The sequence below is a fragment of the Methylocystis borbori genome, assembly GCF_036576025.1.
Taxonomy (GTDB): domain Bacteria; phylum Pseudomonadota; class Alphaproteobacteria; order Rhizobiales; family Beijerinckiaceae; genus Methylocystis; species Methylocystis borbori.
Map to the genome: position 1 here is coordinate 1 of NZ_JAZHYN010000023.1, position 52,522 is coordinate 52,522.

At 63.3% G+C, this 52,522-nt stretch carries 48 protein-coding genes, 1 tRNA gene and 1 pseudogene; 28 read left to right on the forward strand and 22 right to left on the reverse strand.

All coding sequences use genetic code 11. From position 1 onward, the window contains the following. From V3H18_RS09205 to V3H18_RS09290, 17 genes and pseudogenes are all read left to right on the forward strand, one after another. Positions 1 to 253: pseudogene (locus V3H18_RS09205) on the forward strand (preprotein translocase subunit SecG); the annotation flags it as partial. A 107-nt stretch (positions 254 to 360) separates the two neighbouring features. After that, complete coding sequence (locus tag V3H18_RS09210; RefSeq protein WP_332081731.1) at positions 361 to 1,989, forward strand: CTP synthase; 1,629 nt, start codon at positions 361 to 363, stop codon at positions 1,987 to 1,989. A 26-nt stretch (positions 1,990 to 2,015) separates the two neighbouring features. Continuing rightward, entirely contained in the window at positions 2,016 to 3,128 is a 1,113-nt protein-coding gene (locus tag V3H18_RS09215) for a GTP pyrophosphokinase (RefSeq protein ID WP_332081732.1), read from the forward strand. A gap of 430 nt (positions 3,129 to 3,558) precedes the next feature. Continuing rightward, positions 3,559 to 3,789, forward strand: a complete 231-nt coding sequence (locus tag V3H18_RS09225) for a DUF433 domain-containing protein (protein WP_332081733.1) — start codon at positions 3,559 to 3,561, stop codon at positions 3,787 to 3,789. A gap of 1 nt (position 3,790) precedes the next feature. After that, positions 3,791 to 4,147, forward strand: coding sequence for a DUF5615 family PIN-like protein (locus tag V3H18_RS09230; protein WP_332081734.1), 357 nt, complete (start codon positions 3,791 to 3,793; stop codon positions 4,145 to 4,147). Positions 4,148 to 4,530: 383 nt separating this feature from the next. Then, the gene (locus V3H18_RS09235) at positions 4,531 to 4,788 is read left to right on the forward strand and encodes an AbrB/MazE/SpoVT family DNA-binding domain-containing protein (RefSeq protein ID WP_332081735.1); all 258 of its coding nucleotides are present in this window, start codon (positions 4,531 to 4,533) and stop codon (positions 4,786 to 4,788) included. Continuing rightward, positions 4,789 to 5,121 carry a type II toxin-antitoxin system PemK/MazF family toxin gene (locus tag V3H18_RS09240; protein WP_332081736.1) on the forward strand — a complete coding sequence of 111 codons (333 nt, stop codon included), beginning with the start codon at positions 4,789 to 4,791 and terminating at the stop codon, positions 5,119 to 5,121. A 6-nt stretch (positions 5,122 to 5,127) separates the two neighbouring features. Next, positions 5,128 to 5,559: a hypothetical protein gene (locus tag V3H18_RS09245; protein ID WP_332081737.1), complete on the forward strand. Its 432-nt coding sequence runs from the start codon at positions 5,128 to 5,130 to the stop codon at positions 5,557 to 5,559. A 60-nt stretch (positions 5,560 to 5,619) separates the two neighbouring features. After that, positions 5,620 to 6,237, forward strand: coding sequence for a glutathione S-transferase family protein (locus V3H18_RS09250; protein WP_332081738.1), 618 nt, complete (start codon positions 5,620 to 5,622; stop codon positions 6,235 to 6,237). A gap of 31 nt (positions 6,238 to 6,268) precedes the next feature. Further along, positions 6,269 to 7,033, forward strand: coding sequence for a glucose 1-dehydrogenase (locus V3H18_RS09255; RefSeq protein ID WP_332081739.1), 765 nt, complete (start codon positions 6,269 to 6,271; stop codon positions 7,031 to 7,033). Positions 7,034 to 7,283: 250 nt separating this feature from the next. After that, on the forward strand, positions 7,284 to 9,056 hold the full coding sequence (locus V3H18_RS09260) for an acetolactate synthase 3 large subunit (protein WP_332081740.1): 1,773 nt from the start codon (positions 7,284 to 7,286) through the stop codon (positions 9,054 to 9,056). Positions 9,057 to 9,161: 105 nt separating this feature from the next. Then, the gene (gene ilvN, locus V3H18_RS09265) at positions 9,162 to 9,713 is read left to right on the forward strand and encodes an acetolactate synthase small subunit (RefSeq protein ID WP_332081741.1); all 552 of its coding nucleotides are present in this window, start codon (positions 9,162 to 9,164) and stop codon (positions 9,711 to 9,713) included. Positions 9,714 to 9,832: 119 nt separating this feature from the next. Beyond that, on the forward strand, positions 9,833 to 10,852 hold the full coding sequence (gene ilvC, locus V3H18_RS09270) for a ketol-acid reductoisomerase (protein WP_332081742.1): 1,020 nt from the start codon (positions 9,833 to 9,835) through the stop codon (positions 10,850 to 10,852). A 97-nt stretch (positions 10,853 to 10,949) separates the two neighbouring features. Then, positions 10,950 to 11,831 (forward strand): nuclear transport factor 2 family protein, encoded by an 882-nt coding sequence (locus V3H18_RS09275; protein WP_332081743.1) that lies wholly within the window; start codon positions 10,950 to 10,952, stop codon positions 11,829 to 11,831. Positions 11,832 to 11,957: 126 nt separating this feature from the next. Beyond that, on the forward strand, positions 11,958 to 12,683 hold the full coding sequence (locus tag V3H18_RS09280) for an NUDIX hydrolase (RefSeq protein ID WP_332081744.1): 726 nt from the start codon (positions 11,958 to 11,960) through the stop codon (positions 12,681 to 12,683). 99 nt (positions 12,684 to 12,782) lie between these two features. Then, a complete protein-coding gene (gene aroB / locus V3H18_RS09285; protein WP_332081745.1) occupies positions 12,783 to 14,594 on the forward strand; it encodes a 3-dehydroquinate synthase in 1,812 nt (603 codons plus the stop codon). Positions 14,595 to 14,598: 4 nt separating this feature from the next. After that, the gene (locus tag V3H18_RS09290) at positions 14,599 to 15,903 is read left to right on the forward strand and encodes an HlyC/CorC family transporter (protein ID WP_332081746.1); all 1,305 of its coding nucleotides are present in this window, start codon (positions 14,599 to 14,601) and stop codon (positions 15,901 to 15,903) included. A 65-nt stretch (positions 15,904 to 15,968) separates the two neighbouring features. Here V3H18_RS09290 and V3H18_RS09295 read toward each other — a convergent pair whose 3' ends face one another. The 3 genes from V3H18_RS09295 to V3H18_RS09305 all read right to left on the reverse strand — a co-directional run bounded on the left by V3H18_RS09295 (position 15,969) and on the right by V3H18_RS09305 (position 18,331). Further along, entirely contained in the window at positions 15,969 to 17,321 is a 1,353-nt protein-coding gene (locus tag V3H18_RS09295) for an HWE histidine kinase domain-containing protein (protein WP_332081747.1), read from the reverse strand. 207 nt (positions 17,322 to 17,528) lie between these two features. Next, complete coding sequence (locus V3H18_RS09300) at positions 17,529 to 18,083, reverse strand: sigma-70 family RNA polymerase sigma factor (RefSeq protein ID WP_332081748.1); 555 nt, start codon at positions 18,081 to 18,083, stop codon at positions 17,529 to 17,531. Continuing rightward, the gene (locus tag V3H18_RS09305; RefSeq protein WP_332081749.1) at positions 18,080 to 18,331 is read right to left on the reverse strand and encodes a NepR family anti-sigma factor; all 252 of its coding nucleotides are present in this window, start codon (positions 18,329 to 18,331) and stop codon (positions 18,080 to 18,082) included. The genes V3H18_RS09300 and V3H18_RS09305 overlap by 4 nt, the downstream gene beginning before the upstream one ends. Before the next feature lie 179 nt (positions 18,332 to 18,510). Between V3H18_RS09305 and V3H18_RS09310 the strand changes: the two genes are divergently transcribed. Beyond that, a complete protein-coding gene (locus V3H18_RS09310; RefSeq protein WP_332081750.1) occupies positions 18,511 to 19,299 on the forward strand; it encodes a response regulator in 789 nt (262 codons plus the stop codon). A gap of 222 nt (positions 19,300 to 19,521) precedes the next feature. Further along, positions 19,522 to 21,345, forward strand: coding sequence for an ABC transporter ATP-binding protein/permease (locus V3H18_RS09315; RefSeq protein WP_332081751.1), 1,824 nt, complete (start codon positions 19,522 to 19,524; stop codon positions 21,343 to 21,345). Between the two features lie 85 nt (positions 21,346 to 21,430). Here the strand turns inward: V3H18_RS09315 and V3H18_RS09320 are convergent, their stop codons facing one another. From V3H18_RS09320 to V3H18_RS09370, 11 genes are all read right to left on the reverse strand, one after another. Then, positions 21,431 to 24,118, reverse strand: coding sequence for a nitrate reductase (locus tag V3H18_RS09320; protein ID WP_332081778.1), 2,688 nt, complete (start codon positions 24,116 to 24,118; stop codon positions 21,431 to 21,433). Positions 24,119 to 24,149: 31 nt separating this feature from the next. Then, entirely contained in the window at positions 24,150 to 25,742 is a 1,593-nt protein-coding gene (locus tag V3H18_RS09325) for a sulfite reductase subunit alpha (protein ID WP_332081752.1), read from the reverse strand. Continuing rightward, positions 25,739 to 27,505 carry a NirA family protein gene (locus tag V3H18_RS09330; RefSeq protein WP_332081753.1) on the reverse strand — a complete coding sequence of 589 codons (1,767 nt, stop codon included), beginning with the start codon at positions 27,503 to 27,505 and terminating at the stop codon, positions 25,739 to 25,741. Before V3H18_RS09330 ends, V3H18_RS09325 begins: the two co-directional genes overlap by 4 nt. Position 27,506: 1 nt before the next feature. Further along, complete coding sequence (locus V3H18_RS09335) at positions 27,507 to 28,721, reverse strand: NAD(P)/FAD-dependent oxidoreductase (RefSeq protein ID WP_332081754.1); 1,215 nt, start codon at positions 28,719 to 28,721, stop codon at positions 27,507 to 27,509. 12 nt (positions 28,722 to 28,733) lie between these two features. Further along, on the reverse strand, positions 28,734 to 29,528 hold the full coding sequence (locus tag V3H18_RS09340) for an ABC transporter ATP-binding protein (protein WP_332081755.1): 795 nt from the start codon (positions 29,526 to 29,528) through the stop codon (positions 28,734 to 28,736). Positions 29,529 to 29,559: 31 nt separating this feature from the next. After that, positions 29,560 to 30,456, reverse strand: coding sequence for a nitrate ABC transporter permease (gene ntrB, locus V3H18_RS09345; RefSeq protein ID WP_332081756.1), 897 nt, complete (start codon positions 30,454 to 30,456; stop codon positions 29,560 to 29,562). A gap of 22 nt (positions 30,457 to 30,478) precedes the next feature. Beyond that, on the reverse strand, positions 30,479 to 31,792 hold the full coding sequence (locus V3H18_RS09350; RefSeq protein ID WP_332081757.1) for a CmpA/NrtA family ABC transporter substrate-binding protein: 1,314 nt from the start codon (positions 31,790 to 31,792) through the stop codon (positions 30,479 to 30,481). A gap of 281 nt (positions 31,793 to 32,073) precedes the next feature. Further along, entirely contained in the window at positions 32,074 to 33,243 is a 1,170-nt protein-coding gene (locus V3H18_RS09355) for a CmpA/NrtA family ABC transporter substrate-binding protein (RefSeq protein WP_332081758.1), read from the reverse strand. Further along, entirely contained in the window at positions 33,240 to 33,812 is a 573-nt protein-coding gene (locus V3H18_RS09360; RefSeq protein WP_332081759.1) for an ANTAR domain-containing response regulator, read from the reverse strand. Before V3H18_RS09360 ends, V3H18_RS09355 begins: the two co-directional genes overlap by 4 nt. A gap of 96 nt (positions 33,813 to 33,908) precedes the next feature. Continuing rightward, positions 33,909 to 34,127 (reverse strand): hypothetical protein, encoded by a 219-nt coding sequence (locus tag V3H18_RS09365; protein ID WP_332081760.1) that lies wholly within the window; start codon positions 34,125 to 34,127, stop codon positions 33,909 to 33,911. A gap of 70 nt (positions 34,128 to 34,197) precedes the next feature. Then, positions 34,198 to 35,442, reverse strand: coding sequence for an alpha-amylase (locus V3H18_RS09370; protein WP_332081761.1), 1,245 nt, complete (start codon positions 35,440 to 35,442; stop codon positions 34,198 to 34,200). A gap of 459 nt (positions 35,443 to 35,901) precedes the next feature. Between V3H18_RS09370 and V3H18_RS09375 the strand changes: the two genes are divergently transcribed. Next, a complete protein-coding gene (locus tag V3H18_RS09375) occupies positions 35,902 to 36,465 on the forward strand; it encodes a DUF4142 domain-containing protein (protein ID WP_332081762.1) in 564 nt (187 codons plus the stop codon). A 5-nt stretch (positions 36,466 to 36,470) separates the two neighbouring features. Next, positions 36,471 to 36,794 carry a cupredoxin domain-containing protein gene (locus V3H18_RS09380; protein WP_332081763.1) on the forward strand — a complete coding sequence of 108 codons (324 nt, stop codon included), beginning with the start codon at positions 36,471 to 36,473 and terminating at the stop codon, positions 36,792 to 36,794. Between the two features lie 72 nt (positions 36,795 to 36,866). On the opposite strand, the gene V3H18_RS09385 is transcribed toward V3H18_RS09380, so the two are convergent. The 4 genes from V3H18_RS09385 to V3H18_RS09400 all read right to left on the reverse strand — a co-directional run bounded on the left by V3H18_RS09385 (position 36,867) and on the right by V3H18_RS09400 (position 39,846). Continuing rightward, positions 36,867 to 37,406 carry a cupin domain-containing protein gene (locus V3H18_RS09385; RefSeq protein WP_332081764.1) on the reverse strand — a complete coding sequence of 180 codons (540 nt, stop codon included), beginning with the start codon at positions 37,404 to 37,406 and terminating at the stop codon, positions 36,867 to 36,869. Continuing rightward, complete coding sequence (locus V3H18_RS09390; RefSeq protein WP_332081765.1) at positions 37,403 to 37,939, reverse strand: sigma-70 family RNA polymerase sigma factor; 537 nt, start codon at positions 37,937 to 37,939, stop codon at positions 37,403 to 37,405. The genes V3H18_RS09385 and V3H18_RS09390 overlap by 4 nt, the downstream gene beginning before the upstream one ends. Before the next feature lie 101 nt (positions 37,940 to 38,040). Then, positions 38,041 to 39,399, reverse strand: coding sequence for an FAD-binding oxidoreductase (locus tag V3H18_RS09395; protein ID WP_332081766.1), 1,359 nt, complete (start codon positions 39,397 to 39,399; stop codon positions 38,041 to 38,043). A 48-nt stretch (positions 39,400 to 39,447) separates the two neighbouring features. After that, positions 39,448 to 39,846, reverse strand: a complete 399-nt coding sequence (locus V3H18_RS09400) for a nuclear transport factor 2 family protein (protein ID WP_332081767.1) — start codon at positions 39,844 to 39,846, stop codon at positions 39,448 to 39,450. Between the two features lie 255 nt (positions 39,847 to 40,101). Here V3H18_RS09400 and V3H18_RS09405 point away from each other — a divergent pair, with 255 nt between their 5' ends. The 3 genes from V3H18_RS09405 (at position 40,102) to V3H18_RS09415 (ending at position 43,784) form a co-directional block, all read left to right on the forward strand. Then, complete coding sequence (locus tag V3H18_RS09405) at positions 40,102 to 41,544, forward strand: hypothetical protein (RefSeq protein ID WP_332081768.1); 1,443 nt, start codon at positions 40,102 to 40,104, stop codon at positions 41,542 to 41,544. Positions 41,545 to 41,652: 108 nt separating this feature from the next. Continuing rightward, positions 41,653 to 41,910: a hypothetical protein gene (locus V3H18_RS09410; protein WP_332081769.1), complete on the forward strand. Its 258-nt coding sequence runs from the start codon at positions 41,653 to 41,655 to the stop codon at positions 41,908 to 41,910. Between the two features lie 65 nt (positions 41,911 to 41,975). After that, positions 41,976 to 43,784, forward strand: a complete 1,809-nt coding sequence (locus V3H18_RS09415; RefSeq protein WP_332081770.1) for a S8 family peptidase — start codon at positions 41,976 to 41,978, stop codon at positions 43,782 to 43,784. Positions 43,785 to 44,051: 267 nt separating this feature from the next. Here the strand turns inward: V3H18_RS09415 and V3H18_RS09420 are convergent, their stop codons facing one another. Next, the gene (locus V3H18_RS09420) at positions 44,052 to 44,777 is read right to left on the reverse strand and encodes a response regulator transcription factor (protein ID WP_332081771.1); all 726 of its coding nucleotides are present in this window, start codon (positions 44,775 to 44,777) and stop codon (positions 44,052 to 44,054) included. Positions 44,778 to 45,174: 397 nt separating this feature from the next. Next, entirely contained in the window at positions 45,175 to 45,648 is a 474-nt protein-coding gene (locus V3H18_RS09425) for a cupin domain-containing protein (RefSeq protein ID WP_332081772.1), read from the reverse strand. A 74-nt stretch (positions 45,649 to 45,722) separates the two neighbouring features. On the opposite strand from V3H18_RS09425, the gene V3H18_RS09430 reads away from it, so the two are divergent. From V3H18_RS09430 to V3H18_RS09445, 4 genes are all read left to right on the forward strand, one after another. Beyond that, positions 45,723 to 46,613, forward strand: coding sequence for an isoaspartyl peptidase/L-asparaginase family protein (locus V3H18_RS09430; RefSeq protein WP_332081773.1), 891 nt, complete (start codon positions 45,723 to 45,725; stop codon positions 46,611 to 46,613). A 94-nt stretch (positions 46,614 to 46,707) separates the two neighbouring features. Next, positions 46,708 to 47,778 (forward strand): endonuclease/exonuclease/phosphatase family protein, encoded by a 1,071-nt coding sequence (locus V3H18_RS09435; RefSeq protein WP_332081774.1) that lies wholly within the window; start codon positions 46,708 to 46,710, stop codon positions 47,776 to 47,778. Between the two features lie 133 nt (positions 47,779 to 47,911). Further along, a complete protein-coding gene (locus tag V3H18_RS09440; RefSeq protein WP_332081775.1) occupies positions 47,912 to 49,636 on the forward strand; it encodes a thiamine pyrophosphate-binding protein in 1,725 nt (574 codons plus the stop codon). 11 nt (positions 49,637 to 49,647) lie between these two features. Then, positions 49,648 to 50,214, forward strand: coding sequence for a carboxymuconolactone decarboxylase family protein (locus V3H18_RS09445; RefSeq protein ID WP_332081776.1), 567 nt, complete (start codon positions 49,648 to 49,650; stop codon positions 50,212 to 50,214). A gap of 9 nt (positions 50,215 to 50,223) precedes the next feature. Here V3H18_RS09445 and V3H18_RS09450 read toward each other — a convergent pair whose 3' ends face one another. Together V3H18_RS09450 and V3H18_RS09455 are read right to left on the reverse strand one after the other, a co-directional pair. After that, positions 50,224 to 51,885, reverse strand: a complete 1,662-nt coding sequence (locus V3H18_RS09450; RefSeq protein WP_332081777.1) for an alpha-keto acid decarboxylase family protein — start codon at positions 51,883 to 51,885, stop codon at positions 50,224 to 50,226. 388 nt (positions 51,886 to 52,273) lie between these two features. After that, a tRNA-His gene (locus V3H18_RS09455) sits at positions 52,274 to 52,350 on the reverse strand. Positions 52,351 to 52,522: the final 172 nt, after the last annotated feature.

Sequence of the window (52,522 nt, forward strand, 5' to 3'; positions counted from 1 at the left end):
CCCGGCCCCCGCCGCCGAGCCCCCGAAGGCCGGGGAGGCGCCGAAGGCCGAAGCCCCCGCCGTGGAGCCGCCGAAGAGCGAAGCCCCGGCGCCGCAAGCGCCGGCCGCCGCCGAGCCTTTGAAATCCCAGCCGCCCGCGCCGGAAGCACCCAAGATGGAAGCGCCCAAGACGGAAGCTCCGAAGGCGGAGGCGCCCGTCGCGCCCGAATCGAAGCCCGAGGCGCCGACGATCTGGAAAGCGCCGACCAAATAGGCCGGTCGCCCGTCGGCCGCCGCTAAAAATTTCGGCAGGGGGTTGCGGCCCCCGGCCCAATAAATTCGCTATCAGAATCGCTTGAAAGGCGTTAGGCGTTAAAGCCCATGGCGCGGTATATCTTCATCACCGGCGGCGTGGTCTCCTCACTTGGCAAGGGCTTGGCGTCGGCGGTTCTCGGCGCGCTTTTGCAGGCGCGCGGCTACACGGTCCGCCTCAGAAAGCTCGACCCCTATCTCAATATCGATCCGGGCACGATGTCGCCCTATCAGCACGGCGAGGTGTTCGTCACCGACGACGGCGCCGAGACCGATCTCGATCTCGGTCATTACGAGCGCTTCACCGGCCGCCCGGCGACGCGGCAGGACAATGTCACCACCGGCCGCATCTATCAGGACATCATCAACCGCGAGCGGCGCGGCGACTATCTCGGCGCGACGATCCAGGTCATTCCGCATGTGACGAACGCCATCAAGGAGTTCGTGCTGGAAGGCAATGAGAATGTCGATTTCGCGCTGATCGAGATCGGCGGCACGGTCGGCGACATCGAGGGCCTGCCCTTCTTCGAGGCGATCCGCCAGCTCAAAAACGATCTGCCGCCGCATCACTGCATCTATATCCACTTGACGCTCCTGCCTTACATTCCGAGCGCCGGCGAATTGAAGACGAAGCCGACGCAGCATTCGGTGAAGGAGCTGCGCTCGATCGGCATTCAACCCGATATTCTGCTCTGCCGCACCGATCGCGAGATTCCGCGCGAGGAGCGCCGCAAGCTCGGCCTCTTCTGCAATGTGCGCGAACAGGCGGTGATCGAGGCGCGCGACGCCTTCAACATCTATGACGTGCCGCGCGCCTATCACACGGCGGGTCTCGACGCGCAGGTGCTCGCGGCCTTTGGGATCGAGCCCGCGCCAAAGCCCGACATGAGCCGCTGGAACGCGGTGACGCAGCGCATCAACAATCCCGAGGGCGAAGTCACCATCGCGGTCGTCGGCAAATATACCGAGATGAAGGACGCCTATAAGAGCCTCATCGAGGCGCTGGCGCATGGCGGCCTCGCCAACCGCGTGAAGGTCAATCTCGACTGGATCGAATCCGAGATTTTTGAGACCGCCGATCCCGCCGCACATCTTGAGCATGTGCATGGCATTCTGGTGCCGGGCGGCTTTGGCCAGCGCGGCGCCGAGGGCAAGATCCTCGCGGCGCGTTTCGCCCGCGAACGCGGCGTGCCCTATTTCGGCATTTGCTTTGGCATGCAGATGGCGGTGATCGAGGCCGCCCGCGCGCTTGCGGGAATCGAAAAGGCGAATTCGACGGAATTCGGCCCCTGCGCGGAGCCGGTCGTCGGGCTCATGACCGAGTGGCTGAAGGGCAATGAACTGGAGCAGCGCGCGGCGGATGGGGACCTTGGCGGCACGATGCGCCTTGGCGCTTTTCCCGCCCTGTTGAAACCGGGTTCGCGCATCGCGGATATTTACGGCGCGAGCGAAATCTCCGAGCGCCACCGCCATCGCTATGAGGTGAATTTCGCCTATCGCGAACGCCTGGAGGAGAAGGGGCTGCTGTTCGCGGGCGTCTCGCCCGACGGGCTGCTGCCTGAGACGGTCGAAATCCCCGCGCACCCCTGGTTCATCGGCGTGCAATATCACCCGGAGCTGAAATCGCGGCCGTTTGAACCGCACCCGCTTTTCGCGAGCTTTATCGCCGCGGCGAAGGCGCAGAGCCGGCTGGTGTGATTCTTTTTTTCAGGGGAGATTGAGCGATGCGTCGGGTGAAATCCGTTTCACAACACGTTGCATCCTATGAAAGGCACCGGCCTACGTACGAAGCATTCTCTCTTAAGTTAAAGGAACTGCTAAATTCTATCCTCGACGCCAACAAGCTTAAGGTTCACTCAATTGAGTCGCGCGCCAAAACAATTGAGAGTTTCCAAGAAAAGGTCACACGTTCCGGAAAGGTCTACAACAACCCGCTAAGCGAACTGCATGATTTATGCGGTTGTAGGATTATTACCTACTATGCGGACGAAGTCGGTAAAGTCGCCGATATACTGAAGGCAGAGTTTAGCGTTATCGAAGAAGAGCTCGGTCACCAAGTAAGTGAGCTTGATGTTGATCGGTTTGGATACCTTTCTGTCCACTATGTGATCAAGGTAGGTGGCAATCGCGTGGGGCTGCCTGAGTGGAGAGCCTTCGAGTCAATGTGTGCCGAAGTTCAGATAAGAACGATAATCCAGCATGCATGGTCTGCTATTTCTCATTTCATCCAATATAAACAAGAAACAGCAGTCCCATCACACATTCAGAGAAGGTTATATCGTATCGCAGGTCTTTTCGAGCTTGCCGACGAAGAATTCCTTGGAATTAGAGATCAGAAGGCGGCTCTTAAAGCGTCGGCTGCAAAAGCGATCGCCGAAGGAAGAAAGGGCATACCGCTTTCTTCAAGTAGTATTTCTGAGGCTATTAAGGCGTGGTCAGAGCGGGATGCGGCACTGAGCGCGGCGGTCGATGCGGGGTTCCAGTTGTTAAAGGATCAAGAAGACATTGATAGCAACAGCGACAATTACGTTGGCTATATTTATAGTCTGGCTACAAGGCTTAACATAAATACTGTTGATGATTTATTATTAATTGTTAATAAAGTTGATCTAAGTTTACTAGAGACTGTTTTCAGTATAAATAAAGACAAGGTAAATTGGATGGTATCTGAAAATTTCATATTTTATATGCTCCTTATTGCAGCCGCAGGCGATGCTGTAGACGTAGAATATCTATCAAAAAATGGGATTTCAGCAGAAATAGCCAAGCTGATCCTGCGTGGTCTAAGAATGAAGCCCAGATCACGAAGGCGTGGAACAAAGGCCGGAAGCGAGTAGAACGCCTAGCCGTTGCGCTGGCGATGCTCGGTGCCGCTGTCCTTTTCGCAACCGCCGTCATGGCCGGGCTTGACCCGGCCATCCACGCCGAGACGTTGCTGAAATGCTGAGAGGCGTACGTAGCGGCGCCACGTGGATGCCCGCGACAAGCGCGGGCATGACGCGGAGAGTATGCGGCAAACCGAGGACCGACGAAGGCTGTGTGCAATAGCCCCACCTCACACCACCTCGTATTCCTCATCGATGGGCGCGTCGAGCGCGGCGACGAGACGGTTCGTCTCCGACTCTTTCGCCAGCACTTCGCGATATTCCTCTTCGCTCATTCCCTTCGCGCCGGCGTTCGCCGTGTGCGAATGGATGCAAAGGGAGCAGAGCAGGTTGGTGTGATTCGCGGCTAGGCGGTGTATATTGCCGCCAGGAGATTGCCCCAATGACGGACCATCCTCGCATAGCGCTCGATCCGCATGTTCTTGCTGGCAAGCCAGTTGTGCGCGGGACGCGGCTTTCGGTCGAGTTCGTCATCGGGCTCATGGCCGACGGCTGGTCCGAGGCGGATATTCTGCGCAATTACCCGACGCTGTCGCACGAAGACATTGCGGCCTGTCTCGCTTATGCGCGAGATGCCTTGAAGTCGGAGAAAATTTTCCCTAGCGCCGCGTGACATGCGCTTTCTCGCCGATGAGAATTTTCCCGCGGAGGCCGTGTTCGCCTTGCGCCGCGCCGGTCATGACGTGGTCTGGATTTGCGAAACGGCGTCAGGCGCAAGTGACGAAGCCATTCTCGCCATGGCCATAAGCGACCTTCGAATTCTGCTCACATTCGATAAGGATTTCGGTGAATTGGCTTGGCGGTCGGGTTTCGCGCGATCATGCGGAATCATCCTATTTCGCCTGCCCACGCCGTCGGCGGTGTCGGTCGGCGACGCGCTTGCCGCGCGGATCGCAGAACGCGATGATTGGATCGGGCATTTCTCCGTCATCGAGCCGGGGCGGGTACGGATGCGAGAATTGAAAATTTGACAGTTGAGAATTGTGCGGTCTTTGGCTGGGTTGGCGCGCTGCCTTTTCGCATCATGGCCGGACTTGTCGTGGCCATCCACGCCGACAGGATGCGACCGGGCGAGCAACGACGATGGGCCCCTCCAACAGCGACGGCGTCACTTGTTGGGCGCTTTCGTGGCGGCGGGCCATGAGCGGGGGCCCGGATTGACATGATAATTCACGCCGCAGCCCGAGAGAGCGAGCGCAATCGCGAGAAGCAGCATCGATTTAACGCGCGGCGTTAGCATCTTTGGTCTCCAATGAGCGAAGTTTCGGCGCGTGCGCGCCGGGTGATCTTGATTTGGGGGTTGCAACCGCTCATATTTGAGTTATATTTTGATATAATTTCATTGAGACACGCCATGCACACCACCTCTCTGCGCAAAGTCGGCGGTTCCGTCATGCTAGCCGTCCCGCCCGCGATCCTTGATCTGCTGAAACTGCGCGCCGGCGCGACGGTGGGCGTTTCGGTCGACAACGGCCGACTCATTATCGAGCCGTCGACGAAGCCCCGCTACAAGCTCGACGAACTTCTGGCGCAATGCGACGCTGCGGCGGAACCGTCCGAAGAAGATCGCGCCTGGCTCGACGACAGGCCGCAAGGTTCCGAGCTTCTCTAAGTGGAGCGCGGCGACATCTATCTCGTCTCGCTCGATCCCACCTCGGGGCGCGAACAACAGGGCGCGCGGCCCGTATTGATCGTCTCGCCCGGTTCTTTCAATCGCCTGACGAAAACGCCGATCGTGCTGCCGATTACGAGCGGCGGCGATTTCGCCCGCACCGCCGGTTTCGCCGTTTCGCTGATGGGCGCAGGGACGCAAACGACCGGCGTCATTCGTTGCGACCAGCCCCGCGCGCTGGACCTTGGCGCGCGCCGCGCCCGTAAGCTCGAAAGCGCGCCAGAAGCAATCGTCGACGAGGCCTTGGCGAAACTCGCGGCGATATTGGAGTAGCGATCCATGGAGCCGCGCCTTTTCCGCCTCGTTCCCGGCTCGCTCGGCCCCAGGCGCGATTTCCGCATCACCGTCGGGCTGCGCGAAGGCTGGGAGGCGGAGGGGCGGGTCTATGACGTCTCGGAAGCCGTGCGCTGCGCGCGCGCCTGGATGCGCCGGCGGGTCGAAGCGGGCCAGCCCGCGCTGTCCGGCATGTTCACCCGCGGCGAAGTCACTTACGCCTGGCGCAAGGACGATGGCGCGGTGGGCTCGGACCGCGAGCCGGTCGCGATTTTCACCGGCGAAGCGGTTCACGCCTATCTCGGCCATCTTCCCGACGCCGAGATCGAGGCGATGCTGAACGAACTCGCGGGCGAACTCGGCGCCGCGCTCGGGCAGGAGCGGCTCTATGTCGCCTTCGGCGACCGGACGTGGATTCTCGATTGCGGCGCCGAATGAGCGCGAATCGTCATCGCCGCGCTATAACTTAAAGTCCCACGTCGCAAAGCGAGAGGCCCCATGCTCACCCTCTATTACTCTCCCGGCGCTTGTTCGCTCGCGCCGCATATCCTTCTCGAATGGGTCGGCGCCGAGTATCAGGCCGTGCGGGTCAAGCTCGGCGACCCCGACTATCTCAAGATCAACCCCGCCGGCGCGGTGCCGACGCTCGACGTCGGCGAGGGCTGGACGTTGACCCAGGCCGGCGCGATCCTTTCCTATATCGCGCATCGCTTCCCGAATTTTCGCTTCGCCGGCGGCGACAGCCTGCGCGAACAGGCCGAGGTCGCGCGCTGGTCGCATTTTTTGACGGGCGATCTCCATCCCGCCTTCTTTCCCTATTTCTTTCCGGGCCGCTACACGACGGCGACGACGCCGGAGGCGTTGCAAGCCGCGAGGGACGCGGGCCTCAAGCTGGTGCGCCGGAAATATGATCTGCTGGAGGCGCATCTTGAGGGGCGGACATTCATCGCCGGCGACAGCCTCACCTATATCGACGCCTACGTCTTTCCGATGATCCGCTGGGGCGCGAAGGCGCTCGACGACGGGCTCGCCGCCTATCCGAACATCAAGGCGCATCACGACCGCATCGCGGCGGACGAAGCGGTTCAGCGCGTGCTCGCGAAAGAGGCGGCTTAAGCGCGCGGGCGTTCGCTTTCCCGGGGGACGAATGGGACGATTTCAGGGAAAAGTCGCGCTGGTCACCGGCGCGGCGCGCGGCCTTGGCCGGGTGACGGCGCTCGCCTTCGCCCGCGAAGGCGCGAAGGTCGCTCTCGCCGATATTGACGAGGCGGGCGGGCGCGAGACGCTCGAGATGATCCGCGCGGAAGGCGGCGAGGGAATATTCGCGCCTGCCGACATGCGTATCGAGGGCGACGTCGAGGCGATGGTCGCCAAAACGGTCGAAGCCTATGGCCGTCTCGATTGCGCCGTGAACAACGCCGGCGTCGTGCGCTTCAAGCCCATCGTCGACGAGACGGAGGAAGGCTTCGATTTCCATATCGACGTCAATCTGCGCGGCGTCTTCTTCTGCATGAAGCACGAGATTCGCCAGATGCTGAAAAACGGCGGCGGCGCCATCGTCAACCAGTCGTCGATCACCGGCAGCCTCACGGGCAATCCGGGGGAAGGCGCTTACGCCGCGAGCAAGGGCGGCGTCGACGGGCTCACCAAGACGGTCGCGCTCGAGGTCGCCAAGGACAATATCAGCGTCAACGCCATTTGCGCCTGCGGCGTCGATGCGCCCGGCGACGTTTTCCATCAATGGATGGAAAAGGAGGGCATTTCGCCTCAGGAGGCCGGAAAGCTCTTTCCCATCGGGCGCATGGGCAGGGCGGAGGAGCTGACGGAGGCCGTCTTGTTCCTTTGCTCCGATTACGCCCGGTTCATCGTAGGCCATCTGCTGGTCGTCGACGGCGGGTGGATCGCGCGCTAGTCGGTGGGGGGTAGAAGGCGGATTCCGCGCTTGATTATCCGCCGCGTCTCCCGTAATTTCGCGCCTCGTCGAAAGAACGGGACGAAATGCGCAAATTTCTCGTAGTAGCCGGAGCGCCTGAAGCGGAGCGGGGTTAGACCCGCCTTTCCGCCCATGGCGCTTGACCCGAGGCCCCAAGAGGGCCTTTTTTGTTGCCCGAAGACTGGGCCTTTTTTGTTGCCCGCCGCCAGGAAGAAGACGGAAAAAGACGATGTCGAAGGAAATGACCGGCGCCGAAATGGTGGTCGAAGCCCTGAAGGATCAGGGCGTAGAGATTATTTTCGGCTATCCCGGCGGCGCCGTCCTTCCGATCTATGACGCGCTTTTCCATCAGGACAAGGTGCAGCACATTCTGGTGCGCCACGAGCAGGGCGCGGCCCATGCGGCGGAGGGCTATGCGCGCTCCTCGGGCAAGGTCGGCGTGCTGCTCGTCACCTCCGGCCCCGGCGCGACCAATACCGTGACGGGCCTCACCGACGCGCTGATGGATTCGATCCCCGTCGTCTGCATCACCGGCCAGGTGCCGACGCATCTCATCGGCTCCGACGCCTTTCAGGAATGCGACACGGTGGGCATCACCCGCCATTGCACCAAGCATAATTATCTCGTGAAGAACGTCGACGATTTGCCGCGCGTGCTGCACGAGGCCTTTTACGTCGCTTCCTCCGGCCGTCCGGGCCCGGTGGTGATCGACATTCCCAAGGACGTGCAATTCGCGCGCGGCGCCTATACGCCGCCGCGCGGCGCGGGGCACAAGACCTATCATCCCAAGCTCGACGCCGATATCGAGACGATCCGCGAGGCGGCGCGGATGATGGCGGCGGCGCGCCGCCCGATCTTCTATACCGGCGGCGGCGTCATCAATTCCGGTCCCGCGGCCTCGGCGCTGCTGCGCGAACTCGTGGGGCTCACCGGCTTTCCCATCACCTCGACGCTGATGGGACTCGGCGCCTATCCGGGCTCGGGCGAGCACTGGCTCGGCATGCTCGGCATGCATGGCACCTATGAGGCCAATAACGCCATGCACGACTGCGATCTGATGATCGCCGTCGGCGCGCGTTTCGACGACCGCATCACCGGCCGCCTCGACGCCTTTTCGCCGGGCTCGAAGAAAATCCATATCGACATCGACCGTTCGTCGATCAACAAGAACGTCAAGGTCGATCTCGCCATCGTCGGCGATTGCGGCCATGTGCTCGAAGCATTGATCCGCGTCTGGCGCGCGGAGGCGCTGCAGGCGGACAAGCAGCCGCTCGACCACTGGCGGGCGCAGATCGAGGAATGGCGCGCGAAGAAGTCGCTCGCCTTCCGCAATTCGGATACGACGATCAAGCCGCAATACGCCGTGCAGCGGCTCTATGCGCTGACCAAGGACCGCGACGTCTATGTGACGACCGAGGTCGGCCAGCATCAGATGTGGGCCGCGCAGCATTACCATTTCGAGGAGCCGAACCGCTGGATGACGTCGGGCGGCCTCGGCACCATGGGCTATGGCCTGCCGGCGGCGATCGGCGCGCAGCTCGCGCATCCAAGTTCGCTCGTCATCGACATCGCCGGCGAAGCCTCGATCCTGATGTGCATTCAGGAAATGTCGACGGCGATCCAATATCGCCTGCCGGTGAAAATCTTCATCCTCAACAATGAATATATGGGGATGGTGCGACAGTGGCAGGAGCTGCTGCATGGCGGCCGCTATTCGCACAGCTATTCCGAGGCGCTCCCCGATTTCGTCAAGCTTGCCGAAGCTTTCGGGGCGAAGGGCATTCGCTGTTCCGATCCCGCGTCGCTCGACGCCGCGATCAAGGAGATGATCGATTACGACGGGCCGGTGATTTTCGACTGCGTCGTCGACAAAATCGAGAATTGCTTCCCGATGATCCCCTCGGGCAAGGCGCATAACGACATGCTGCTCGCCGATCTTTCCGACGACGCCGGAATCGAGATCGGATCGGTCATCGACGAGAAGGGAAAAATGCTTGTGTAGGCAGTCGGCAGTCGGCAATGGGCAGTCGGAGCGAGATCGACTGCCGACTGCCTCATGCCGACTGCCCTTGCAACATCTAAACATTGTAGCCTGGATGCGCCCCGCATGAACGCCCCCGCTTCTCCGCCTTCCCCCTATTCCTCCGCGACGACGAGCGCCAAAGCCGAGTCGCATACGCTATCCGTGCTCGTCGACAATGAGCCGGGCGTTTTGGCGCGCGTCGTGGGTCTGTTCTCGGGGCGCGGCTATAATATCGAGAGCCTCACCGTCGCCGAGGTGGCGCATGCCGAGCATCTCTCGCGCATCACCATTCTCACTTCCGGCGCGCCGGAGACGATCGACCAGATCCATCACCAGCTCGAACGACTCGTGCCGGTGCATCAAGTGACGGATCTGACCGCCTCCAAGCGGTCGCTCGAACGCGAACTGGCGATGGTGAAGGTCAAGGGCGCGGGCGAACATCGCACTTTCGCGCTGCAGCTCGCCGAAGCCTTCCGCGCCCGCATCGTTGACGCGACGACCGAGAGCTTCATTTTCGAACTGACGGGCAAGCCCGAAAAGATCGACGAATTCGTCGATCTGGTGCGCCCGATCGGCCTTGTCGAAGTCTCGCGAACCGGCGTCGCCGCCATCTCGCGCGGGCCGGAGCCGATCTGAATCTAGAGAATTTTTGACCTTATCGGGCGGCCCGCGTAGAAGGAGCCCGCCAAGGAATTCGGGCGACGGAGAGCCGCCGTCCCCGCTAAAACGCACACGGATCAAGGGAAGTCGAACACATGCGCGTTTACTATGATCGGGACGCCGACATCAATCTGATTAAAGGCAAGAAAGTCGCCATCGTCGGCTACGGCAGCCAGGGCCACGCGCATGCGCTCAATCTGAAGGACAGCGGCGTCGCGGAGGTCGCGGTGGCGCTTCGCCCGGGCTCGTCCTCGGCCAAGAAGGCGGAAGGCGCCGGCCTCAAGGTCCTGACCGTCGCTGAAGCGGCGAAATGGGCCGATATCGTCATGATGCTGACGCCCGACGAGCTGCAGGGCGAAATATACGCCAATGAGCTGGCGCCCAATCTCAAGCAGGGCGCGGCGCTTTTCTTCGCCCATGGCCTCAATATTCATTTCAATCTGATCGAGCCGCGTCCAGATCTCGATGTGGCGATGGTCGCGCCGAAGGGCCCCGGACATACGGTGCGCGGCGAATATCTGAAGGGTGGCGGCGTGCCCTGCCTCTTGGCCGTGCATCAGGACGCTTCCGGCAACGCCAAGGACATTGCGCTCTCCTACGCCTCGGCCATTGGCGGCGGCCGCGCCGGCGTGATCGAGACGACGTTCCGCGAGGAATGCGAAACGGATCTTTTCGGCGAGCAGGTGGTGCTCTGCGGCGGTCTCGTCGAACTGATCCGGGCGGGCTTCGAAACCCTGGTCGAGGCCGGCTATGCGCCGGAGATGGCCTATTTCGAATGCCTGCATGAGGTGAAGCTGATCGTCGACCTCATTTACGAGGGCGGCATCGCCAATATGAACTATTCCGTGTCTAACACCGCGGAATATGGAGAGTATGTCACCGGACCGCGTATCATCACCAAGGAAACCAAGGCCGAGATGAAGCGCGTTCTTGACGATATTCAGTCGGGCAAGTTCACGCGCGACTGGATGCTCGAAAACAAGGTCGGCCAGACTTCCTTCAAGGCAACGCGCGCGCGCAACAACGCCCATCCGATCGAAGCGGTTGGCGGGCGTTTGCGCGAGATGATGCCGTGGATCGGGAAGAACAAGCTGGTCGACAAGGATCGCAATTAGCGCATAATCATGCGAAAAAAGCGTGCGCTTTCGGATTTAGAGCGATCCGAGAGCGCCGCGAACGCGACGCGAGAACGGCGTCGCAGGCGGGGGCGGAATGCGGGGACCGGGCGGACGCTCAGGCCAGCTTGTCGACAGCGAAACGCGTCGGCGCGTGCATGAGATCGTGCAAAGCCGCATGAGCCGCGACGTCTCGGGGATGTTGAAATATTTCGTCGAGGATGTGGAGCTCAATTACACCTGTTCGCGCCTGGGCGTGCTGCGGCCCGGCCACTGGCGCGGACGCGACGCGCTTCGCGAACATCTGCGCCGGGTCGACATTGATTACGAGCCGCTCGACGCGGAGATCGTCTCCATTCTCGTCGAAGGCGACCGCACGGCGGTGCGCTGGGTGAGCAACTGGCGTCACCGCGCCACGGGCCAGATCCACAATATGGACATGGCGCATTTTCTGCGCTGGCGAAACGGGCTTGTCGCGGAAATGTATGAATTTCGTGACATGCGCTGCGCCTCGCGCGTGACGGATGTCGTGCCGCAAAGCCTTAACGATATTCTCAATCCTCCGGGGCCCGGGCTTTCGCGCGACGAGATGGCGCGGCGCCTGATCGCGATGGGAAATTTCTCCTGGGGCGGGCCCGACATCGCGCTCATTCGCGAAATATGCTCGCCCGACGTCGTGTGCGAATTCGTCGGCGATCGCACGACGATCTCCTACGCCGGCCGCTATCGCGGCGTCGACGCCCTCATTAATATCGTGCGCGGCATCGGCGTCGAATTCGAGCAACTCAGCCACGTCACGCCGGAGGTCATTATCGATGCCGCCGCCGCCGCCGGGCGCCGGACGGTCGAATGGCGTCACCGCGGCACCGGACGGCGCGGTCTTGTCGAACTCGCCGATTTCGTGCGCTTCGAGGAGGGCCGTATCGTCGAGATCGTCGAATTCCGCGACAGCGTCGCCCTTCTACAGATGCAGGCGTGATCGCAAGCCCGTGACCCGCGCGCGCTCTTTCCCTTTGCTCGCCGTCTTCGCGGATCATCCGTTTCGCGTCGATGCGCTCGCCGTCGGCGGCCAGGCCGCGCGACTCGGCGCGGAGATGTTGCGGCCGTGACGACGCAAGTCCTCGCGGTCGATCGGCTTGACGCTCACATCGTTGAACATCGCTGGGCGTTCGCCGCGGCGCGCGCGCAGGAGATCGATCGCCATTGGGAGGCGCGCCGTCGCGCCAATCCCGCCCTCTATGACGGCGCGGTCCTGCTCGGCCGGCGCGTCGAGCTTCTTAACGAAGCGGGCGGCGCGCGCGTCTTGCGCATGGAGCTGTTCGAGACGCGCTTTTCGCGCTTTCTCGCCTGGCGCGACTTCGGCTGGCCGGACGAAACCGTCTACAATTGCTTCGCCATGCCGGCGGTGCGATCAAGCGACGGCGCCTATCTCCTGGGCGAGATGGGAGCGGCCCATTCCGCCGCGGGCCAACTTTATTTCCCTGGGGGCACGCCCGACCCTTCCGACATTCTCGCGGGCGGGCGAGTCGATCTCGAGGGAAACCTCATCCGCGAGCTGGCCGAGGAAACCGGCCTTGCGGCGCATGAAGGGCGCGCCGCGCCGGAGTGGAGCGTCGTTGTCGATCGCCGGCGCGTCGCCTGCATCAAGCGCTTCGACTGGGAGGCGCCGGCGGCGGCGCTGCTCGCGCGCGTCAGGAGCTTTCTCGCCGCCGAGCAGGCGCCCGAACTCGCCGACGCGCATATGATAGGGGAGCCGGCGGCGCTCGCGGATTCGCGCCTGCCAGCCTTCATGGTCGCCTATCTTGCCGAGGCTTTGGCCGGCGCGGATTAGCGGCTTTTGCCGAAGCGGACGCCGCTTTGGCTGAAGAAAATGCGTTTATTCAATTCTAGAGGCTGAATTTTGAGGCGTCGCGGGATAGATTTGCGGCAAATGACCAGAGCGCAACAATTGGGCGCGACGCTGCCCGCGCCGCAGGCGCCGAATGAAGAGCGAGTTTCGGCGGTCCGCGCCGCGCTCGGCGGCCGCGTCATCGTGCTTGTCGGGATGATGGGCTCCGGCAAAAGCGCCATCGGCCAACGGCTCGCGGCTCGGCTCGGCCTGCCTTTCATCGACGCCGACGCCGAAATCGTCGCGGCGGCGGCCATGCCCATCGCCGAGATTTTCGCCAAATATGGCGAACGCTATTTTCGCGACGGCGAGCGCCGCGTCATCATGCGGCTGCTCAACGGCGGCCCGATGGTTCTGGCGACCGGCGGCGGCGCTTTTCTCGATCCGCGCACACGCGAGCGCGTCAGCGAGCGCGGCGTGTCGATCTGGCTCGACGCCGACCTCAAGACCCTGATAAAGCGCGTGCGTCGCAAGAACGACCGGCCGCTGCTGCGGACGGAAAATCCCGAAGAGACGCTGCGTCAGCTTCTGGAGGCGCGCGGGCCGATCTACGAGCTTGCCGATTTGCGCGTCGAGTCGCGGGACGTTTCGCAGGACGCGATGGTGAGCGAGACGCTCGCGGCGCTCGCCGACGGCCTCCCCCGGCTCGAGGAGCTGCGGCGGGCCGCGCTCAACAAAGGTTTCGCCAAAGCCATGACGCATTTGCATCTCTTTCGGCCTCAGAGCGATCAGGACGCGACGCATCAGGAAATCGTGCGGGTCGCCCTCGGCGGGCGCTCCTATGACATTGTGATCGGCGCGGGGCTCCTGCAAAAGGCCGGCGAACATATCGCCCGGATCGCGCCGGGCGCCTCATGCGCCATCGTCACCGACGAAAATGTCGCGCGCCTGCATCTCCCGACGGTCGAACTGAGCCTGAAGGAAGCCGGCTTGCGATCGACGACGATCGTCGTGCCGCCCGGCGAAGCCTCGAAATCGCTCGCCGTCTACGGGCGCGTCTGCGACGAGGCGCTCGCCGCCAAGATCGAGAGGCGCGATCTCATTATTGCTCTGGGGGGCGGCGTGGTCGGCGATCTTGCCGGCTTCGTGGCCGCGAGCCTGCGGCGCGGCTCGCGTTTCGTGCAGATTCCGACGACCCTGCTGTCGCAAGTCGATTCATCGGTCGGCGGCAAGACGGGGATCAATTCGTCCCATGGCAAGAATCTGATCGGCGCCTTTCATCAGCCCGCGCTGGTGCTTGCGGACGTCGATGTCCTGCAAACGCTGCCCTTGCGCGAATTTCGCGCGGGCTACGCCGAAGTGGTCAAATATGGGCTGATCGGCGACAAGCGTTTCTTCGAATGGCTGGAGGCCGACGCGGAAGCGGTCTTCAACAGCCGCTCCGAACAGATTTGCGCGATCGCCGTGAGCTGCGAGACGAAGGCGACGATTGTCGCGCGCGACGAGACGGAGCAGGGCGATCGCGCCCTGCTCAATCTCGGCCATACCTTTGGCCACGCGCTCGAGCGCCTCACCAATTACGACAGCATAAGGCTCGTGCATGGCGAAGGCGTCGCCATCGGCATGGTCTGCGCCGCGCGTTTCTCCGCGCGGCTCGGCTTTTGCACGCCGGCGGTCGCCGAACGCGTCGAACGGCATCTTGCGGGGGTCGGCCTGCCGACCCGCATCCGCGACATTCCCGACTGGAGCGCCGACGCCCAAGCGATTCTCGACGCCATGTATCAGGACAAGAAGGTCGAGCGCGGCGCCCTGACCTTCATCCTCATGCGCGGGATCGGCGAGGCCTTCATCGCCAAATCGATTGCGGCCGACGAGGTCCTGAAATTCCTCGAGGACGAATTGACCCGGACATAGTCCCATGCATGGCTTCGAATCCGGCGCGCCGCAGGTCGATATCTGGACCGCGGTCGCGATCGTCATTCTCTGCGTTTTTCTCTCGGCCTTCTTCGCCGGCTCGGAGACGGCGCTCACGGCCGCTTCGCACGCCCGCATGCATACGCTGGAGAAGGAGGGCGACAAGCGCGCGAGCGCTGTCAACCGGCTCCTGCGTCAGCGCAACCGCATGATCGCCGCGCTGCTGCTTGGCGGCACATTGGTCAATATCGGCGGCTCGGCCTTCACGACAAGCGTGCTCGTCGTCGTCGCCGGCGAGAATGGCGCGGTCTACGCCACGATCATCATGACCGTGCTGCTCCTCGTCTTCGCGGAGGTGCTGCCGAAGACGCTCGCGATCAATCATCCCGACGAAACCTCCTTGCGCGTCGCCAAATATATCGCGCCTTTCGTGCGCATCGTCGGGCCGCTTCTCGCGGGGGTCGAATATATCGTGCGCGTCGCCCTTAATCTCTTCGGCGTCGAGGTCGGCCATGGCCGCACCGTGCTGTCGCCCTATGATGAATTGAAGAGCGCCGTCGACATTCTGCATGAGGAAGGCAATGTCGAGCGCGCCGCGCGCGACATGTTCGGCGGCGTGCTCGACCTGCAGGTGCTGCATGTCGCCGACGTGATGATCCATCGCACCAAGATGCGGACGATCGACGCCGATCTGCCGCCCGCGCAGATCGTGCGCGAAGTTTTGGCGTCGCCTTTCACGCGCCTGCCGCTCTGGCGCGAGCGGCCGGACAATTTCGTCGGCGTGCTGCATTCAAAGGACATGTTGCGGGCGCTCGACGCCGCTGGCGGCGAGGCCTCTAAGATCAACATCGACGACGTGATGTTCGCGCCCTGGTTCGTGCCCGAGGCGACGACGCTTGAAGATCAGCTCGAAGCCTTCTTAAAGCGCAAGACCCATTTCGCGCTCGTCGTCGACGAATATGGCGAGGTGATGGGACTCGTCACGCTGGAAGACATTCTCGAGGAAATCGTCGGCGACATCCGCGACGAGCATGATCTCGCCGTGCAGGGCGTGCGGCCGCAGCCCGACGGATCGGTGCTCGTCGACGGCGCCGTCCCCGTGCGCGATCTTAATCGCGTCATGGCCTGGAGCCTGCCCGATGAGGAAGCCACGACCATCGCCGGCCTCGTCATCCATGAAGCGGGCGCGATCCCGGAGGCCGGCCAGGTCTTCACCTATCATGGCTTCCGCTTCGAGGTGATGCGCCGGATCCGCAACCGCGTCACGGCGCTGCGCGTCACGCCGCAGGAGGCGCGCTCAAATTTATAGGAATCGATCACTCTATTGGGCGATTTCGCCCGAATCTAACGTGATCTAATCGCCGACGCTCTTTTCTAGATTTCGGCGTATATCGTGGCATGCAGCCCTTCCGGCTCGAAGCTGAGCTCAATGTCGCCGCCGATTTGCCGCGCCAAAACGCTCGTGAGCAGAAAATGGCCGACGCCGGCGCGTTCCGGGCGCTCGACCGCAGGTCCGCCGCTCTCCCGCCAATCGAGCATCAGGCGCGGACGCTCGTTCTCCCGCTCGATGCGCCACTTGACAGCGACGCGCCCTTCCTCGCCGGACAGCGCACCATGGCGTTGGGCGTTCGACAGCAGTTCAAAGAGCGCGACGCCAAGCGCCAGGGCGACGTCGGACCGCAGCTCGACATCCTCGCCGGAAACCTCGATCCGCGCCCCTTGGTCCTTTTCGCAGAAAAGCCCGGTTTCAATCAGGTCGCGCAGCGGCGTCAGCTCCCATGAATTTCGCACGAGCAAAGTCGAGATGCGGCTCAGACATTGCACCCTCTCGGTAAAATCGGCGCGAAAACTGGCGAAATCCCGGGCGGTGCGCGCGGTGATATTGGCGATGCCCTGAATCATCGCGAGCGCATTATTGACGCGATGATGGAGTTCGCGGCTCATCGCCCGCCGATGCGCCTCCGCCGTCTTGATGTCGTCAATGTCGGTGACGGCGACGATCGCGCCGATGATCGCGCCTTCGTCGTTGTGGATCGGCGCGCCCACGATATTGATCCAGCCCAGGCCGCCTTCGCCGCGCACATATTTGCATTCGAGCGTCGGGTTGTCCTCCCCGGCGAGCGCGCGCGCGAGCGGATATTCCTGGCTCAGGACGGGCCGTCCGTCCTGATGGAAGGCTTTCCATTCGTCATAGGCCGCTGTGTTCGCCGAATAGCGTATCGGATGACGCAGGATCGTCTCGATCACCCGATTGCCTTCGATGATGCGTCCGCTCGGCGCCTCCGCGATCAAAATCCCTACGGGCACGGCGTCGAGAATGGCGTGCAGCCGGCTATTCATGTCGGATTGGTTGGCCAAGCACGATTTTTTCGCCAGCAGATCGGTTAATTCGGTGAGCTTCTGGCGCTTCTCGCGCAAACGCTCCTGGAGCTCCAAAATCGAATGCGCGATGGCGTCGATCTCGGAAACGCCAGAGTCCCGCCAGCGCGTCGCCTCGCGCGCCTTGACGGAGCCCAACAGCGTCGAAAGTTCATGCAGCGCGCGCCGCTCGTCGCCGCGCGCCTGCGTCAAACGCCAAAGGGCGGCCAAGGCGACGATGAGCGCGGAGGCGAGGGCGGCGCAGAGGAGAAGGGGCAAGTCGGCAAAGTCATTCGAGGCGGTCGCGGCGGCCGCCTGTTGTATGGGAAGTGTGACGAGAAGCGCCGTCATCGGCGCAAAACGCGCCACTCGCCGGACGCCCCTTGCATAATAGCGGCCGGTACGGGGCGCCGCCTGGAGGATTGGAGAGCTACTGGGTGTTCGCGGGCGCCGCATGTCATTGTTCAACCCCTCAGCCATCTCTCTGTCTATTGGGTGGTTGCGCCAAGGGTTATGCGAATGAGATAGCGCGCAATGTCCTTATTTCCAGCGTGGCGGGAGGAGAGGGAAGCGGCGCTAAACCACGCGCCCGGGCATGCGTGTGGCGAGGTCCGAGACGGTCGGATCGCTATCGATGTCGTTTAACGTGGTCAGTCCCAAATGCTCGGCGAGTTTCGCCCGCGCGCGATTGAGGCGGCTTTTCACCGTGCCGATGGGGACATTGCAGATCTGCGCCGCCTCCTCATAGGAAAGTTCGGTAATGCCGATCATAAGCAGGATTTCGCGCTGTTCGGGAGGGAGTTCGTTCAGCGCGTTCTGAACGTCGGCCATGGTCGCCTTGGCTTCCTGGCCGCCCTTTACCGGAATTTGCTCCGCGAGAACATTGTCCGAGTCCTGCACCTCGCGCGATCGCTTGCGATAGTCCGAGAAATAGGTGTTGCGCAGGATCGTCACCAACCAGGCGCGAAAATTCGTGCCCGGTTGAAAGGAATCCGCGTGCGACCAAGCTTTGACGAGGGTTTCCTGGACGAGGTCGTCGGCGAGGCTATAGGAGCCGGACAAGGAAATGGCGAAGGCGCGAAGATAGGGCATCTGCGCCACCATGCGAGCTCCAAAGGCGTCGTCGCTCATTCTCTCTCGCGCTGCTTTGCTTCCAATTGCGCGAGCAGCACGGCAAGCTTGTCGGGGATGGGTTGATGAATCAAATCCTCGCAATAGGCGCGAAAGACCCTTCCAAGCTGAGCCTGAACCATTGGGTCCAGCGCCGCGCCGTCGCACTCGTGCAAAATATCCTGCTCCCGCATCTGTTCCTCGGAGGAAGGCGCGGGGGGCTCCGGAGCCGCGGGGCGGCCTCGGTTACCGTGATCGCCCTGGCTCATTCTCCCCCTCTGCACCGCTGCATCCCGCGCGCGGGGCCCGCCGCGCTTGACGATCTCACTTGAGCCAACGCGCTACAACACTAATTGTTCCCAGAATGCAAGAGGCGGGACTATCAACTTCCGAAGCGTCGTTCGGCCGATTTGACTCGGAAGCACAGCCAGTTAAATAGGGAGTCATCATGAATCTTTCTCGGGAAATCGCCGCGCATCTCCCTTATTTGCGACGGTTCGCGCGCTCGCTTTGCGGCTCGCAAAAGGGCGGCGACGCCTATGTCGCGGCGACTTTGGAGGCGCTGATCGCCGATCCGGACGCCTTTCCGGCCGATATGCCGCCAAAAGTCGGGCTGTATCATTTGTTCATGGCCTGCTGGAGTTCGATTCCGCTCAACACCGAAGAGAGTCCCGCCCCCGACATTTCAGCGGCCCAGCGCAATATCAGCCTGCTCACGCCGCGCTCGCGTCAGGCTTTTCTGCTGCGCACCGTGGAAGGGTTTTCGATTGGAGAATCGGCCGCCATTCTCGGCGTGACGGAGCAGGACATCGAAAATCTCATCGGGGAGGCGGGCCGCGAGATCGCCGAGCGCGTCGCGACCGATGTGCTGATCATCGAGGATGAGGCGCTTATCGCGCAGGACATAGAATTCATCGCCCGCGATCTCGGACACAGCGTGATCGGCGTGGCGCGCACGCATCGCGAAGCGGTCGAACTCTCGAAAAAGAAGCGGCCCGGTCTGATCCTCGCCGACATCCAGCTCGCCGACGGCAGTTCCGGCCTCAACGCCGTGAATGAGATGCTCGAGACATTCGACTCGCCGGTGATCTTCATCACCGCTTTTCCCGAGCGGCTGTTGACGGGCGAGCGGCCGGAGCCGGCCTTTCTCATCAGCAAGCCCTATAAGGTCGACACGGTGAAGGCGACGATCAGTCAGGCGCTGTTCTTCGAGCGAAAGGCCTCGCGCGCGGCTTAAGCGCGGCCAGTCCAACGCGGCGCCCGCCGTGTCGAGTTTAAGCTGCTTCGCCCAATTTCCCACGTGACGCGAATAAAGTTGCGCCGCTTCATCAAATCGGCGCTTTGGCGCGTTACTCTAAAAATGCAGTTTTTTCGTCGATGTTGGGCCGGCTCGTAATCGGCGCGCGTCCGATTGCGGGGCCAGCCCTTAGCGAAGGCTTAAGTAGAGGGCGAATTAAACTTGGCGGACGAAACTGTAACGGAGTTTGACCGCGCGCCTGACGTAGAGCGGCGCGCGCGCCCCCGTTGGCGGCTTTTCGGCAAGCTGGCGCTGAAATTCTGGAGCGGCGAGACACGCCGCCATGCGTGGCTGCTGACTTTTTTTGTCGCTTTGTTCATCGCCTTGCAGCTTGCGGCGCAGCTCAGCATCAACGCCTGGAACCGCTATTTCTTCGACGCATTGGAGAGCAAAAGCGTCGACGCGCTTTGGCAGGACGTTCTTTTATTGCCCGTGCTCGTGATTTTCAGCGGACTCGCTGCGAGCGGCGCGCTCGTCGCGCGCATGACGATGCAAACGCATTGGCGCGAATGGCTCACCGAAACATTGGCCGGCTGGTGGCTGGAGGATCAGCGCTACTACCGCCTCGAAGTCGCCGCCGACGAACAGACGTCGCCCGAATATCGGATTGCGAAAGACGTGCAGCTCGCCATAGATCCGCTTGTCGAATTCGCCGTCGGCTTTGTCACTGCGGTCGCGACGGCCGCGGCTTTCGTCGGCGTTCTCTGGACGATTGGCGGCGCGCTCGAGTTCGATCTCTTCGGCGCGCATTTCATACTGCCCGGCTATCTGGGCCTTGCCGCCGTCGCCTATGCGGCGACCGCGGGCGGCCTCGTTTATATCGCGGGTCGGCCGCTCGTGGCCGCGGTCTCGCAGAAGAATGAAGCGGAAGCGCAGTTTCTCGCCGAACTGACGCGCTTGAAGGAGAACGCCGAAAGCATCGCGCTCATTCGCGGCGACGCCGACGAGCTGATGTCGATTCTGCAAAATTACAAGCGGGTCGTCGCCGCCTGGCTGCGTCAGATTCGCTGCAATGGCGTCGTCGCGAGCTTTCAGAGCGCCAATGGCGCGCTCGTGCCGCTCATTCCGCTGGTGCTGGTCTCGCCCAAATATCTTTCCGGCGCCTTGACGCTCGGCGCGGTGATGCAGCTCGCATCAGCCTTCGTCGCCGTGCAGGTCGCATTGAATTGGTTCATCGACAATTTCGTGCGCGTCGCCGAATGGATGGCTTCCGCCAATCGCGTCGATGAACTGACCGAGGCTCTGGAAGGCCTCGATATCGGCGTCATCATGGGAGAAAAGGAATTCATCGACTTTGGCGTCAGCGACGACGACGAAATTCATATCGAAGAACTCTCCGTCGCGCATCGCTGCGGGCGAGTTGTGGTCGCCAGCGCCAATGTCGTCATTCCCGCGGGGGAGAAGTTGCTCGTCGGCGGCGCCAGTGGAACCGGGAAGAGCACGCTCGTGCGCGCCTTGGCGGGATTGTGGCCCTGGGGCTCAGGACGCATTTTGCTGCCCAAGGACGCGCATATCGTCTTTATTCCGCAAAAGCCCTACATCCCACTGGGGACGCTGCGTCAGGCGCTGCTCTATTCGATTTCCGACAAGGAAATCACCGAAGACATGATCCATGGCGCGATGCGCCGCTGCGGCATCGGCTATCTCATTAAAAATCTCGACGAGGAGAGGCGGTGGGGCCAGACGCTCTCGGGCGGCGAGCGTCAGCGGCTCGCCTTCGCCCGCCTGCTGCTGCAAAGGCCGCAGATCATCATCATGGACGAAGCGACTTCCGCGCTCGACGAAGAGAGCCAGATATCCATGCTGCGGCTTTTCAACGAAGACCTGGCTTTCGCCACCGTCATTAGCGTCGGCCACCGATCGGGCATGGAAGATTTTCACGATAAGAAACTGGTTCTTGAGCGACGCGCCGCCGGCGCGCACATTACGAGCCGCAAGCTGCAAAAATCGCTGTGGCATTTGTTCGATGACGCCGCGCTCTATTGAGCGCCTCTGATCGGCGCTTAGAGCATTTTCCGCCGAAGTGGACGCCGGTTCGGCGTAGAAAAGGCGTCAATTCAATAAACGCGCGCTAGCCGCCGGGTTGCGTCACGAGCCTGCGGATTTCGGGCAGGCAAGAGCCGCAATTGGTTCCCGCGCGCAGGGCCTTGCCGACATCCGCCGCCGTCTTGCAGCCAGCGCCGATCGCCGCTTCTATCCGCTTGGCGCCGACGCCGAAGCAGGCGCAAATGAGCGGGCCATCGTCGGCGACTCCGTCGGGCGGGCGACCGGAGAGCAGCGCCTTGCGTTGCGCGCCGTCCAGCCGTTCCAGCGCGAAGAAGGCCAGCGCGCCGTCCCAGGACATCGGCTCCGGGCCGATGAAAAGCGTCGCGACGAGCCTCTCGCCCTCGAAGGCCGCGGCGCGATAGGCGCCGTGCGAATCGTCGATATATTCGATCGCATCCTTCGCGCCGAAGGCGCCGCGAAAAAATGAGCGCCATGCCTGGGGCGGGGCGTCGCTCGCGAGCCGATAGGTCCAGCCGCCCTCGACGGCCGCGCGCGCGCGCCAGCCGTCTTCTGGCGGCGCCGCTTTCTCGCGCGACAGCAGGAATCCCTGCAACGCGAAAGCTCGCGGCGAGATCGCCGCCGGCGTCGCTTTCGCCTCGGGCTGTCCGGAATAGGGGTCGACAAAAGGCGCGACCAGCGCGCCGACGCGGCCAAGCGAGGCCGTCTCGTCGCTCCAATGGATCGGCGCGAAAATCTGTCCCTGCGGCTGGCGGTCGGTCACGACCGCGCGCAGCACGCATTCGGCCCAATCCGTCGCGACAATGGCGAATCCGCCGTCCTCGACGCCAAATGACGCTGCGTCTCGCGGATTGATCTCGACGAAAGGCTCGGCGATATGGCGGGAAAGGCGCGGGCTCGCGCCGGTGCGCGTCATCGTGTGCCATTGGTCGCGAATGCGGCCCGTGTTCAGCCGCAAGGGCCGCGCGGCGGAGAGTTCGGTCTTTAGAGCCGGCTGTTCCGGCGCGACGAAGTTGGCGCGTTTCGTCGCCGTATAGAAAGCGCCTTCGGCGAAGAAGCGCGCGCGCCCGCGCGATTCCTTACGGCGGATCGGCCATTGCGTCGGCTCCAGCGCGTCATAGGCCGCGTTGGAAATATCGGCGAGGCCGCCAAGATCGAAATCGCGCTCGCCGTCATTCTCAAAAGCGGAGAGCGCCGCATGTTCGCGAAAGACGTCGGCCGGCCCCGCGTAGTCGAAGCCGGAAAAGCCCATACGCCTTCCCACATCGGCGACGATCGCCCAGTCGGCGCGGGTTTCGCCCGGCGCCGGGAGAAAGGGCCGCTGGCGCGAGACGCGGCGCTCGGAATTCGTCACCGTACCGTCCTTCTCGCCCCACGCCTGCGCCGGCAACAGAATATGGACGCCGGAATTGATCGTATCGTTCGAGAGGACATTGTCCGAGACCGCCAAATGATCGAGACGCCTCAGCGCTTCTCGCGCGCGATCGGCGTCGGGCAGGGAGACGGCGGGATTAGTGCCGATGATCCAGAGCGCCTTGATCTCGCCGCGTTCGATCGCTTCGAACATCGCGACCGCTTTATGGCCTTCGCGCGTCGCCATGCGCGGCGCGTTCCAGAAACGCCGGACGCGATCGACGCTTTGCGCGTCGAAGCCCATATGCGCAGCGAGCTGATTGGCGAGGCCGCCGACCTCGCGGCCGCCCATGGCGTTGGGCTGGCCGGTCAATGAGAACGGCGACGCGCCCGCTTTGCCGATGCGGCCGGTCGCCAGATGACAATTGACGATGGCGTTGACCTTGTCGGTTCCCTGCGCCGATTGATTGACGCCTTGCGAGAAAGCCGTGACGACGCGCGGCGTGCGCATGAAGAGATCGAAGAATTGCGCGACCGCCGCTTCCGGCAGTTTCGCGCTTGCGGCGGTCGCGGCGATGGTCGGCGAGATGCGCCGCGCCCCTATGAGCGCGTCGTCGAAACCTTTCGTGTAAGCGTCGATGAAGGCTGAATCGAGCGCGCCGGCGTCACTCAAATGAGCGAGGAGGCCGCAAAAGAGCGCCTGATCCCCTCCCGGCGCGATTTCGAGAAAAAGATCGGCGGCTTCCGCCGTCGCCGTGCGCCTGGGGTCGATGACGACGAGCTTTGCGCCTCGCGTCTCCTTATTGCGCAACATGCGCTGAAAGAGAATCGGATGGCACCATGCGGCGTTCGAACCGACGAGCACGATCAAATCCGCTAGGTCGAGATCCTCATAGCAGCCCGGCACGACGTCGGCGCCGAAGGCGCGCCTGTGGCCGGCGACGGTCGAAGCCATGCAGAGCCTCGAATTCGTGTCCACATTGGCCGAGCCGATGAAGCCTTTCATCAGCTTGTTGGCGACGTAATAATCTTCCGTCAGCAATTGGCCGGATAGATAGAAGGCGACGGCGTCAGGCCCATGCCGGTCGACGACGCGCTGAAAGCCTGCAGCGACGGCGTCGAGCGCCTCTTCCCATGCGACGCGCCGCAGCGCGCCGTCCGCGCCGCGTCGCATGGGATGGAGCAATCGTCCGTCGAGTCCGAGCGTTTCATCGAGCGCCGAACCCTTCGAGCACAGCCTGCCGAAATTCGCCGGATGGCTCGGGTCGCCCGCGACCTTCGCGCCGCCTGCGCCGTCCGGCGTCGCAAGCACGCCGCATCCGACCCCGCAATAGGGACAGGTCGTTCGGATCGGCTGAAGCAGCGCGCCGCCGGGCGAGCGCGAAGCCTCCAGGCGATCCATGGGCGCGGGCGCGTCGTCGAGCATCGTCGTCTCAATAGACATCTTGCTGATAGCGGCCGGCGCTTTTGAGGTTGGCGACGAAGGCGATCGCCTCATCGGCGCTCCGCGCGCCATGTTGCGCAACGATGTCGACGAGCGCGCGCTCGACATCCCTCGCCATGCGCTTGGCGTCGCCGCAGACATAAATATGCGCGCCGTCCGCGAGCCAGGACCACAGCTCTCGCCCCGACTGCCGCATACGGTCCTGCACATAGAATTTCTCGCCGCCGTCGCGCGACCAGGCGAGAGAAAGACGCGTCAGAATGCCGATCGATTTCATCGTCTCGAATTCGTCGGCGTAGAAGAAATCATGCGTCGACCGCTGATGGCCGAAAAAGAGCCAATTCGCGCCCGGCGCATGGATGGCCGCGCGCTCTTGCAGAAAGGCGCGAAACGGCGCGACGCCCGTGCCGGGGCCGATCATGACGATCGGCGTCGCGGGATTGTCGGGCAATGCGAAATTATGCGCCGCTTGCACATAGACGGGGAGCGTTTCGCCGGGCGCGATACGCTCGGCGAGGAAGGTCGAAGCGACGCCGAGGCGCTTGCGCTGGCCGACGACATAGCGCACGGCGTCTACCGTGAGCGACAGGCGCCCCGGCGTCGCCCTGGGCGACGAGGAAATGGAATAAAGGCGCGGCTGCAACGGTTCCAGCGCCTCGACAAAAGCTTCCGCGTGCGGGCGGACGCTCGAAAATTTCCGCAAGGCGGCGAGGACGTCGAGCGTCGCCGCGTCGCCGTCTGGGTCTTCGCCCTGCGCGAGGAGGCGCGCCTTTTCGCGCGTTTCGCCGCCGATGAGGTAGGAGATCAATTCGAAGAGGGCGTCGGGCGCGGGCGAGAGCGAACAGTCTTCGCACAAAACATCGCGCAGCGTCTTGCCGCGCACCGGCGTGACATGCGACGCGCCGAGCATGGCGATGATCTGATCGACGAGACCGAGTTCGTTCTTGGCGAAGACGCCGAAGGAATCGCCGGGTTTGTAATCGACGCCGCTTTCGGAGAGATCGAATTCGACGTGCCAGGTCTCCTTTTCGGAGCCATCCCTGTTCAGTCGCCGGCGCGACAGGAATTTCGCCTTCGTCGGCGTTTGGCGCGCGCATCCGGGCTGCGCGGGGCGCGCGGCTTCCGATTTCTCCACGATCGCCGGCGCGGCGACGGGGGCCTTGTTCATTTCCTCGAACAGCGCTTTCAACTGCCGCGCCGTTTCCTTTCCGCCCGGAGCGCAGAGATTGAGACGCTCTTCCTGGCGCGCGGCGATGGCGTCGGCGTATTTCTCGCAATCATAGCCGCATTGGCCGCAATCCTGCTGCGCCATGGCCGCCATCATGCGCCGCCGCAGCGGACGGCCTTCCGCGAGTTTCAAACGCGCGTCGAGCGCGAGCGACTGGTCATGCCAAGGCGCCGCGCCGTCGTCGCCCGCCGATAGGAGGGCGGCGTTTTGTTCGGCGCTCAGCGGCGTGACGGCGGATTGATCCGGCGCGATCAGCGCGGCGAAAAAGCCATTGAGCCATGCGCGCTGCTCCGGCGAGAAAGGCGCCGACTCCGGGACGAGCTCGATCATTTCGGGAGGCGTTATCTGATTCATACGAGCGCCTCCCCATTCGCAAGGCGTCGCAAGTCGTCGGCCTCGAGCCGGCGCGCGAAGGCGGCGAATGTCTCCTGTGCATCGTCGCGATGCTTGAGATAGGCGCGCAGCAGGCGCGCGACGGTCTTAGGCGCGTCTTCGGCCTTGACGTTCGCGTAAAGGTCGCGGGCGATGGCGGCGTCTTCGGCGAAGCCGCCGCCGACAAGGATATTGTATCCCTCGACCGTATCGCCTTCGTCATTGACGGAGACGCGCGCGGCGAGCAGGCCGATGTCGCCAATGTAGTGCTGCGCGCAGGAATGATGACAGCCGGTGAGATGAATATTGATCGGCGTCTCGACCGGCGCCGCCTCTTCGCAAAAAGCGGCGATCTCTTCGGCGTGGCGCTTGGTGTCGGCGGCGGCGAAGCGGCAGCCGAAATTTCCAGTGCAGGCGACGAGTCCGGCGCGCAGCGCCGAGACCTGCGTCTTTAATTCCAGCGCATCTATGGCTGCGCAAGCCTTTTCAATATTTGCGTCCGCGACGCCGGTGAGCACCAGGTTTTGCCAGACGGTGAGGCGCAATTCGCCATCGCCGAATTCATGGGCGATCGCCGCGAGGCCGCGCGTCTGCGCCGGCGTCAGGCGGCCGAGCGGCAGCGCGACGCCGATCCAGTTCAGCCCTTGCTGCTTCTGCTTGTGGACGCCGATATGCGCGGCGCGATCCTGTTTCGGTCGCGGCGCCATCGCTTCTTGCGGAACGCGGAGCAATTTGTGCCCGAGTTTTTCCTCGACGGCGATGAGGAATTTGTCGAAGCCCCAGGCGTCGAGCACATATTTGAGGCGCGCCTTGGCGCGACTGGTTCGATCGCCGGCGTCGATGAAGACGCGCAGGATTTTGTCGGCGATCTCGATCGCTTCTTCCGGCGCGACGAAGACGCCGGTATCGCGGGCGAAATCCTTATGGCCGGTGATGCCGCCCAGCATGAGCCGGAAATAGACCCCCGGCGCGACGCCGGCGCCCTCGCCGATTTCAACCGCCTGAAAGCCGATGTCATTGGTGTCTTCCAGCGCGCCGATCATTCCGCCGCCGTCGAACGCAATATTGAATTTGCGCGGCAGGCCATAGAGCGAGCGATCGTTCAAGATGTGATGATGCAGCGCGCGCGCATAGGGACGGGTGTCGAGCAGCTCCTGTGGATCGACGCCGGCCGTCGGCGTGCCGGTGACGTTGCGGATGTTGTCGGCGCCGGCGCCCTTGCTCCAAAGTCCGAGCGCCTCGACGCCTTCGATCATCGCGACGGCGTTCCTGGGCTCGATCTCGCGTATTTGGATGTTGGCGCGCGTCGTCACATGCAGATAGCCGCCGCCGAGATTTTCGGCGAGATCGGCGAGCCCCGCGAATTGCCAATGCGTCAAAACGCCGTTTGGAATGCGCAGCCGGCACATATAGGCGGTCTGCGCCGGGGCGACGTAAAAGAGCCCGTAATAGCGCCAGCGGAAATTGTCGGGGGGCTTCGGCGCCTCATTGTCGCGCGCCTGTTTGACGAGGCGGGGATAAGCGTCGAAAGGATGCTCCTCGCGCTTCCATTTCTCCTGATCCGTCAGCTTGCGGCCTTCCGCCGCGACGCGATCCTGCGCGGCGAAATGCGCGCGATCGGGTCCCATGGGCGCGGGCGTCGCCGCCGCGGCCGGCGATTTGCCACCCCCGGCGCGAGAGGCGCCAAGGCCGGCGGCGAAGCCTTCGAGATAGCGTTTCTGATCGGGCGTGAAGTCGGCGGACATGTCACGCGGCCTTTTGGATCGGCGCGTCCGCGCTGAACATCAGCGCGTCGCGCCGGTTTGAAATATCGGCGCCGGCGCGCATGAGCGCGAGATAGTCGAGCGCGAAGGACGTGTCTCCGACGAGTTCGGCGCCGACCAGCCGGTCCGCTTCGATAACAAGCTTGCGGTAGATTCCGGCGCGGGGATCGGAATAGCTGATGATTTCGGCGCTGGGGCCGCCGAGAAAATCGCCGGCGGAAAAGACGCCGACGCCAGAGACCTTGAGATTGGTGGCGACGAGGCTTCCCGCGTAGCGCCCGTCGCGCCCGGCGAGAACGGCGGCGAGCGCGCGCGCCTGCTCATAGGCCGGCTCGACAAGTCCGTAGCACACGCCGCGATGCTGCGCGCATTCGCCGAGCGCATAGACGCCAGCAATATTGGTCGCAAGATCGTCGTCGACGATAATGCCGCGCTCGGTCGAAACGCCCGCCGCGCGCGCGAGGTCTATATTCGGCCGCACGCCCACGGCGAAAATCACGGCGTCGGCGTCAAGGCGCCGGCCATCCGCCAGCAACAGGCTCTGGACGCGCTTTTCGCCGAGGATTTCGCCCGTATTGGCGTTCAAGAGGACGCGAATGTTCTTCGCTTCGACAAGCTCTTTCAACAGGGCGGCGCCGGGCGCGTCGAGCTGGCGCTCCATCAGCCGGTCCATCACATGGATGAGCGTCACGTCCGCGCCGCCGCGCGCCAGCCCATAGGCGGCTTCAAGGCCGAGCAAGCCGCCGCCGATGACGGCGACTTTCTTTTTCGTGCGCGCGAGTTCGGACAGCGCGTCGACATCGGCGCAGTCGCGAAAGACATGAACGCCGTCGAGGTTCGCGCCAGCGAGCGGCAGGCGCGTCGCATGCGAACCCGTGGCGAAGACGAGTTTGGAAAAGGCGATGCGCTTGCCGTCGGCGAGCCGCACTTCGCGGGCCGTCATGTCGACCGCCATCGCCTTGCATCCGTAGCGCAGCGTCACGCCGCGGTCGCGCCACCAATGCGCGGGATGAAGCTCGATGTCGCGCGCATTCGCCGCGCCAGCGAGAACGGAAGAGAGCAGCACGCGATTATAGGCGAGGCGCGGCTCTTCGCCGACCACGGCTATCGCGTAGCGCCCCAGCGCGACGCGCGACAATTCCTCCGCCAGCTTGGCTGCCGCCATGCCGTTGCCGATGATGACGAGCGGTTCGCTCATTTTCGCCGCTCCCTATGCCGCTTCGACGTAGCTGTGACGCTCATAGAGGAATTGCAGCACGCGCCGGCGGCATTCGAGATAGACGGGATCGACCGCGAGTTCGACGCGCTCGCGCGGGCGGGCGAGCGGAACGGGCAATATTTCGCCGATCGTCGCGCGCGGGCCGTTGGTCATCATCACGATGCGGTCGGAGAGCAGCACCGCCTCGTCGACGTCATGAGTGATCATCATCACGGTCGCGCCGAGCTTCGCCTGCAGCGCCATCACCTGGTCCTGCAAATGCGCGCGCGTCAGCGCATCGAGCGCGCCGAAAGGCTCGTCGAGCAGCAGCACTTTCGGCTCCATCGCGAGGGCGCGGGCGATGCCGACGCGCTGCTTCATGCCGCCCGATATTTCGCCAGGCCTTTTGTCTTTGGCGTGCGCCATCTGCACGAGATCGAGCATGCGCATCGTGCGTTGGTGGCGCTCGGCGCGCGTCGCGACCTTGCGGAACACTTTGTCGACGGCGAGGCGCACATTGTCGTAAGTGGAAAGCCAGGGAAGCAGCGAATGATTCTGGAAGACCATGGCGCGGTCGGGCCCGGGCGCGTTGACTTCCTGCTCCTCCAGAATGACGCCGCCGCTCGTCGCCGAAAGCAGCCCGGCGACGATGTTGAGCAACGTGGATTTGCCGCAGCCGGAATGGCCGATGATCGAAACGAATTGCCCCTTTTCGACCTTGAGGCTCACATTCTCCAGCACTTTTGTCGTCGCGGCGCCGCGCGTGAAGCTCTTGTCGACGTTTTCGATCTTGAGGAAACCGGACATGGCGTTACTCCAGCTTAATGTCGAAAAACTGCTAGCTCGCTTGCGCGCCGCGCGTGACCAGCCCGCCAACAAAGCCGACGACGCGGTCAAGGATGAAGCCGGTGAGGCCGATGTAGAGAAGCGCGACGAAAATGTCGGGCAGGCGCGACGAATTCCAAGCATCCCAGATGAAGAAGCCGATCCCGACGCCGCCGGTCAGCATCTCCGCCGCGACGATGGCGAGCCAGGAGAGGCCGACGCCGATGCGTAGGCCCGTGAAGATGTAAGGCGCGGCGCTGGGCGCGACGATGCGGAAGAAGAATTCGAGCGCGTTGAGCCGCAAGATGGCGGCGACGTTGCGATAGTCCTGCGGAATATTGCGCACGCCGACGGCGGTGTTGATGATGACCGGCCAGATGGCGGTGATGAAGATCACGAAGATCGCCGAGGGGCGGCTGTCGCGAAAGGCGGCGAGCGAGATCGGCAGCCAGGCGAGCGGCGGCACGGTCCGCAGCACCTGGAAGATCGGATCGAGGCCGCGCGTCGCCCATTGCGACTGGCCGATGAAAGCGCCGAGGATGACGCCGGCGACGCCCGCGAGGCCAAAGCCCACGGCGACGCGCTGAAGCGAGGTCAGCACGCGCCAGCCGAGGCCAATATCCTGCGGACCGTTAATGAAGAAGGGATGCAGGATAAGATCGTTGGCCTCGCTCCAGATGCGCGCGGGCGACGGCAGGGCCGAATCCGGACTGGCGCACAGAAGCTGCCAGACGAGGAGAATGAGGCCGCTCATGACGAGCGGCGGCAGAACCGTCGCAAAGAAAGCCGAAATTTGCGCTTTATATTTAATGAGCAGCGGCGTGCGACGACGCAAGTAGAGATCGTCGATCTCGTCGCGCGGCGCAAGCTCGCGCGCGGCAATGTCGTTTTTCGTCAGGGGCATGGTCATATCGGCCTCGCGTATCGAATTTCTAAACTTCGGCCCGCTTGATCGCGAGGCTCTTGAGATAGGCAAGCGGATCGTCTGGATCGAAGACCTTGCCGTCGAAGAAGGTCTCCTTGCCGCGCGATGTCGAAGCGGGAATGTCCTTGGCGGAGACGCCGATCGCTTTCGCCGCCTCGCGCCACAAATCTTCGCGATTGACTTTGTCGACGAGCGCCTTGACGTCGGTCTTGGGGTCGAGCTTGCCCCAGCGCATGTCTTCGACGACGAACCAGGCGTCATGGCTCTTGAACGGATAAGACGCCTGATCGCGCCAGAACTTCATGAATTGCTTCGAGCCTTTCACGGCGCGGCCATTGCCGTAATTAATGTCGCCCTTCAGGCGCCCGAGAATGTCGGCGACCGGCACGTTGAACCATTGGCGCCGACCGACGATCCCTGCGAGTTCGGCTTTGTTTTCGTCCTTGTCGCACCATTGCTGCGCTTCGAGCACGGCGGCGAGCAGCGCCGCTGCGGCCTTGGGATTTTTGTCGACCCATTCGGCGCGCATGCCGAGCGCTTTTTCCGGATGTTTCGCCCAAAGCTCGCCGGTGACGCAGGCGGTATAGCCGATCCCCTGATTGACGAGCTGCTCGTTCCAGGGTTCGCCGACGCAAAAGGCGTCCATATTGCCGACCTTCATATTCGCCACCATCTGCGGCGGCGGCACGACGATGGTCGAGACATCCTTGTCGGGATCGATTCCGGCGGCGGCGAGCCAATAGCGCAGCCAAAGATCATGGGTGCCGCCGGGGAAGGTCATGGCGACCTTCACTTCCTTGCCCTCGGCGCGCTTCTTGGCGAAAGCGGCTTTCAGCGCGTCAGCCTTCGACGTGATCTTGAGGTCCTTATATTCATTGGAGACGGAAATGCCCTGGCAGTCGAGATTGAGGCGGGCGAGGACATACATCGGCGTCGGCGCATTGTTCTGCGTCACTTTGCCGGTGGAGATGAGATAGGTCATGGGCGTGAGAATATGCGCGCCGTCGATGCCGTTGCTGGCGCCGCCGAGCACGAGATTGTCGCGCGTCGCGCCCCAAGAGGCCTGTTTCAAGACGTCGACCTCGGGCAATCCGTGCTTGGCGAAGAGGCCTTTCTCCTTAGCGATGATGAGCGGCGCCGCGTCGGTGAGCGCGATATAGCCGAGAGTCGCTTTAACGGTTTCCGGGCCGGCCGCCTGCGCAAAGGCGCCGCAAGGCAGAAGCGCTTTCGCCGCCGCGAATGTCGCCGCCGCGCCTTTCAGCGCGTCGCGTCGGCTGAGGCCCAAGGGCTTATCCGCCATATCGACTCTTTCATTGCTCATTCCTGGTCCTCGTTCTCTCGTCGCTTGGCGAATAAAAAAACGCCGCTGCCGAAAGCGTTGCGCGTTGCGCGCATCTTTCGGAACAGCGGCGTTGCTGTTGCGTCCCGTCGGTGGGTCGCAGGCCGGATGAGGGGTCGGGATCCGGCTATTCCCCGTAAAACTTGCAAGTCGGGCGCCAGAGCGGAGGCATTGATTTTATTCAGAATAATGTTTTTTGCGCTGTCTCCGTCGATCAAAGCGGCGGCATTCTGCCAGTTTAATATGCGCTCTTGTCCGAACTTCTATGTTTTACAGCCAATTGCGAAGCCCGCGAGATAGGCGCGCAAATCGTCGACCGGCCGCGCGCCGTCGAAAGCGCCGCCGGGATCCCGGTCCGAGGACGCTTTGGCGGCTGGCGCGCCGAGGGCCGCGTCGAAGAGATCGGCGTCAAAGACGCGCGTCGCTTCTTCGACGCCCACGGTCGAGAAGTCCGCCTGCGCCCAGCGCAACATCTGCGCGTAAAGCCAGACCGCCTGCGCCGCTTCCGGCCGCAGCGCGCCGGCCTTGCCAATGACGAGATAATTCGCGTTCTCGCGCATCGTCCCATCGGCGTCGATCTTGAGCTTGCCGACGAGCGTGCGGCGGATGATGCCCGCGTCGACGCCGACGCGATCCGGACGCGCCAGCATCGCGGCGATTTCATCCTGATCTTTTGTCGTTTCGATGTGGCTGGCGGCTTTTGCGATGGCGCGCGCCAGCGCATGCGCCACATCGGGCGCGGCTTCGGCGTCGCGCCGACGCATCGCCAGCACTTTTTCCGGCGCGCGGGCGAAAATCTCGCAGCCGAAATGAAGGATGCGGCCGACGCCCGCGTCGACGGCGACCGAACTCCATGGCGCGCCTACGCAGAACCCGTCGACCTGTCCCTGCGCCATGGACTCGACCATGAAGGGCGGCGGCAAGGTCACGAGCCGCAGATCGCGGTCGGGATCGATTCCGCCTGCGGCCATCCAGTAGCGCAACTGATAATTATGCGTCGAGAAAGGAAAGGTCATGGCGAAGGTCAAAGGCTCGCGCCCCTCCGCCTCGCGCGCGCGTATGGCCGCGGCAAGCGCCCGCGCGCTCGACGCCGGGTCGGCTGGATCGCCCTTCTCCTTGAAGAGCTCCTCATAAAGCGCGCGCGATAGCGTGATGGCGTTGCCGTTCATCGCCAGATTGACCGGCGCGACGAGCGGCGCTTTCACCTGGCCGAGGCCCAGGCTCGATCCGATCGCCATGGGCGCGAGCATATGCGCCGCGTCGAACAATCCTATTGCAAGCTTGTCGCGAATATTCGACCAGGAGACTTCGCGTACGAGTTCAATGTCGAGCCCTTCGTCCGCCGCGAAGCGTCCGTCGGCGGCGACGATGAGCGCGGCGGCGTCGACGAGCGGAATGAAGCCGATCCGCAGATGTTTTTTCGCGCCACTCATTTGAACAGCTCCGCCGCGGTGATAATGGCCTGCGCGATCTCGGCGATCTTCTTATTCTCGCGCATCGCGGCGCTGCGCATCAGTCTATAGGCCTCCTCTTCAGAGAGGCCCTTGGCTTTCATGAGCAGTCCCTTGGCGCGATCGAGCTTCTTGCGCTCCTCGAGATCGGATTTCGCCCGTTCGAGTTCGTTTTGAAGATGGGAGAAGGCGTTGAACCGCGAGACGCATAGATCGAGGATCGATTTGATCCGCTCCTTCTTCAGGCCGTCGACGATATAGGCGGAGACCCCGGCGTCGACCGAGGCGCGGATCGAATCCGTATCGCTCTGGTCGACGAACATGGCGACGGGCCGCCGCACCGCGCGGCTGACCTGGAACATTTGTTCAAGCGCGTCGCGCGACGGATTTTCGAGATCGATCAGAATGACGTCGGGATCGATCGCATAAATGCGCTGCAGGAGATTTTGCATCACCGACAGACGCTCGACGGCGGTAAAGCCGGCTTCGCGCAAACCCTCTTCGAGGATCGCGGAGCGGATGGGGCTTTCATCGACGATGACGATCTTCAAGCTTAGGCGCCCCGCGAATTCCCGCAGTGTCAGGAGACTGAATATGCGTTCGTTTTACTGACGGCGCAGCGAAGCGGCAAGAAGCCGCTTTCGGCGTCAGGAGCAGATCGCATCCAATAAGGCGTCGACGAATTTGACCACGGCGGCGGCGCCAAGGATGATGGCGGCGATCACGAGCGCGGCTTGCGCCAAACTGGCGGCGAAGCGGCAGACCGTCGCCAAATGCGCGTCGAGCGGCGCCAAGTCCGCTTCATTCCACCGCGCGATTACCCGCGCCGGCGCGCCATAGCGGCGCCCCACGTTCTCGAGCGACATCGCGAATGTCCTCAGTTCTGCCTGCGGCGTGGAAACGGGCGTCCATTCCGGGCGGAATGGACGCGGCCCCTTAGATTTTGAACTTCAGCGACATGCCCGCCTGCCAGTTTTTCATGATCTGCGGACCGTTGAGGTTCTGATAGATTGGCAGGCCCGCCTCGACGCCGAGCGTCGCATTGTCATAGCCGATGAATTTGCCGCTGATCGTCCCCCCGCCGAAAACTTCGACGCGCTGGCCGCCGTAGAAATTCGGATTGGCCGGCACGGCGGGCCCGCGAATTTCAGGGTCGAAGCCGCGAATGGGGCCCTGGGTCGACGCGCTCGCGCGGAAGGTCGTCGTCAGTCCCGGCGTCCAGGTGTAGCCAGCCCAGCCGTTGAATTCATGCAGGTCGCCCCAACGATATCCCTGCGTCGGATTGGGGCCGAGCGGGAAGCGCAGGCGATATTCCATCAGATAGTCCCAGGAGTATTCCTGTTGATTGGCGGCGAGCGGCAAGCGTGCGCGATAGGCGAGGCCCCAGGACCAGGGCCCGAGATAGCCCGCATAGACGATCCCCGGAAGGATATCGAATGTGCCGGTTCCCGGCTGCATTCCATAGAAGCCGCGAATGTTGCGGCGCGTGCCGTCCGGCAAGAGGAAATCCTTGAAGGTGGCGGTGTTGCTGCCGGTGGGAAAGGAGAAGCCGAGCGAGACCTGGATGCGGTTAACGTCGTCCTGGTAGATGCGATAGACGCCCGAGAGGGTGAAGTCCGCAAGACTCGTCGTTCCCGGCAGGCTGCGCCCAAGCGGCAGGATTCCCGACGTCCCCTTGAAGGTCAGCGCATTGAGATTTTTCTCGATCATCCCCGCCGTCAGCACGACGCACAAATCCTTGGTGACGCCGTAGTTGAAGCCGACGATCTGCGTCGCGACCGCGATGTTTTGCGGAATGATGCGCACCGTCTGCCTCGGATTGAGAAAGAACGGGACAGTCGAGACGATATATTCGTTCGAGACCGTGCGCGTGCCCATCTTTATTCCCGAGAGATTGGAAAAGACGGGAGTCACGGAGAAGACGAGCTTGCCGGCGGCCGGCATGTCGGCGCCAAAAATTCCCAACGGCGCCGGCGGCGGCGGAGGCGGCGCGGCCGGCGTGGAAGCGGCTGGCGGCGTGGCTTGTTGCGGCGCGGATACCGCGCTGACGGGCGCGCTTTTGCGCGGCGCGGCCTGCGCGGCCGTCCCAATGATGAATGCGGCGCCGGCTATGGCCGCGACAAGCGCGCGGCCGGTCGTTCCCGGGGAATCCGCCCGCTGCTGAAACTGTGCTTTCTTCATCGCGAACCTCGTTTCGTCTCGCTCTGCGCGACGTCGGAAACAAAAAAAAAGCCGCTGCCTGAAACGTCCGGGAGCAGACGTTCAGGACAGCGGCGATGCTGGGGGTCCCTCTATGGACCGTAGAGCGTCGCGGACGACGCCCTTCTTTTAAGCAATGCAATGAGCGCGCCATCCGCTGCGGAGCGGTTGAGGCGGCGACGGCGTATCGCGCCAGTCCCAGGGATTCTCTGGGACTCCAAGTCGAGGTCGTTGATGCGCGGCGCCGCCGGCGACGGTCGCCGCGCGACATCCGAGTGACAGGAATATGGCGCCGCCCGCCGAAATAATTGGCGCCTTGCCCGACAAACGACGCCGCGACAGCGATGGGGGCTTTTTCAACGACGCCGCATCCGGATCGCCTCCTTCTCCGTATTGGCTCCGGGCCGCGCCCGATGCGGCCGGATTAGCGGAGGAAAAATCATGAAGACGATTGCTATTGCCGGAGTCGCGGCGGCTTTGACGCTGGCGGCCGCGCCTTTCGCGCGCGCTGCGGAAGCGCCCACCGATCCCCAGATCGCCCATATCGCCTACACCGCCGGAACGGTGGACATCGGCTATGCCGAAATTGCGTTGCAGCGCTCGAAGAATAAGGCGGTGCGCGAATTCGCCGCCGAGATGGTGAAGGATCACAAGGCGGTCAACGACAAGGCGCTCGCCCTCGTGAAGAAGCTCGGCGTGACGCCGGAAGACAATGAAACAAGCCAGACGCTCGCGAAACAGGCGGCCGAAAAGCGCGCCGAACTGACGCAACTCTCTGGGCCGGCCTTCGATCGCGCCTATGCGGAGAATGAAGTCGCCTATCATTCCTTCGTCAACAACGCCGTGGACAAGCAGCTCATACCTTCGGCGAATAATCAGGAGCTGAAAGGGCTGCTGAAAGTCGGCCTGAAAATTTTCCAGGGCCATCAGCAGCACGCCGAGAATATGGTTCAAAAGCTCGGCAAGATGACGCGCGCCTGGAAATCGACGGCGAGCCAGGAGTGACGCGCGTGAGAAGCTTCGCGCCGCGCGCGGGATTCTCGACTTTCTTCGCACTGGCGGGCGCGCTTTCCGCGCCCGCCGGCGAAGGCGCGAGGATCACGATCAACGATCTCGATTTTACGCCCGCGACCATCACCGTCCATGTCGGCGACAGGGTCGAATGGCTCAACAAGGACATTGTCGAGCACACGGCCACTGCGCGCGACGGCGCTTTCGACATTGCGACTCCGAAAGGACGACCGGCGTCGGCGCGCATGAAGGCCGTCGGCAGAGTGGAATATTATTGCCGATTGCATCCCAATATGGTCGGCGTGATCAATGTCGTGAAATAACGTATTCCGTCCTCGCGCGACGCTCGCAAACGCCGTCTGCGAGCGTCGCGCTTTTTTCCGACCCTACATCTCTCACATCGCCATCGAAACGATGCAGCGGCAGCCGGCGCGCGTCGTCGCCGGCGGGTGCCGGCTGCCTTTCGGCGAGACGTGGAAATCGCCCGGCCCCAATTCTTCTGGGCCGATCGTCAGGTCGCCGGATATCATATAAATTTCTTCGTCCTGCTCATGCGTATGCGCCGGATAGACCGCGCCTGGCTCGATGTCGAGCACGACCGTCTGGCGGCCCAGCTCGACGTTCCGATGCAAAAGCTTGACGCGCATGCCCGGCGCGACCTTGATCCAGTCGCCCGAGTCGGCGCGCAGCGTGCGGCTCAACGTCTCGAGACGCAGACGCGAGTCGAGACGCGCTTCGATTTTTTCGAAGAGGCCGTCGGGCGGCGCGGCGTTCGGCGCAAGCGCGGCGAGGGGCGCGAGGGCCTCCTCCCAGTCGTGCGCTTTCGCCGCGAGCTGAGGATCGCGCTTCAGCCGCTCTTTAAGAGCCGCGTGTTCCTCCGCGGCGAGCGCGCCGGCGGCCCAGAGAGCGGCGTCGATCTCGTCTTCGTCGCTCATGAGATGCACTTTCTCAATTCGGCGAGTCCGCGAAACAGCGCCGATTTCATTGTGCCGAGAGGCCGCTCGAAACGCCGCGCCAGCTCCTCATGCGAATAGCCATGCACATAGGCGAGCAAAACCCACTGCCGCCGTTCCGCTTCGAGCTTGTCGAGACATTCGAGGAGGCGCCCCTTGCCGATCGGATCCAGTTCGGGAAGGTCGGCGGCGATCTCCGGCGCCGCGCCGTCCTCGTCGAGCGAGCGATGCGCATTGTCGCGGCGGCGCAATTCGTTGAGCGCCACGCGGCGGGTCACCACGCTCATCCAGGCGAGCGCCGCGCCCTTCGCCTCGTCATAGGCGTTGGCGCGCTCCCAAATGCGCACGAATGATTCTTGCAGCGCCTCTTCGGCGCGCGCGCTGTCTTTCAGCAGAGCGACGCAAATCGCATAGAGGCGCGACGCAGTCGCGTCATAAAGATCGCGAAAGGCGCCGCGATCTCCCGCCGCAACGCGCTGCAACAGCGCTTCGTTGGAAAGAAGTCTCGCGCTCACCTTTGCGTCACGCCCGGAAAATGCTGCGGGGAAAAGAACATATTCAAAGCGCGGCCCGCCGTCGAGGCGGGGCGCGCGGTAAAAGGCGTGAACCGGGGCGCTCATTCCAGGAACTGCGAAAAATAGGGCGTCGTGAAGCGCGGGCGGGCGAGCCGGCGCGGAATGACGATGTCGCCCTTCTTGAGCCACTGCGTCTGAATCGGTGATGCGCGCGCGCCGAGGCGATGGATCGCGAGCTCATTATATCGTCGCGAAAACTCCTGCCAGCGCGCATCATTCGGATCGCTTGCGAAAGGATCGAAAGAAAAGGACACGCCTGGTCCGTCCGAATAGAGGCCGAAAGGCTTTCGGTCGCGCGGCGGCCGATGCACGAAATATGTCGCCCAGCCATTGGGCGCAAAGCCGGTCGCGGACGCGAATTCGCGCGTGAAGGCGTAGCTCTCGGCGACGACGCGTTCGATCTTCGTCAGATCGTGCTCGTAATATTGGAAATCGAGCCGCTTCTCATTTTCGCTAGGACGCCAATACTCGTTCACGAAATCGGCGCGCGAATAGACGATCCCCTTAGGCTGCGGCACGTCGACGCCGTCGAAGCCGCGCTGTATGGCGAGGCGCTTGGCGATGCGAAAGGCCTCGCATTCGGGCTGCGAAAGCGTCGGCGTTTGCGCGCCGGGTCCGGCTTCGAAACGCTGGTCGTAGACGCTGACGAGCTTGTCCAGAAAGACGATGGCGAGAAGCGCGTCGCATTGCCCGCGTTTTTCCAGAAGGCCTTCGGCAAGCCGCTCGGGCGTCTCATAGAGGCCCAAGGAAATATCGCTGCGGCAGAGACCGGCGGGACGCGTCTCGACGAGACATTCGACGACGACGCCTAAGAGGCCGAAGCTGCATTTGAATTCATGGAAGGCGGCGCCGTCGGCGTGATCGGAGATGATGCGCAAATCGCCTTGATCGTCCACATAAGTGATCTCGACCACATGAGCCGAGAAAAAGCCTGGGGCATTGAGCGAAGATTCCTTTGTGTCGCCGACGGAGACGGAGCCGACCGACGCTTCGCCGATCTCGGCCTGAAAGGGAATCTCGAGCCCGCGCCCCTGCAGCCACATATTGAGTTTCTTGAGGCGGCACCCCGCTTGGACGCGCACGACGCTTCTTCCGCGCGCATCGGTCTCCGTTCCGAGAATCTCGTCGAGCTTCTTGAGGCAGACGAGCGTTCCGCCGTCATTCACGAATGTCGGAGTGACGGAAAGCAGGGAGCCGACCGGATTGACCGGCGTCGGGAAACGCGCCGCGTCGCGCACGACCGCCTGAACATCGCCATAGCTCAAGGGCTCCACATAGACGGCGGGCCGGGTCGCGCGATGCCCGCCCCAATTCGAATAGCTCTTGCCTTCCGCGACGACGAGGCCGTGAACGAAGGGCGCGTCGCCATTCTCGTTTTGAAAGCGATGGTCATGTTTCATGTCATTGGCCTTTGACGAATGGAATGGGGGACGCGGGATGGATCGCCGTTACGCCGAGAGGGCGTCGACGATCGCGGCGGTGTCGTAGAATTCCCGGAAGCGCGCGAGCTTGCCGTTCTTTACGGTGAAGACATGCGCCCATTCGCAGTCGAAGACGCCGCCTTGGCGTTTCACGCGCGCGCGGGTGCGCCCGATCACGATCACCGTATCGCCGGCGTCGAAGAAATCGCGCGGCTCGAAAATCTCGAAATCCAGATCGTCAGCCAGAGATTTGAAGAATGAAGCGACGCCGGCGACTCCGCTGCGGCGCCCGCCCCAGGGAATGATTTTGGCGTCGCCGTTCGACGCCCATTCGATCGACGGATCGAGACTGTCGAGGATGGTTTTCATCTCTCCGCGTTTGAATGCGTCGTAGAGCGAATTGATGAAGTTCGAATTATCGGTCATGGCGTTTTCCTCCGAAGGATCGGTCGCGCGCGAGAGGCGCTTGCCTGTTACACGCGGCGGGAAGAGCCGGATGCGGCGCCGATGATTTTTTCGCGCGTTTGAGGCGCGCCGCGGCGCGCCTGTACCCACGACTGTGCCCCCTGATCCATATGAGCGGTTTTTGAAACGACCTAACGTTTGTCCCGCGTCGCGATGGAAGGCGGGAGAAAGCCTCCAATCGTCGCAATTTTGTTTGACCCTTTGGAGGATGGGAACATGCAAGTCGCTTACAATGGAATTACGCCCTCGGCCGCGCCGGTGGGCATCGTCGTTGATCCGCAATTTGGGCCGCAGGGCTTTTTTGGCGGCGCGCTTGGCAGCGCGCTTGGCGGCCTTGGCGGCGGCGCGCTCGGTCGCGCCCTCGGCAATCAGAATCTTGGCCGCCAGATCGGAAGCGTCGCCGGCGGCGTTCTTGGCGGCTTGCTGCCGTTTGAGGCTGGTCCGCAGCAGCCTGTCTATTACGCGCCTTATGCGCCGCAGTCGGCGCCGCAGGGCTTTGCCCCGCAGGGCGTTGTCGTCGATCAGCAGTTGGCGCCGCAGAGCCTGTTCGGCAATGCGCCCTGGGCGCGCCAGCCCATCGGCATCGTCGATAATTGGGGTCCTCAGACAAGGCAGAATATTTTGCCCTTCGAGGCGGCTCCGGTGTTCGCGCCGCAGGGCTTTGTCGGCGACGCGCTCGGCGCGATCGGCGGCCCTGTCGGCGGCTGGATCGGCGGACGCTTCGGCAACGCCGGCGCCGGTCAGACGATCGGCAGCACGCTCGGCGGCCTCGCTCAACGCTTCCTGCCGTTTGAAGCCGGCCCGCAGCAGCCCGTCTACTACGCGCCGCAGACGGCCGCGCCTGCCTTCGCCCCGCAGGGCTTTGTCGGCGACGCGCTCGGCGCGATCGGCGGCCCCGTCGGCGGCTGGATCGGCGGACGCTTCGGCAACGCCGGCGCCGGTCAGACGATCGGCAGCACGCTCGGCGGTCTTGCGCAGCGCTTCCTGCCGTTCGAAGCCGGCCCGCAGCAGCCTGTCTACTATGCCCCCCAGGCGGCCGCGCCTGTCTTCGCCCCGCAGGGCTTTGTCGGCGACGCGCTTGGCGCGATCGGCGGCCCCGTCGGCGGCTGGATCGGCGGACGCTTCGGCAACGCCGGCGCCGGCCAGACGATCGGCAGCACGCTCGGCGGTCTTGCGCAGCGCTTCCTGCCCTTCGAAGCCGGCCCGCAGCAGCCCGTCTACTATGCGCCGCAGTCGGCCGCGCCTGTCTTCGCCCCGCAGGGCTTTGTCGGCGACGCGCTCGGCGCGATCGGCGGCCCTGTCGGCGGCTGGATCGGCGGACGCTTCGGCAACGCCGGCGCGGGCCAGACGATCGGCAGCACGCTCGGCGGTCTTGCGCAGCGCTTCCTGCCCTTCGAAGCCGGCCCGCAGCAGCCCGTCTACTATGCGCCGCAGTCGGCGGACCAGGCCTTTGCGCCGCAGGGCTTTATCGGCGACGCGCTTGGCGCGATCGGCGGCCCCGTCGGCGGCTGGATCGGCGGACGCTTCGGCAACGCCGGCGCCGGCCAGGCGATCGGCAGCACGGTGGGCGGGCTCGCCCGGCGCTTCCTGCCTTTCGAGGCCGGCCCGCAGCAGCCTGTCTATTACGCGCCGCAGGGGGCCGTGCCCTACTACGGCTGACGCTTCGGCCGTCGCAATCGACGCGGCGGCTATAGCGTGGTTTGCTTCCGCTCCCAGACCGAAATCCTTCGGCCTGGGAGCCATTTGAGACATCAGGATCGCGACGACATGAGCAATCTTCCGAGCCCCAGCGGCGGCGTCGATCAATTTCTGGTGGCGCCGCGGAGCGCCGAAACGATTGGAGACCTGGCCGCCTTCGAACAGGCGCTGCAGTCCCTTCCGGGCGCGTCGGTTCTTCAGCGCGCCGGAAAGCCGGACCGTCCGAGACTCGTCGTCGGACTGTCGGCGGCGCACGCCGACCAGTTGCGCAATCAGTTCGGCGCGACCCTGATCATCGAACCAAACGCTCCCATCCAACCTTTGTAAGCCGGCGTCGGCCCCCTCCGACGAGGAAATGCGGGCTGGCCGAACATTTTTTTAGGAGAGTTGAAATGGCTGGTCCCGAAAATAACAATCCGGCGCCCAATGGTCATCATCCCGAGACCGCCGCGCCCTCGCCCAATGGCGCCGACCCGCGCGTCGAGCCGATGGCGGCCGCGCCGACCGAACGCTATATGATCGCGACGCGCCGCGTGCCCGGTTTCGCGCCCGCCTCCGCGAGCGATCTCGCCAATGCGCTTCCCGGCGTGAAGATCGTGCGGCGGCTGCAGCCGCGCGGCCTCAACGCCTTTTCGGTCGGCGCGCCTATGTCGCAGACGCCGGAAATTCTCGTCGCCGAGATGGACCGCCAGCGCGGGTTGGCCTTGCAGGCCTCGGCGCCGCCGAACGTCATCGTCGAGCGCGACGCCTTTCTGCGCTATTCCGACGATCTGAGGCCGTTCGATTTCAACGGCGTCATGCCGATCGCCGCCGGAGTGGGCGTCGACGTCCAGATTCGCGTTATCGGCGCCGGCGGCAAGCCGCTGCCGAAAGCGACCGTCTATGTTTATGGACCGGGTTTCCCTGGCCAGGGCCTCACCAATGAGCGGGGCGAAGTCGTCGTCACCGTTTTCGGCGGACCCATCCAGACCATTCGCGCGATCTATGTGAAGCCTGTCGCCGACCATTGGGATCGCATGCTTCAGGGGATCGCCCTGCAAGCCGGCGCCTGGAACACCGTGCAACTGCGGCCTTTGACCGAGAAGTTCGCGGGCTTCCCGCAGCAGGGCATGATCGGCTGGGGCCAGCGCCTGATGAAGCTCGATCGCCTCGATCCTTCCTTCAACGGCTCGGGCGTCAAGATCGGCATCATCGATTCGGGCTGCGACAGCGCCCATCCGCAATTGCGTCATGTGACGCGCGGCGCCGATCTCACCAATGGCGGCGACAAGGCGAGCTGGGCCAATGACATGATCGGCCATGGCACGCATTGCGCCGGTATCATCACCGCCGCCTCGGACACGGTCGCGGGCATTCGCGGCTTCGCGCCGCAAGCGGAAGTGCATTCGCTGAAAGTGTTCCCCGGCGGGCGCTTCAGCGATCTGATCGACGCGCTCGACGAATGCGTCGACCGGCAGCTTGACGTCGTCAATATGAGCCTTGGCAGCGGAGAGCCGTCGGAGCTTGTCGCGCAGAAGATCGCCGAAGCGCGTCAGAACGGCGTCGCCTGCATCGTCGCCGCCGGCAATTCCAGCGGCCCCGTGCAGTTCCCCGGCGTTCTGCCGACGGTGCTGACGGTCGCGGCGCTCGGCAAGCTGGAGGAGTTTCCCGAGGACAGCTATCACGCTCAGACGGTCGAGCCGCAGCTCGTCGCGGGCGCTTTGTTCTCGCCGAAATTCACCTGTTTCGGACCGCAGGTCGCCGTCGGCGCGCCGGGCGTCGCGATCGTCTCCACCGTGCCGGGCGGCGGCTATGCGGCCTGGGACGGCACCTCCATGGCGACGCCGCATGTGACCGGCATGGCCGCGTTGCTGCTTGCGCATCATCCGCTCCTGCAGGCAGCGCGGGCGGCGCGCAATGAACAGCGCGTGGCGCAGCTCTTCTCGCTGCTCGCCTCTTCCGGCGTCCGCTATCTCGGCGATCCGACCCGGGAAGGCGTCGGCGCGCCCGACTTCGAGCGCGTTCCCGGCCTTGCGGCGCCGCAGCCCATCGGCGCGGCGACGCCCGCGAGCGCCGGGCCTGCGCCCATGCCGGGTTGGGGCGGAAACGGATTTGCGCCGATGGGAGCGCCGATCGGATCGGTCATGGGACCGACGGCCTGGGCGGTCAATCCCGCCGCCCTGCAACGCTTCATGCAGTTGCGGGCCGCGGGGCTCATCTAAACGCTGGAGCGCGCCGGAAAAGAAGCGGAAGCCGATTTTCCGCGTCAGGCGCGCTCTAGTTTTTTAAATTGACGCATTTTCTACGCCGAACCGGCATCCAGTTCGGCGGAAAATGCTCCAGGCTTTTGGATTCGATCGCGTAAACCGCATTTGGGCGACTCCGTCCAAATGCAGCGCGATCTGGAGCGCCTTCATGAATCGCCGATTCATGAAGGCGCCCGCGTCTGCGTCGGCGAAAAATGCTCTAGCTGAATAAGGCGCTCTCTCTCATATCGGGAGAGAACGCAGGCGCATCGAATGCGCGGCTTCGCCACGCCCGCGAACCTGCAATTTCTGCAACATATTATGCACGTGGTTCTTGACCGTGCCGACCTCGATGCGAAGCTCGCGCGCGATCTCCTTATTCGAGAGACCGCGCTCGATCAGCTGGAGGATTTCACGCTCGCGCCCGGTCAGCGTCTCCTCCGACGGCGGCGCTTCGTCGCGCTCCCGATCGCTGGCGAGTCGGACTGCGCGCAAGGCTTTCGCCCGATCCCTCTTGCCGGTCGTCGCCAGCGTTTCGAGGGTTTCGACGATGTCGTCGAAAGAGCCTTCGCGCGGCACTAAGCCGACAATCGCCTGACAGGCGGCGGCAAGCGTCGAATGCGCCGTCGACGGCGCGCCAAAAGCGACGATGCGCAATTCCGGGCGTTGCGCTACAAGCGCCTGCGCGAGAACGAGCCCCTCCAATTCGCCCGCGTCGAGCAGAACGAACTCCGGCGCGGTGTCGACGAGCGCGGCCAAAGCGCCGTCGCGCTCGACGGCGCCAACGACGTCCATGCCGCCATGTTCACGCAGCCGTATGTCGAGCGCTTCGCGGAACATGCGCACGTCGCTGACGATCAATATCCGGGCGCGTTCCGGCGAATTCAGCGACGGCGCAAATATCGAGTCTTTGGACGAGAGGCGGATGCGCGCCGTGGAATCGTTTCGGGAAGCCAAAAACCGAGGCATGAAACACTCCTGGATCTGTCGCCGGATAATCAAATCTAGGATTGATGCGTTCGCCGCTTCTGCAACGCGCAATGTTCCCGAGCGGCGCCGTGGCGTCCCGCGCTCGGCTCGAAGTTCACAATCTTTGAATTATTATCCGCATGCACATTTAGGCAGTGTGACGCTTCGCACATTCGCTGTTTCGGTCTGAAGCGTCGGCTGTGCCGCTCACAACGGCATTGATGTTATGGAGCCTTGAATAGGCTGCATCGAGATCGCCGTCCTCCTGCAAACGCATGGCGCCCAAAGAAAATGCAGTGATTGCGGCTTAAGCAGAATTGTTCCTAAGAGAGAGAGCAGGATTGTTTTGAAACGATCCTGCTCCCGTGGCGTCATTTATCGGCGCTAAGCGCCAAAATCACTTCTTCGACGGATAAAGAATGACATGCTCCTGTTCGTCTCCGTCGTCGCGCGCGACGATGGCGATCGCCGGCTCGCTGTCGCTCAAGTTTATCGGCTGATGCGGCACGTCGGCGGGAATGAAGATAAAGTCGCCGGCGACGTTCACGATGCTATTTTCCAGCTTGTCGCCATAGCGCGTTTCGACGCGGCCCTGCATGAGATAGATCGCCGATTCATGCCCTTTATGCACATGCGCCTCGGCTTTGCCGCCCGGCGGAATCACGACCTTCAGCAGCGAAAGCCCTTTTGCGCCGGCGGTCTTCGTCGAAATTCCGGGAAAGGTCGGGAGCGCCTGCTTGGATTGCGAGGCTTCGCCGACGCGGACGGTGACGACGTCCTTGCCGTTCTTTTCGCCTATGATGGTCGTGTCGGACGCGGCCGGTCCCGCGAGGAATGCGAATATGAGGGTGAAGAGCAGTCTGTTGCGCATGGGACGAACCCCTTTCTGTAAAGATGCCGAACATATGGCTCGCATTGCCGCGCCGCCAAGCGTGGATATGCGCCATGAGTGATTTCTCGCTCATCATCCATGGCGGGGCGGGCGCGATCCAAGCGCCGCAGCGATATGAGGATTCGCTGCGCCGCGTCGTCGAGGAAGGCGCGCGCCTGCTCGACGCGGGCGCTTCGTCGCTCGACGCCGTAACGCGCTGCTTGACGCTGCTCGAAGATGATCCGCTCTATAACGCCGGGCGCGGTTCGGTGCTCGACGCCGAGGGACGCGTCGCTTGCGACGCCTCCATCATGGACGGCCGCAGGCTCAACGCCGGCGCCGTCGCCGGCGTTCGCGGCGTGAGGAATCCCATTCTCCTCGCGCGCGCCGTGATGGAGAAAAGCGGCCATGTGCTGCTCATCGGCGAAGGCGCGGAACGTTTCGCGCGAGAACAGAACATTGTCTTCGAGGACGAAAGTTATTTTCTCGCCGAGGAGCGCGCCGCCCAATTGATGGAAGCGCAAAAGCGGGAGCGAATCGCGCTCGATCGTTCGGAGTCCAAGCTCGGCACGGTGGGCGCCGTCGCGCGCGACCGATATGGCGATCTCGCGGCGGCGACGTCGACGGGCGGCGTCACCAATCAACGCCCGGGACGTGTCGGCGATTCGCCGGTCATCGGCGCGGGAACCTATGCGGATAATGCGAGCTGCGCCGTGTCCTGCACGGGCGTCGGCGAGGATTTCCTGCGCGTCTCGCTTGCGAGAACAGCCGCCTTCTTCGTCGAATATCGCAGCATGCGCGCCGAAGAGGCCGCAAAGGCGGCGATCGAACTTCTCGTCGATAAAGTGCAAGGGCAGGGCGGCCTCATCCTGATCGACCGCGACGGACGATGCGCGCATGCGCATTCGACGCCGGGCATGCTGACGGCGACGTTCGAGAAAGGCGTCTCGCGCGTCGAGACATAGGCGACGATGTCGTCTCGTTGCGAAAGCCCTTTTGTCTCCGGTTCCCCGCTGCTAGCATTCGATCGTTGCGCAATTGATATTTCGGGGATTGGCCATGGTTCAATATTCGGGGCTTCGCTTTTGGAAAGATGTGGCGGCGCGGGATCGGACGATCGACCGGCTGCTCGCGCTTCGCGCCGGACTGACGCAACAAATCATCGCCAGCAACAAGCAGACGAGCGTGCTTCTTGCCACATGGAACATCAGGGATTTTGGCGGCCACAGGCTCAATCCGGGACCGCGCCTCGACGAGTCTTTGCTCTATATCGCCGAGATCATTTCGGCTTTCGATCTCGTCGCGATCCAGGAGGTCAATGAGGACATGACCGAGTTTCAAAAGGTCATGCGTCTGCTGGGACCTCACTGGGACTATATCGTCACCGACCAGAGCGGAAATATGGAGCGCCTCGCCTTCGTGTTCGACAGGCGCAAAATTCTGTTTCGCCATGTCGCGGGCGAGATCGTCCTCCCCGAGAAGAAAGGCTCGCCGGTTCCGCAGTTCAACCGCACGCCCTTCCTCGTCGCCTTTCAGGCCGGCTGGTTCAAGTTCAATATTTGCACCGTGCACATTTATTACGGCTCGGCGACCGACACCGCCAAGCGCAAACGCGAAATCTCCGACATCGCCGAATTTTTCGCCGCGCGTCAGAAGAAGGACGGCGAGACTTACATATTGCTCGGCGACTTCAATATCCTCAATCCCGAAGATCCCACGATGGGCGCATTGCTCGGCGGCGGCTTCGAGGTTCCGGCGGCGCTGCGAAAGCCGACCGCGCTCGCGAGCGCCAATTTCTACGACCAGATCGCGTTGCGCACGCAGAACAAGCTCGTCGAGATCAAGAACGCCGGCAATTTCCCTTGGCAGAACTATGTGTTTCGCGACGATGCAGTCGATTACGCCGCCTATAAGCCCTTCATGCCGACGAAGACAAAGACGGAAAAGCCCATAAAGACGGATATAGGCGCCTATCGAAAGTGGCGCACCTGGCAGATGTCGGATCATCTGCCGCTCTGGACCGAGATCAAGGTCGACTTCACCGAAGCCTATCTTGAAAGTTTGAGAACCGGCGCCGAACCGCTCGCGGATTTCAGCCGGAAATCCGTTTCCGCGCCGTCGGCGGATTGACGCCTGTCGGCAAGGTTCCGCAGGATTTTCGCGTGAGCGTCGTCATCGGGGACGGCGACGCCTTGTGCTCGGCCGCGCAGCGCCTATAAGACTGAAGCTTGTCCGACAGCCTCATCACCGATTGGAGCGCGCCATGCCCCTCGGCGTCGATTTTCTTCTCGACGCCCTGGCGTCGGAAGGCCTCGATCATCTCTTCATGGTCCCCGGCGGCCTGGTCGATCCTTTTCTCCCCGCGCTTGGACGGCAAAAGGCGCTGACGCCGATCGTCGCGGCGCAGGAGGGCGGCGCGGCCTATATGGCCGACGGCTATGCGCGCGCCAGCGGAAATTTCGGCGCGGCGCTCTGCATCGGCGGCCCCGGCCTCGCCAATACGGTGACGGCGGTGGCGACGGCGCAGACCGACGGCTCGCCGGTTCTGCTGATGAGCGGCGAGGTCGCGACGCTCATCGAGGGCCTCGGCGTCTTTCAGGACGCGAGCTCCCAGACGCTCGACGACGTCGCGGTCTTGAAGCCGCTTACGCGCTATTCCTCCTCGGTCGACAATCCGAGAAATTTGCCGCATCTCTTTAAGCACGCGTTGTTGCAGCTTAGGACGCGCCCCGCTGGGCCGGCGCATCTCTCGCTTCCCGGCGACGTGCTCGCGGGGGAGCTTTCGGTCGAGCATGCGCCGATCGATCCCGCGCTCAGCCATCCTGGCGCGCTGTCATTCTCGGCCGCGACATCGTCGCTCGCGCATTTCCTCGGCGCGCCCGGCGCCGAGCCGCCTGTCAGGATCGCGATTCTCGCCGGCGCCGGCGTGGAGCACGCAAACTCAGCGCAGGCGCTGCGCCAATTCGCCGAGCTGTGGCGCATTCCCGTCGCGACGACCTTGCGCGGCAAGGGCGTCTTTCCCGAAGATCATCCGCTGTCGCTTGGCGTCTTCGGCTATGCGGGAACGCATCATTCGCGCATGGCGCTTATGGAGGCGCCGCTCGATCTTTTCGTCATACTCGGGTCGGGATTGAACGAACGCGACACCATGCATTGGGCGCTCAAGATCGACTCCAACGCGGTCGTTTGCGTCAACCTGTCGCCCTCCGCCATCGGCGCGAATGTGAATGGTGGCGGCGTGGTCGGCGATTGCGGCGCCTATCTCAACTTCCTCCTCGACCATAGCGACGAATTGCGGCCGTCCCTGCAGGCGGGCCAAGAGCGTCGCGCCGCCTGGCTTGCCAAAATTCGCGCCAAACCACGTCTGCAAGATCCGGAACATTGCGAAAGCGACGCCGTTCCGATTCATCCCGCGCGCGCCATCGCCGAATTGAGAAAGCTTTTTCCGCGCGACGGCGTTCTCGTCGTCGATTCCGGCGCGCATCGGGCCTTCGCCGGCCATTACTGGGAATCCTACGCGCCGCGAACCTATATTTCGGCCACCAATCTCGGGCCGATGGGCTGGGCCATCGCCGCCGCGGTCGGCGTTCAATGCGCGAGCCCTTCGCGCCGGGTCGCCGTCATCACCGGCGACGGATGCATGCGCATGGGCGGCATGGAGATCGCCACCGCCGCGCGCTATCAGTTGCCCGTCGTCTTCGTGGTGATCAATAACGCCGCGCTCGGCAATGTCTGGCTGCGCGCGCATATCAAAGGTCCGGTTCCCGACGAATTGACTCGCCTGCCGGATCACGATTGGGCGGGCTTCGCCCGGGCGCTCGGCTGTCGCGGCGAGACGGCGCGCGCGCCGGCCGACCTCGCCGACGCTTTCGAACGGGCGCTGAGCGGCGTCGGGCCGTGCGTTGTCGACGTCAAGGCCGACAAGGCTTTCGGCACGCCGGTCGAGGATTGGGTCGCCGCCGTCGCCGCCTATTCCTATCACGAGTGAGGGAGGCGCCGATGGCCGAACTGCCCTTCGATCCCACGAAACTCTCGCCTTCCGACCGCGCGCGCTATGAACGCATGGTCGAGCGGCGCAAGGCCGAGGGCGCGCCCTTCGGCGGCCCCTACGCCGCCCTGATGAATCATCCGCAGCTTTGCGAGAAGGTGGAGGATTTGGGTTTTTATCTCAAATTCCAGGGGCATCTTTCGCGCGAGGTTTATCAGTTGGTGGTTCTTACGGTCGCGCGAAAAACCGGGGCCGAATTCGAGTGGATCGACCATGTCCATCATGCGCGCGCGGCGGGCGTGCCCGACTCTGTGATCGACGCTCTCCAAAGCGCCGCCGATCTCACTGAGATAACCCTTGCGCCTTACGATCTCGCCGCGAAAATCCTCGCCTCGACATTGGCGTGGAAAAACGTGCCGCGAGAAATTCAGGATGAAGCCATCGCGCGCTTCGGCATGGAAGGCTTCGTCGAACTGGTCGTGCTCTCGGGCTTCTATCAGATGTTTTCGGCGATCAATCAGGGTTTCGACGTCGCCTTGCCCGTCGGCGCGCAGGCGCCCTTCGCTTCAAAGCAGTGAGGCCTGACGCTATTGCGCATCGGGAGAAGGCGATCGTTGCGCGCTGCGCACCCTATCCCCAAGCTTGGCGGTTAGGCGCTTGAGCGCGGGCGATTGATCGTCGCGGGCGAGAGCGACCTGAATGAGAGACCAGCCGGACTCATGATTGCGCGCCTTGATCAGCGCATCCGCCATTTCGCGTTCGGTGGCGGCCGTCATGCCGAGACCGCCTCCCAGTACCCGGGGAAGCTCGGAATAATTCCAGCGGTGCACGTCATTGAATCGTCCATCCAGCATCGGCCGCTCCGTTCCATATCCATCATTGTCGAGAACGATGACGATCGGATTCATGCCGAAGCGGGCGGCCGTCGCGAGCTCCATGCCGGTCATCTGGAACGCTCCATCGCCGACAAGCACCAGCGGCCGCAGCGTCGGCGCCGCGGTCTTGACGCCGAGCGCCGCCGGCACCGCGAAGCCGAGCGAGGCGTAATAGGCGGGCGCGAGAAAATGCGCGCCGTCGCTGATGAATAAGTCCGACGCGCCGAACAGCGCGTCGCCTGGATCCGCGATGACGATCATATCCTTCTCGATGAAGGCGTTGATCTGTCGAAAGAGCGCCTCGACGGTCAATTCGCGGTCGCTCGGCGCGAAGGGGCCCGGATGTTGCGGATGCTCATAGGGCGCGACATCGCGCCTTTGCCATCCATGTTCCGAAAGCGCCGAGATGAAATCCTCCATCCTCACGTCGTCATAAGCATGGAGACCGATCGAGACGCGATCCTTGGCGGCGTAAATGGCGTCGCGCCGATCTATGTTGGCGGTATAAAGGCCGAGATTGAAATCGGTCATCATGGCGCCGAGCAACATGACGCAGTCGCTCTTTTCCACATAGTCGCGCACTTCTTCGCGGCCTATGGCGCCTTCATAGAGTCCGAGGTAACCCGGATGAGACTCGGGAAAGGCCGACTTGCCCAGGATCGTCGCCGCGACGGGAATTCCGGTCCGATCCGCGAGCCTGGCGAGCTGCGGTTGCAGACGGAAGCGGTGCAATTCTTCGCCGGCCAGAATAACGGGATGTTTCGACGCGCAAATGCGCTCGACCGCTTCCGACAGGGCGGCAGCGAGAGCCTCTTCATCGCTTGATTCAGGCGGCAGCGAACGCGCCTGCGTCGGTCCGATCTCGGCGGACGCCATGTCGCGCGGCAATTCGAGATAGACGGGACGGCTGTGGCGCTTCGCCAAGGCGAACATGCGTTCGATCTCATCGGCGGCGGTGAGCGGGTCGTCGAGCGCCGCCGCGCCGACGGTGAGTTCGCGAAAGACTTTGAGCTGCGTGTCGAAATCCTTGACCCGATGATGGAGCAGGGAATTGCGCCGCCGCTCGGCGACGCCCGGGGCGCCGCTGATGACGACGATCGGCGAGCGTTCGGCGTAAGCCTGCGCGATGGCGTTCGCGACTTTCAGGCCGCCGACGCAATAGGTGACGACGCAAACGGCGAGGCCCCTCAAGCGCGCATAGGCGTCGGCGGCGAAGCCCGCCCCCTGTTCGTCGCAAGTGTTGATGATCTGGACGGGGCTATTTTCCAGCAGCGAGAAAAAAGTCAGGCAATAGTCGCCAGGGACGCCGAAGACATGGCCGATCCCCTCCTCCTCGATGCGTCTGACAAGATAGGAGCCGATCGTTTCTCGCATGCGCGCTCCGTGCAAATGTTCTGACGCCGGTATCGAGGACGCTGGCATAAGGTAATCCGGCCAGCCGGCCGGACTCAATGGGATGAAGGGCGTTCGAGGGGCAATTCGAACGATCGTTGGCGCCTTTTTTTGGAAGGCTGATTTTTCAATAAATGGCGCGTGCGTCTCAACACATCCATCGGAATGATCGCGGTCTATCCTTAACCATCAAATTAAGGAGGACGCCATGAGCGCCATCGGCACTAAAATTTTGGGAGCTATTATCGGCAGCGCCATCTTCTTTGGCATTGGCATCGCGCTGGCCCATGCGGGAGCCGTCATCGGCTGATTGGGGCCGGCCCCGTTAGGGTCGAATCAGTCATCCCGGAGGGACGGTCGTGGCGCCAAATGGTACCGCCACCCCGGCTCGAACGGGGGACCCCCAGATCCACAATCTGGTGCTCTAACCAACTGAGCTATGGCGGCATGAAGCGGCGCGAACCTAAGAGCAAGCGCCCGCGATTGCAAGCCTAAGTCAAGCGCCGCCTGAGGAGGCCAGCGCCCTCTCGCCGAGCCTGACGAGCGCCGCGCGCAGCCCCTCCTCGGCGACGCCTTCGGTCGCCTCCACCGCCCGCGCGCGCGCCGCCGCGTCGGGCCT

What these genes read in the sequence shown, in the direction of transcription:
- V3H18_RS09440 (WP_332081775.1), top strand. Translation starts at nt 47,912, where the DNA reads ATGCCCCTCGGCGTCGATTTTCTTCTCGACGCCCTGGCGTCGGAAGGC.
- V3H18_RS09450 (WP_332081777.1), bottom strand. Translation starts at nt 51,885, where the DNA reads ATGCGAGAAACGATCGGCTCCTATCTTGTCAGACGCATCGAGGAGGAG.
- V3H18_RS09255 (WP_332081739.1), top strand. Translation starts at nt 6,269, where the DNA reads ATGGGACGATTTCAGGGAAAAGTCGCGCTGGTCACCGGCGCGGCGCGC.
- V3H18_RS09365 (WP_332081760.1), bottom strand. Translation starts at nt 34,127, where the DNA reads ATGTCGCTCGAGAACGTGGGGCGCCGCTATGGCGCGCCGGCGCGGGTA.
- ilvN (WP_332081741.1), top strand. Translation starts at nt 9,162, where the DNA reads ATGAACGCCCCCGCTTCTCCGCCTTCCCCCTATTCCTCCGCGACGACG.
- V3H18_RS09320 (WP_332081778.1), bottom strand. Translation starts at nt 24,118, where the DNA reads ATGGATCGCCTGGAGGCTTCGCGCTCGCCCGGCGGCGCGCTGCTTCAG.
- V3H18_RS09370 (WP_332081761.1), bottom strand. Translation starts at nt 35,442, where the DNA reads ATGAAGAAAGCACAGTTTCAGCAGCGGGCGGATTCCCCGGGAACGACC.
- aroB (WP_332081745.1), top strand. Translation starts at nt 12,783, where the DNA reads ATGACCAGAGCGCAACAATTGGGCGCGACGCTGCCCGCGCCGCAGGCG.
- ilvC (WP_332081742.1), top strand. Translation starts at nt 9,833, where the DNA reads ATGCGCGTTTACTATGATCGGGACGCCGACATCAATCTGATTAAAGGC.
- V3H18_RS09385 (WP_332081764.1), bottom strand. Translation starts at nt 37,406, where the DNA reads ATGAGCGACGAAGACGAGATCGACGCCGCTCTCTGGGCCGCCGGCGCG.
- V3H18_RS09400 (WP_332081767.1), bottom strand. Translation starts at nt 39,846, where the DNA reads ATGACCGATAATTCGAACTTCATCAATTCGCTCTACGACGCATTCAAA.
- V3H18_RS09290 (WP_332081746.1), top strand. Translation starts at nt 14,599, where the DNA reads ATGCATGGCTTCGAATCCGGCGCGCCGCAGGTCGATATCTGGACCGCG.
- V3H18_RS09415 (WP_332081770.1), top strand. Translation starts at nt 41,976, where the DNA reads ATGGCTGGTCCCGAAAATAACAATCCGGCGCCCAATGGTCATCATCCC.
- V3H18_RS09340 (WP_332081755.1), bottom strand. Translation starts at nt 29,528, where the DNA reads ATGTCCGGTTTCCTCAAGATCGAAAACGTCGACAAGAGCTTCACGCGC.
- V3H18_RS09395 (WP_332081766.1), bottom strand. Translation starts at nt 39,399, where the DNA reads ATGAAACATGACCATCGCTTTCAAAACGAGAATGGCGACGCGCCCTTC.
- V3H18_RS09210 (WP_332081731.1), top strand. Translation starts at nt 361, where the DNA reads ATGGCGCGGTATATCTTCATCACCGGCGGCGTGGTCTCCTCACTTGGC.
- V3H18_RS09310 (WP_332081750.1), top strand. Translation starts at nt 18,511, where the DNA reads ATGAATCTTTCTCGGGAAATCGCCGCGCATCTCCCTTATTTGCGACGG.
- V3H18_RS09355 (WP_332081758.1), bottom strand. Translation starts at nt 33,243, where the DNA reads ATGAGTGGCGCGAAAAAACATCTGCGGATCGGCTTCATTCCGCTCGTC.
- V3H18_RS09215 (WP_332081732.1), top strand. Translation starts at nt 2,016, where the DNA reads ATGCGTCGGGTGAAATCCGTTTCACAACACGTTGCATCCTATGAAAGG.
- V3H18_RS09375 (WP_332081762.1), top strand. Translation starts at nt 35,902, where the DNA reads ATGAAGACGATTGCTATTGCCGGAGTCGCGGCGGCTTTGACGCTGGCG.
- V3H18_RS09230 (WP_332081734.1), top strand. Translation starts at nt 3,791, where the DNA reads ATGCGCTTTCTCGCCGATGAGAATTTTCCCGCGGAGGCCGTGTTCGCC.
- V3H18_RS09335 (WP_332081754.1), bottom strand. Translation starts at nt 28,721, where the DNA reads ATGAGCGAACCGCTCGTCATCATCGGCAACGGCATGGCGGCAGCCAAG.
- V3H18_RS09250 (WP_332081738.1), top strand. Translation starts at nt 5,620, where the DNA reads ATGCTCACCCTCTATTACTCTCCCGGCGCTTGTTCGCTCGCGCCGCAT.
- V3H18_RS09350 (WP_332081757.1), bottom strand. Translation starts at nt 31,792, where the DNA reads ATGAGCAATGAAAGAGTCGATATGGCGGATAAGCCCTTGGGCCTCAGC.
- V3H18_RS09325 (WP_332081752.1), bottom strand. Translation starts at nt 25,742, where the DNA reads ATGAATCAGATAACGCCTCCCGAAATGATCGAGCTCGTCCCGGAGTCG.
- V3H18_RS09225 (WP_332081733.1), top strand. Translation starts at nt 3,559, where the DNA reads ATGACGGACCATCCTCGCATAGCGCTCGATCCGCATGTTCTTGCTGGC.
- V3H18_RS09420 (WP_332081771.1), bottom strand. Translation starts at nt 44,777, where the DNA reads ATGCCTCGGTTTTTGGCTTCCCGAAACGATTCCACGGCGCGCATCCGC.
- V3H18_RS09245 (WP_332081737.1), top strand. Translation starts at nt 5,128, where the DNA reads ATGGAGCCGCGCCTTTTCCGCCTCGTTCCCGGCTCGCTCGGCCCCAGG.
- V3H18_RS09425 (WP_332081772.1), bottom strand. Translation starts at nt 45,648, where the DNA reads ATGCGCAACAGACTGCTCTTCACCCTCATATTCGCATTCCTCGCGGGA.
- V3H18_RS09300 (WP_332081748.1), bottom strand. Translation starts at nt 18,083, where the DNA reads ATGAGCGACGACGCCTTTGGAGCTCGCATGGTGGCGCAGATGCCCTAT.
- ntrB (WP_332081756.1), bottom strand. Translation starts at nt 30,456, where the DNA reads ATGACCATGCCCCTGACGAAAAACGACATTGCCGCGCGCGAGCTTGCG.
- V3H18_RS09260 (WP_332081740.1), top strand. Translation starts at nt 7,284, where the DNA reads ATGTCGAAGGAAATGACCGGCGCCGAAATGGTGGTCGAAGCCCTGAAG.
- V3H18_RS09430 (WP_332081773.1), top strand. Translation starts at nt 45,723, where the DNA reads ATGAGTGATTTCTCGCTCATCATCCATGGCGGGGCGGGCGCGATCCAA.
- V3H18_RS09405 (WP_332081768.1), top strand. Translation starts at nt 40,102, where the DNA reads ATGCAAGTCGCTTACAATGGAATTACGCCCTCGGCCGCGCCGGTGGGC.
- V3H18_RS09410 (WP_332081769.1), top strand. Translation starts at nt 41,653, where the DNA reads ATGAGCAATCTTCCGAGCCCCAGCGGCGGCGTCGATCAATTTCTGGTG.
- V3H18_RS09435 (WP_332081774.1), top strand. Translation starts at nt 46,708, where the DNA reads ATGGTTCAATATTCGGGGCTTCGCTTTTGGAAAGATGTGGCGGCGCGG.
- V3H18_RS09330 (WP_332081753.1), bottom strand. Translation starts at nt 27,505, where the DNA reads ATGTCCGCCGACTTCACGCCCGATCAGAAACGCTATCTCGAAGGCTTC.
- V3H18_RS09445 (WP_332081776.1), top strand. Translation starts at nt 49,648, where the DNA reads ATGGCCGAACTGCCCTTCGATCCCACGAAACTCTCGCCTTCCGACCGC.
- V3H18_RS09305 (WP_332081749.1), bottom strand. Translation starts at nt 18,331, where the DNA reads ATGAGCCAGGGCGATCACGGTAACCGAGGCCGCCCCGCGGCTCCGGAG.
- V3H18_RS09235 (WP_332081735.1), top strand. Translation starts at nt 4,531, where the DNA reads ATGCACACCACCTCTCTGCGCAAAGTCGGCGGTTCCGTCATGCTAGCC.
- V3H18_RS09275 (WP_332081743.1), top strand. Translation starts at nt 10,950, where the DNA reads ATGCGGGGACCGGGCGGACGCTCAGGCCAGCTTGTCGACAGCGAAACG.